The sequence below is a fragment of the Klebsiella sp. JN_Kp121 genome (assembly GCF_040062145.1).
GTDB lineage: Bacteria > Pseudomonadota > Gammaproteobacteria > Enterobacterales > Enterobacteriaceae > Klebsiella > Klebsiella aerogenes.
The window spans coordinates 1-56998 of record NZ_JBEAHX010000004.1; the positions used below are offsets into that span (position 1 = coordinate 1).

Sequence of the window (56998 nt, forward strand, 5' to 3'; positions counted from 1 at the left end):
GGTTTTTGCTATCTGGAGGTTGGAACAAAAATGAATGACTGTCCACGACGCTATATCAGAAAGAAAGCGGCTTATCGGTCAGTTTCACCTCTTTAATGTAAAAACCCCGCTCCGGCGGGGTTTTTGCTATCTGGAGGTTGGAACAAAAATGAATGACTGTCCACGACGCTATACCAGAAAGAAAGCGGCTTATCGGTCAGTTTCACCTCTTTAATGTAAAAACCCCGCTCCGGCGGGGTTTTTGCTATCCGGAGGGTGGAACAAAGATGAATGACTGTCCACTTTTAAACAGCTTTCTGGCTGCATTGCAGGCCGCGCTCGTTGATACTGTCACGCTTTGAAAATGTATCTTCTATCCATTAATCTCAATCCCTCATTTGCAGCGGTCATCATTCAGCTTAATGGATAGCAGGTTTTACGTGTTATCCAGACAGGGGCGGTGGACGTGAAAAATGTAGTGTTATTCCCTCAACTCAAAACGGCAATAGCATGGCTGGTTGGTCATGGCGAGACGATTATGCAGTTTGCCTGGAATATCGTGGCGGCGCTGATTATTCTTTTTATCGGGAGAATGCTTGCAAAAGTCCTCGCCAAAACCTTCGAGAAAATTCTGCTGCGACGCAACGTAGATGCGACAATCGTCCACTTCTTCGCCGCGCTGGTGCGCTATATCACCATGGCTTTTGCGATTATCGCCGCGTTAGGCCGGGTAGGGATTGAAACTTCTTCCATCATCGCGGTTATTGGTGCGGCGGGTCTGGCCATTGGCCTGGCGCTGCAGGGCTCGCTGTCAAATTTTGCCGCTGGCGTACTGCTGGTGACTCTGCGTCCATTCAGGGCGGGTAATTTCGTGCAGGTTGGTTCGGTTTCAGGGATGGTGCAATCGGTACATGTTTTTTCTACGACGCTGCTTACTGTAGATAATAAAGAAGTCATTATCCCGAACGGTAAAATTATTGCCGATAGCATCGTTAACTACTCCCGCCATCCCTATCGCCGCATCGATCTTACGCTCGGCGTAGCGTGTCATAGCCAAATATCGCACGTTAAACAGGTTATCCAGACGCTCATCGATAATGAAAAGCGCATCGATCATTCTCGCGGTACCACCGTTCGCCTGATTGAGCTGGCGCCCGGTTCGCTTAACTTTACCATTCGCGTATGGGTGAAAAATGCTGAGTATTGGGATACCTATTTCGATTTTCTGGAGAATATCAAAAATACGCTTGATGAAAATAATATCTTGCTGGCCGCGCCACGCATGGATATTAATTTAACATCAGCGGATTTAGCACGTGTTCAATAAGTAAGAAGAATTTTATATTTTATGCAATTCATTTGGTGAATATATTATCTGAATATTTACACTGGTGAACATGATTTTTTACACATCGTCATTATTGTTCAGGGAATAATAGGTCGTCTTATCACTACGTACTTATTCAGGATAACAAGATGAACAAACTTTCTCGGATGGTATTAATGATGGCTGTAGCCGCAGGGTTCTCCATGGCGGCACAGGCCGCTGAGGTTACCGCCGCGCCGGCGCCGGCTCAGGATCCTATCGTTCAGCATTTAAAATTGAGCCAGGATCAGGTCGCAAAAATTAAGAGCCTGCATCAGGAAATGGAAAAGAACGTCCAGCAGATTTCACAGAAAGATATTAAAGATGGCGTGCTATTTGACGTGATCGATTCTGGTAAGTGGAATGAAAAAGCGGTTAAAGATCAGCTGGCGGCCTTTAGCAAGGTTGAGCAACAGGTGCGCTATTATCGCGTGAAGTACTATTTCGGCGTAAATCAGGTACTGACACCGGAACAGCGTACTCAGGTGAAAAAAGATCTCTCTCAGGCATTGAGCGAGTAATAAAGTCGGCCCCGCTATGGGGCCGATTTCTTCAGGCGGCGTTATCTTCATCCTGCAACCGCGTTTGCGCATCTTCCACGATGGCTTCCAGTTCACTCAGCATCTCTTCATAGCCAAAGCCGATTGGGCTCATGGTTTCCACAGCGACTGGCTGGTCTAACGATTTTGCCTTTTTGCTTTTTTTCTTGCTCACTCACAAACTCCCGGGCTTCCTTGTTACACCGGTAAATCTATCAGCAAAGCGCGCAGCGGCGTATCGGCGACGAGGGTAATGTTAGCTTCGTCACGAATAAACGCGCCATCGCCGCAGGTTAATGCCTGTTTCTCTTCCTTTTTTGCCACGGCATGTACCGTCCCGTGAATCGACTGCAGATAGGCGCGCGGGCCGTGCAGTTGAACGTTGATCTCTTCGCCCTTCGCCAGCTGCAGATGATGGATCCACACCTGCTGACGCAGCTGTAAACTGTCGCCGCTGCCGTCCGGTGAGGCTAATAGCTGAATCGGCGAATCGCCAACCGTCATTTTCTGTACCAGCGGGTTTTCGCGCTCCGGACAGGCGTCGAGCCACAGCTGCATGCGCGTCAACGACTGCTCTTTACTGAGATTATGCTCGCTGTAGCTGACCCCCGGTTGGGTGGAGAGCAGCAGGGCTTCGCCAGCTTTTGCCTGTATGTGGTTGCCGTCGCTATCGCGGTATTCCGCTTCACCTTCCAGAATCAGATTCAGGATATCGACCTTTGGGTAGGTGCGCGGCTGAAATGACGCGCCCGGCGCCAGCACTTCTTGATTGAGTACGCGCAATGAGGCGTAACCCAGCAATTTAGGGTCGAAGTAGTGGCCAAAGGAAAAGGTGTAGCGGGCCTGCAGCCAGCCGAAGTCTGCTTGACCGCATTGTTTGGCTGTTCGGGTTGTAATCATTTTCTTGACCTCTCTTTACACTAAATCAATGGTAAAGGTATGGACGCTGTATTGTTAGCCAGATATTCTGCCCGGTATGTTCAAAATTCCTGAATGAGAGCGAAATGGCGAAAGAGAGAGCATTAACGCTGGAAGCGTTACGCGTAATGGATGCAATAGACCGACGCGGGAGCTTTGCCGCTGCGGCTGACGAGCTGGGGCGCGTGCCTTCAGCCCTAAGCTACACCATGCAAAAACTGGAAGAAGAACTGGATGTGGTGCTGTTTGACCGTTCCGGCCATCGCACAAAATTTACGAACGTTGGCCGCATGCTGCTGGAACGCGGCCGCGTGCTGCTGGAAGCGGCGGACAAGCTGACCACCGATGCCGAAGCGCTGTCGCGCGGTTGGGAAACCCATCTCACTATTGTTACCGAAGCGTTGGTTCCTACCACCGATCTGTTTCCGCTGATTGAGAAACTGGCGACTAAATCCAATACCCAGCTGTCGATTATTACCGAAGTGCTGGCCGGTGCCTGGGAACGGCTGGAGCAGGGGCGTGCTGATATTGTCGTCGCGCCGGATATGCATTTTCGTTCATCGTCAGAAATTAACTCGCGTAAGCTCTATTCGGTTTTAAGTGTTTATGTTGCCGCGCCGGATCACCCGATTCATCAGGAGCCAGAACCGCTTTCTGAGGTGACGCGGGTGAAATATCGCGGCGTCGCGGTGGCGGATACCGCGCGCGAGCGTCCGGTTCTGACGGTGCAGCTGCTGGATAAGCAGCCGCGTTTAACCGTCAGCACTATTGAAGATAAACGCCAGGCGCTGCTGGCGGGGCTTGGCGTGGCGACCATGCCGTATCCGTTGGTTGAGAAGGATATTGCCGAAGGGCGCTTGCGGGTCGTAAGCCCTGAATATACCAATGAAATCGATATCATTATGGCCTGGCGCCGCGACAGCATGGGCGAAGCCAAATCCTGGTGTCTGCGGGAGATCCCGAAACTGTTTACCGGCAGATAACGGGAAGATGCGCTCCTCCGCCGCGAGGAGCGCGTAAATCAGTAGGAGTAGGGTTTTGGATTTGGCCCAAAGCGATTGTTGCCGGGCGTGCCGTTCTGACAATTGAAAATCAAAATCACCAGCCAGCCGATGACCGGGATCAGCAGCAGCAGTAGCCACCACGCCGAGCGGTCGGTGTCATGCAGGCGACGAAACTGCACCGCCCACCAGGGTAAAAAAACCAGCACGCCGTAAATGGTCGTCAGGATGCCTTCACCCCCAGCACGTTGCCAGCCGAGCATCTTATCAATGATGCTTAGCACTGCGGTGAGAATGATGTTGACCAGAATAAACATCCAGTACTCTTTGCGCCGGGCACGGCCGCCAAAGCCAATATAGTTTCGTAATACTTTTAGATACCAGTCCATTTTCTCACGCCTTAGTTAACCATTAATCACTTGTTTTCAAAGCGATCAAAATAATCATAGGCGTGAATATCAAACTGGTAAATATCCGTTATCCGAATAAAAGGCGCCCTTCGGCGCCTTATCGATCAGCGGGAAAAACGATCCCGCCCGTGTGGTTCGTTGAGATCCTGCTGCGGGCCCACGGAGATGATCCCCGTCGGGTTGATGGTTTTGTGGCTGCGATAATAGTGATTGCGGATATGCGGGAAATTCACCGTTTCCGCAATCCCCGGCATCTGGTAGATATCGCGCAGGAAACCGTACAGGTTGAGATAGTCGCTGATACGGCGCTTATCGCATTTAAAGTGGGTAACATACACCGGGTCGAAACGAACCAGCGTTGTCCACAGGCGGATATCCGCTTCCGTTAACTGGTTCCCGGTCAGGTAGCGGTGCTGACCGAGGATCTGCTCAAGGCGTTCGAGCGAGGTAAACAGCGCGTCTACGGCTTCGTCATAGGCCTGCTGGCTGGTGGCGAAACCGGCTTTATACACCCCGTTGTTAACGTTGTCGTAGATCCAGCTATTCAGATCATCGATCTTTTCTCGCAACGCCGGCGGATAATAGTCGCCCGCGCGCGCCCCCAGGCCATCAAACGCGGTATTGAACATGCGGATAATTTCAGCCGACTCATTGCTGACGATGGTCTGTTGTTTTTTATCCCACAGCACCGGAACGGTCACCCGGCCGGTGTAATGCGGATCGGCCTGCAGATAAAGCTGATAGAGGAACTGATGATGATAGAGCTGGTCGCCGGTCGCATCCGGGAAATCGTCGGCGAAGGTCCAGCCGTTTTCCAGCATCAGCGGATGAACAACCGAGACGGATATAAAGGGCTCTAATCCTTTCAACTTGCGCAGAATCAGGGTGCGATGGGCCCACGGACAGGCCAGTGAAACGTACAGATGATAGCGGTCTTTCTCTGCGGCGAAGCCACCTTCGCCCGCAGGGCCTGGCGCGCCATCGGCGGTGAGCCAGTTGCGGAAGGCTGAAACGGAACGCTTGAACCGTCCTCCGGTGGATTTGGTGTCATACCAGGTATCTTGCCAGACGCCGTCGACTAATTGTCCCATTACTTCCTCCTTCAGATAGCAAAAGCGAGGAGATAGCCCCTCGCTTTTTTAGATTTTTACTCAGTATAGTGTGCTTACCACTTTTTATTCAGCACGCGGTCGATGCTGAATGCGCCCGGACCCGTCACGGCCAGCAGCAGATAACCACCAGCGATGGTCAGGTTTTTCATGAACATCAGCGAGTTCACGCCTTCAGCAAAGTTGCTGTGGAACAGGAACGCGGTCAGCAGGGTAAAGCCTGCGGTGAACAGCGCGGTAGTGCGAGTCAGGAAACCGAACAGAATTGCCAGACCGCCGCCAAACTCAAGCAGAATAGTCAGCGGCAGCAGCGCTCCCGGAACACCCATTGCTTCCATATACTGCTGCGTACCTGCATATCCGGTGATTTTTCCCCAACCAGCGGTAATGAACAGAATCGGCATCAGAATACGCGCTACCAGTACACCAACATCTTCTAATTTTTTCATTTCTTACTCCAGAAAACCCAAAGGGCGGCGATTTCGTTTTTTAGAGCAATCCTGCGTGGTTACGCGGGCTTGCTGTCGATGGAGAGGATATTAGCGAGCTTGAGAGGGGATTGTTAGCAAGGAAAACTGTAGTTCTTTTTCAAAGTTTCTGAGCAATTGGTGCGATCGGTGAAAATATTTTCCGAGGCGCCTCGCAGCGTGCGTGGCTATTGATTGTTTTATCACCAGAGGCATCTTATCCTTGCCCGTTCCGGCCAGTTGACTAGCCCTGGCAGATTTTTTCGTCAACTGGCGCAGGGAATGCCTGAACATAAGGAGCAACTGATGACATTAGCAGAATGGTTTGAAGAGCGTGGGCGCACAAAGGGAAGAAAACAGGGGCGTGAAGAAGGTAGAGAAGAAGGAGAACGTCAGGCGACGCGTAAAATAGCTCTTGCGATGCTTCGTAACGGCGTTGATAGCGCGCTGGTCAGTAAAACCACCGGTTTAAGCGAACAAGAGCTCAGCGCGCTGGCGCACTGAGCGAGCAATTAACGCGATGCGGACTGGCGCAGAATCCCTTTGACCATCCGCCAGGTGCTCCAGATGCCGAGGCCGCGTTTGCCCCAGCGGATTAAAAAGCGCGGATGGCGTACTGACCAGATAGCCATTACCCCGCTGCCGACCATCGCCCATGAACGCAGGTGTTTCAGCGTTTGCCAGCCGCGATCGATAGGCGAGGTGGCTTCCAGCCAGTGACGATGGCTGGCGGCCAAATCCAGCCGCTGTTGCTGGATTTGGCGCAGCAGCAGCGCTTTTCGCTGGTCGCGTTCCTGTTGGCCGCTCATCGACGTTCGTCCTCAAGCAGCGCGCGATCGTTCGCCAGCTCGTCGCGGGTATGACGTAAAAACGTGGAGCGGCGAGCTTTCCTGAGGGTCCAAATTCCCCCTATCAATGAGGCGAGCAACAGGACGCTGGTGGTCGCGATCATCACATGCAGGCGGTACTGCGGATCGACGGCCCAGATGATCAGCACCAGCAGGCTCATCAGCCCAAAAGCGGCGAATAGCAGCGTTAGCCCGAGCATCAGCAACAGCTGGAAGAGGTTCGCTTTCTCCTCTTCCAGCTCCACGACGACCAGGCGCAAACGCGTTTCCACCATTTCGACCAGCAGCGTAATGATCCGCTGGCCGATGCCGAATACGCTCTGTCCCGGGCCCTGCGTGTGTTGAGAGTTTGCCATAATTAACGGCGCGACAGCAGTACGCCGACCACCAGCCCGACAGCTGCGCCAATACCCACGCCGGTCCACGGATTCTCGCGAACGTACTCATCGGCGCGAGCAGCGGTTTCACGCGTCTGCTTAACGATGGCATCGCTGGTGTCGCTGAGACGCACACGGCTGTCTTTCAGCACGCTTTCCGCTTTGCTACGCAGTTTGCCGAGTTCTTCTTTTGATTTATCGGTTGAGGAGTTCAGAACTTCTTCCAGCGTATCAGCCAGATTTTTCAGCTCAGCGCGTAGATCTTCTGCAACGTTATCTTTAGCCATCTTGTTCTCCTGTAGCGTTTACCAATTAATAATCGCGTGACTCAAGCGCTTTCAGTTCCTGCTGCGCTTCATCCAGTTTGCGTTCCCGTTTGCTAATTTTGTCTGCATCGCCTTTCTGCTTCGCCTCGCTCAGATCGCGCTGACGTTCGGCAACTTCGGCCTTCTGTTTAGCGATTTTCCGCTGATGATCGGCCCTGACTTTACTGTCGCTGCAGTTAGCGCGAACTTCCTGCAGCGCTCTGTTCAGGCCGTCAATGCGATGCTGATTATGGTGTTTTTCGGCATAGCTGATCTCCCGTTGGATACTCTGTTCTTTTTCCTGACAAGGAGAGGCTGCGAAGGCGCTGGCGCTAAGTGAGGTCAGTGCCAGTAATAGTGCGATGCGGTATTTCATGGATTCTACCTTCCATTGTGTGAGGGGATATCGGTGATATACCCAATCCAGTCAACAATACGAGCCAGGCGGTTCCCGCAGTCTTAATAATAGACACGAAAGCGGGACATCACCAAACCGTACGAAAAGATTCGGAATTTTTGACGCGTTATCCAAAACGGCGCGGAGCATCGCGCAGGCGGGATAACCAGGCGGTGGCAGAATTTTCTTCATCCACCAGAGCAATAATATAACCGTGAGGCAGAGCTCGGCCCAATACTTCTTTTGCCGCGGCGCCTTGGGCGTTGGAGTCGAATTTGATCAGCAGGCCGTCTTTTTGCGGGGTGATGCTCTTAAAACGGATGCCGTTGGCGTCAAGATGATGCCAGACGGAAAAACCGTCCGGCATAGCGACGCCCTGGCTGACGGGACGGATGGCCAGAGTGGACTCATGCTGACTGACGGTCAGCCACAGCCAGACGCTGGCGCAAAGCAGCAGTGAGCCGCCCAGCATCCACCGCAGCTGGCGCCAGGAAGGACGTTTGATGACCATGCTCAGCTCCGACTGCTGTGTTTTTTCTTCCACAGTACAACCAGGGAGCCGATCAGACCGAAGACCAGCAGCGCAACCGGCAGCAGCATCAGGCACGACATCAGCTGATCTTCATACTTCAGGAATACCGGTGTTTTACCCAGCAGATAGCCGAGAGAGGTAAGAATCAACACCCACAGCAGACCGCTCATCCAGTTAAAGAACTGGAAACGCGCGTTATTCAGACCGGAGATACCGGCAATCGTTGGCAGTAGGGTACGTACGAAGGCGATAAAGCGGCCAATTAGCAGCGCTGATAACCCGTGCTTGTGGAACAGGTGATGGGCTCGCTGGTGATAATGCGACGGTAAATGCGATAGCCAGTTTTGCACGATCCGCGTATTGCCCAGCCAGCGTCCCTGGATGTAGCTCACCCAGCAGCCGAGGCTGGCCGCCGCCGTCAAAAGCAGTAGCGTTTCCGGGAAGCCCATCGCCCCTTTGGCGATCAAAACACCGACCAGCACCAGCAGGCTATCACCCGGTAAAAACGCCGCCGGCAGTAAACCGTTCTCAAGGAACAAAATCATAAATAAGACAAAATAGAGCATGCCAATCATGGAGGGATTAGCGAGCGTTTCGTAATCCTGGGCCCATAAGGCATTCAGTAATTGGGTTAGTAGTTCCATTCACGATTCCTGGTACATCGGTTAACGGTACGTCTTATACATAGCGACTAGATTATTTTTTAGAGTATGGCCGCTGTTGAGACGTTCTGATCGGATCCTTGATTAAACAGTAAGTAAACACTTACATGCAGAACGACAAAATGCATCTAATTGTAACAAACTAGCTGACTTTCCGTCAGAGAAATTGCAGTTTGTTGCTGATTGATTTTGCGGGTTGCGGGGACGAGTAGCGAGAGGATTTACACAGGCTGACACTATATATGCTTTGCTTACCCTGTCGGGTTTGCGGGCAGAAAAAGGGGTTCTGCCCGTGGAGGGGATAATACGTTATTTTGCCCCGTTCGCTGCGGTATCGAGATGAACCACCGGATTTTCGGCAAACAGGTAGCGATCGGCATTGAATTCAAAGTCATCGCTGGTTTCGTTAAACAGCATCAGCTTGGTATTTTCCAGATGCTGCCACATCGCCAGCTTCGCCGCGTGAGGGTCTTTACGAATTAACGCCTTGAGGATTTGGTCATGATCGTCGCACCAGTTGTCGACGGTGCGCAGGTCGATGTGGTCGTGCAGTTTTTTCCAGTACGGGTTGTGTACCCGCTGGGTCCACATTTTTTCAACGATGGCGGCAAGGGCGGTGTTCTGGGTAGCCAGCGCGACCTGGACATGGAACTGCAGGTCCCATTCGGAATCACGGAAGCACTTCTCGTTGCGGGCTTTCTCCTGAATTTCCATTAGCTTCATGATGTCCTGTTTGGTCACCTGAGTTGCGGCGAATTCAGCGATATTGCTCTCAATCAACTGACGGGCCTGGAGTAATTCAAACGGACCATAGTTGGCGAACTCCAGCGATTCATCCACCACCTGTTGGTATTTCGGGTGGTTGGAAATAACGTGGATGCCGGAGCCTTTGCGGACTTCAACATAGCCTTCGACTTCCAGCATGATGATGGCTTCGCGAACCACGGTGCGGCTGACGCTTTTTTCATCGGCGATGAAGCGCTCTGCGGGCAGCTTATCCCCTACAAGGTAGACGCCTTGTTCGATACGCGTCTTTAGCTCAGCGGCAAGCTGCTGATAGAGACGGCGCGGTTCACTGATTTCCATATTCGCTCCCGAAAGATGGCGACAATATTCGATTTGTTATACCACTTTTACGCGCTTTCCACCACTGGAAGGCATAAAAAAAGCCGCCTTAAAGGCGGCTTAGTCGGTGCAAAATCATCTCGCAGTCTAGCTTTGCGTCACCGGTTTACTGGTATTGAGCGGCGTCGAGTCATCGTCGGCCGGTTTGTTTTTCAGTACCGTCCAGATAACCAGCGCGCCCAGCAGGTCGAAGACCGCCAGCACCGCGAACAGCGGGCTGAAGCCGATGGTATCCGCCAGCGCGCCGACGACCAGCGCGAACATGGTGCTGGCCAGCCATGCCGCCATCCCGGTCAGACCGTTGGCGGTCGCCACTTCGTTACGACCAAATACGTCGGAAGAGAGGGTGATCAGCGCGCCGGACAAGGCCTGGTGAGCAAAACCGCCGACGCACAGCAGCGCAATCGCCACATACGGGCTGGTGAACAGGCCAATCATGCCAGGACCAATCATCAGCAGGGCGCCCATCGTCACGACCATTTTACGTGAGACGATAAGATTCACGCCAAACCAACGCTGGAACAGCGGTGGCAGGTAGCCGCCGACGATGCAGCCGAGGTCGGCGAACAGCATTGGCATCCAGGCGAACATAGCAATCTCTTTCAGGTTAAAGCCGTAAACCTTAAACATGAACAGCGGGATCCAGGCGTTGAAGGTACCCCAGGCCGGTTCTGCGAGGAAGCGCGGCAGCGCAATACCCCAGAACTGACGGTTACGCAGGATCTGCCACGGCGACATTTTCTTCGCGTTGTTAGTCTGATGCTGAGATTCCTGGCCGCCGATGATGTAGTCACGTTCTTCATCGGTGAGTTTTTTCTGATCGCGCGGGTGTTTGTAGAAAATCAGCCAGGCCATTGCCCAGGCGAAGCTCAGTACCCCGGAAATAATAAATGCCATCTGCCAGCTATGCATGACAATCGCCCATACCACCAGCGGCGGAGCTATCATCGCGCCGATAGAAGAGCCGACGTTGAAATAGCCGACGGCGATGGAACGCTCTTTCGCCGGGAACCATTCGGAGCTGGCTTTCAGACCGGCAGGGATCATCGCTGCTTCCGCTGCGCCGACCGCGCCGCGGGCCAGCGCCAGGCCGCCCCAGCTGCCTGCCAGCGCCGTTGAACCGCAGAATACCGCCCAGGCGATAGCAAAGAAGGCGTAGCCAATTTTGGTGCCAAGCACATCGAGCACATAGCCGGCAACCGGCTGCATAACGGTATATGCAGCGGAGTAGGCGGCGATGATATAAGAATATTGTTGGGTTGATATGTGCAACTCTTCCATCAGCGTCGGCGCAGCCGCCGCTACGGTGTTACGAGTCAGGTAACCCAGCACGGTGCCCAGCGTCACCAGTGCGATCATATACCAACGTAACCCTTTAATTTTACGCATGTAAAACCTCATCGTTGTTGTCTCTCCGCAGCGTCTGCGGCCATCTTTCGTCCCGCCAGGGGAGTAAGAGGGGGAAACGGAGGGTTCAGGACGTGAACTGAACCTTGCCATCAGTGGTTAAAGTGAAACCGGCATCCCTACCGTTTAAGCCGATGTTATTCACACCGGTAATGCATTCCGTCGGTTTATATGTTGCGACGGCAGAAAGATAACTTGTCATACAACTTTAAAAGTTGAGTACTGTCACAAAAGTGGGAAAGTTTGTAGGGACATTAATCGCGTCAATTAAAGCCAGTACTGGCGCGGCTTGCAGCGATGTTTACTCCTTTGGTGGTGCTTTTTTTGTCGACGTTTATTGATCTAACTCACGAAAAATACTTCGGCCTGTAGAAATTGGTGTGATAACTTTGTCAGCATTAGAGTCAATCATCTGATGGGCTCCTTGATGGGGCGAAGAGGACACGACAATGACACCGTTTATGACCGAAGATTTTCTGCTTGATACCGAGTTTGCCCGCCGCCTGTACCACGATTACGCCAAAGATCAGCCGATTTTCGACTACCACTGCCACCTTCCGCCGCAACAGGTTGCCGAAAATTATCGTTTTAAGAACCTGTATGACATCTGGCTGAAAGGCGACCATTACAAATGGCGCGCGATGCGTACCAACGGCGTGGCGGAGCGCCTGTGTACCGGTGATGCCTCCGATCGCGAGAAATTTGACGCCTGGGCGGCAACCGTTCCTCATACCATCGGTAACCCGCTTTACCACTGGACGCATTTAGAGCTGCGCCGTCCTTTTGGTATTACAGGTAAGTTGTTGTCGCCAGCCACGGCGGATGAAATCTGGGACCAGTGTAATGAGTTGCTGGCTCAGGAGTCGTTCTCCGCCCGTGGAATCATGAAGCAGATGAATGTGAAGATGGTGGGGACGACCGACGATCCGATTGATTCACTGGAGCATCATGCAGCGGTCGCCAAAGATAGTACTTTTGATATCAAGGTATTGCCGAGCTGGCGTCCGGATAAAGCGTTCAACATCGAGCAGGCCACTTTTAACGATTACATGAGCAAGCTTGGCGAAGTCTCCGATACCGAGATTCGCCGTTTTGCCGATCTGCAAAGCGCGCTGACTAAGCGTCTGGATCACTTTGCCGCTCACGGCTGTAAAGTTTCCGACCACGCGCTGGACGTGGTGCTGTTCGCTGAAGCGAGCGATAACGAACTGGATAGCATCCTGGCGCGCCGTCTGGCAGGCGAAACGCTCAGCGAGCATGAAGTCGCGCAGTTCAAAACGGCGGTACTGGTGTTCCTCGGTGCGGAATACGCGCGCCGCGGCTGGGTACAGCAGTACCACATCGGCGCGCTGCGTAATAACAACCTGCGTCAGTTCAAACTGTTAGGGCCGGATGTTGGCTTCGACTCCATCAATGACCGTCCGATGGCCGAAGAGTTATCGAAGCTGCTGAGCAAGCAGAACGAAGAAAACCTGCTGCCGAAAACTATTCTGTACTGCCTGAACCCACGCGATAACGAAGTGCTGGGCACTATGATCGGTAACTTCCAGGGCGAAGGCATGCCGGGCAAGATGCAGTTCGGTTCCGGCTGGTGGTTCAACGATCAGAAAGACGGCATGGAACGTCAGATGACCCAACTGGCGCAGCTTGGCCTGCTGAGCCGCTTTGTCGGCATGCTGACCGACAGCCGCAGCTTCCTCTCCTACACCCGCCACGAATACTTCCGCCGTATTCTGTGCCAGATGATCGGCCGCTGGGTGGCTGCTGGCGAAGCGCCTGCGGATATCGCGCTGCTGGGCGAGATGGTGAAAAACATCTGCTTTAACAATGCGCGTGATTACTTCGCCATTGAATTGAACTAAGGCCAGAGGTCGGTTGATATGCAATACATCAAAATCCATTCGCAGGATAACGTCGCGGTGGCGCTGGCGGATATGACGTCAGGCAGCGTGGTGACGATTGATAACGATACCGTCACCCTTAGCCAGGATGTTGTCCGCGGTCATAAGTTCGCGCTGCGGGCCATTGCGAAAGGTGAAAACGTCATTAAGTACGGGTTGCCGATTGGTCATGCGCTGGCGGATATCGCGCCGGGCGAGCATGTTCACGCGCACAATACGCGTACCAATCTGAGCGATCTTGACGCGTATCGCTATCAACCAGACCTGGTTGAACAACCGGCGCAGCCTGCGGATCGCGACGTCGAGATTTATCGTCGCGCCAGCGGTGAAGTCGGCGTGCGTAACGAATTATGGATCCTGCCGACCGTGGGCTGTGTTAACGGCATCGCCCGGCAGATCCAGAATCGTTTCCTGAAAGAGACCAACGACGCGGAAGGCACCGACGGCGTCTTCCTTTTCAGCCACACCTACGGCTGCTCGCAGTTGGGAGATGACCATATCAACACCCGTACCATGCTGCAAAACATGGTCCGCCACCCGAATGCCGGGGCGGTGTTGGTGATTGGCCTTGGCTGCGAGAACAACCAGGTTGATGCCTTCCGTGAAACGCTGGGGGATTTTGACCCGGAACGCGTGCACTTCATGATTTGCCAACATCAGGAAGATGAAGTGGAAGCGGGAATTGAGCATCTTCATCAGCTCTATGAAGTGATGCGCCATGATAAACGCGAAGCGGGTAAACTGAGCGAACTGAAGTTTGGCCTTGAGTGTGGCGGCTCGGACGGCTTGTCCGGCATTACCGCTAACCCAATGCTGGGGCGTTTTTCTGACTACCTGATTGCGAACGGCGGCACTACGGTGTTGACCGAAGTGCCGGAAATGTTCGGCGCTGAGCAACTACTGATGAGCCACTGTCGCGACGAAGAGACCTTCGGCAAACTGGTCACCATGGTCAATGATTTTAAACAGTATTTTATCGCCCACGACCAGCCTATCTACGAGAACCCGTCGCCGGGTAACAAAGCGGGCGGTATCACGACGCTGGAAGATAAGTCGCTTGGCTGCACGCAGAAAGCGGGTTCCAGCCAGGTGGTTGACGTTCTGCGCTACGGTGAACGTTTGAAAGTCCACGGGTTGAATCTGTTGAGCGCGCCGGGTAACGACGCGGTGGCGACCAGCGCGCTGGCGGGCGCCGGCTGCCATATGGTGCTGTTCAGTACCGGCCGCGGCACCCCTTATGGCGGTTTCGTTCCGACGGTAAAAATCGCTACCAACAGCGAGCTGGCGGCGAAGAAAAAGCACTGGATTGATTTCGATGCCGGGCAGTTAATTCACGGGAAAGCGATGCCGCAGGTGCTGGAGGAGTTTGTCGATCTGATCGTCGATATCGCCAACGGCAAGAAGACCTGCAACGAACGCAATGATTTCCGCGAACTGGCAATCTTTAAAAGCGGCGTCACGCTGTAACGACGGTGACTACCGCGGTGTTTGCAAAGTCGGATAAGCGTAGCGCCATCCGACAATATTAAACTCTCTCCGGTCGTACATTACGCTTACCGGGGCTACCAACGGAATAGGTCCGTAGATACTGTTATCGATTTGCAACTGTTTTGGTCCGGGAAAAACAGTTGTTTTTTATTATTTCAGAGCAGATTGCGCTCCCGATATTTCTTCTGCGTTATGTCCCTCATGGCGCAGGGAGCGCACAAAGGGCGGCCAGTCGCCGCCGCCCTCTGTACTCCCGGGCTCTGGCCGCCAAAATCGCCACTTCGTGGTACCTTCGACTTATCCCGGAAGGCTTCGGGTCGGGCCGAGGCAGCGTCCGTGCAAGTCACGGCCCTCAGCCCGCATCCATGCGGGCTGCCCCGGCCTTCCGGGAACGTCTCAGCGATTTTGAGGCCACCAACACTGGCAGTTTCAGCCAGCATGGTGAATAAATTAAAGGCAGGCCGCACGGACCGTAGGTCGGATAAGCGTAGCGCCATCCGACAATACGCTAACTACGCAGGGCGTTCTTCGCCAGCTGTTCGTCTTCGGCCATACAGGCCGCGGCGGTAAACAGCGCATCGGTCGATGAGTTGAGCGCCGTTTCGCAGGAATCCTGCAGCACGCCGATAATAAAGCCGACGGCGACGACCTGCATGGCGACATCGTTCGGAATACCGAACATGTTACAGGCCAGCGGGATCAACAGCAGCGAACCGCCTGCCACCCCGGAAGCGCCGCAGGCGCACAGCGAGGCCACTACGCTCAGCAGCAGCGCCGTCGGTAGATCCACCGGAATATTCAACGTATGTACCGCCGCCAGCGTCAGCACGGTGATAGTAATCGCCGCGCCCGCCATATTGATGGTCGCCCCCAGCGGAATAGATACCGAATAGGTATCGCGATCCAGATTCAGCTTCTCGCACAGCGCCATATTCACCGGAATGTTGGCGGCGGAGCTGCGGGTAAAGAAGGCGTAGACGCCGCTTTCACGCAGGCAGGTCAGCACCAGCGGATACGGGTTACGGCGGATTTTCCAGAATACCAGCAGCGGGTTAATCACCAGCGCCACCAGTAGCATGCAGCCGACCAGCACCAGCAGCAACTGGGCGTAGCCCCACAGGGTATCGAAACCGGTCGTCGCCAGCGTTGAGGAGACCAGGCCAAAAATACCCAGCGGCGCAAAGCGGATCACCAGCTTGACGATAAAGGTCACCGCGTGCGAAACGTCGTTAATCAGGTTTTTAGTGCTGTCGTTACCGTGGCGCAGCGCGAAGCCCAGCCCCACCGCCCACACCAGAATACCGATATAGTTGGCGTTCAGCAGCGCGTCGATAGGATTAGCCACCATGCTCATCAGCAGCCCGCGTAGCACCTCTACAATTCCCGACGGCGGGGTGATGCTGTCCGCCGCGCTGGTCAGATGCAGGGTGGAAGGGAAAACAAAGCTAAACAGCACCGCGGTGAGCGCCGCGCTGAAGGTACCCAGCAGATAGAGAAACAGAATCGGGCGGATACTGGTTTTTTGTCCGTGCTGATGGTTTGCGATCGACGCCATCACCAGCATTAATACCAGCACCGGCGCGACGGCTTTCAGCGCGCCGACGAACAGCGTTCCCAGCAGCCCGACCGCGATAGCGGCCGGTTTCGAGACCAGCGCCAGTACCACGCCAAGTACCAGTCCCAACAGGATTTGTTTCACCAGACTGCCCTGCGCCAGGCGCTGCAGCAGCCCCGACGGGCGGGTTTGTGTTGTCATAAATCATTCCTTCCAGTGATGTAGCAGTCCATCCCGGCGACGTATTATTTGTTACGTTTATGTCCGGATGTAAATGAATGTTTGCATGGTCGAGTATACGGAAAGAACGCGAGGTAGGAAGCGTATTCTACTGTTTCTTGCACGACGATCTTATTTTTTAACTATATATTAACGTTTTTGTGACATGGATAAAAATTATGCGCGGGAAAGCTAACGCAGGGCGGCGTATCCCGGCCAGATACGCGATATCTGGCCGGGAACAGGGGGTTATTGCAGCTGTTTCTTCTTATCGTTCTGTTTGTTCACCCAGGCGTTAATCAGCAGCGTCGCCGCCAGGATACCGCCCACCACGCCGAGGGAAACGGCGATCGGAATGTGGTAGAAATCGACGATTAGCATCTTGATACCGATAAACACCAGGATCACCGACAGACCATATTTCAGCATCGAGAAGCGTTCGGCCACGCCCGCCAACAGGAAGTACATCGCACGCAGGCCGAGAATCGCAAACAGGTTAGAGGTCAGCACGATAAACGGGTCGGTGGTCACCGCGAAAATTGCCGGGATGCTATCAACCGCGAAAATCACGTCGCTCAGCTCAACCAGGATCAGCACCAGCAGCAGCGGCGTGGCGAACAGTACGCCATTTTTACGGGTGAAGAAGCGCTCGCTCTCGATTTTATCCGTCATCCGCAGATGGCTGCGGATCCAACGCACCAGCGGCTTATCGCCGATCCCGGAATCATCTTCTTTCGCCAGCGCCATTTTCACCCCGGTAAACAGCAGGAACGCGCCGAACACGTACAGTAGCCATTCGAACTGCGAAATCAGCCAGCTGCCGGTGAAGATCATAATGGTACGCAGGACAATCGCCCCGAGGACGCCATACACCAGTACCCGGCGCTGTAGCGCTGGCGGCACGGCAAAGTAGCTAAAGAGCATTAGCCAGACGAAGACGTTATCGACCGCCAGTGATTTTTCGATCAGATAACCGGTGAGGAAGGCTAACGCCTGCGGATCGGCGACGGCGCGGCCCTGCGTTTGCACCAAATACCACCAGAAAGCGGCGTTAAACAGCAGGGAGAGGGTGACCCACAGGATGGACCAACCGGCGGCCTGCTTCATGGTCATGGTATGCGCACCGCGCCTTCCCTGAAGCAGTAAATCGATCGCCAGCATGATGGCCACGACTACAGCGAATCCGCCCCATAACAACGGCGTGCCGACACTATTCATTGCGTTATTCCTTACATAAAAACAAAACGGCTGTCGTCGAAAGACGGCAGCCGCTGCGCTTTTATGCATAGACCTCGCCTTCCGGCAAGGTCTCACTTACAACAAGAGCGGACATGGATCCTTGATCTTGTTGCCCGGCGACCGGATGCGGTTTTGCACGCATCGTAATGACGATCGACCGGCCAGGAAGTTACTCCCCTTTGCACGTAACAAAGTATTACAAGTTATAAAGGGCGTCAATTGAGGTCGAGGGCCCATTTACACTCCTTTACGCTATACCCGTCATACTTCAAGCTGCAGGTGCGTTGGCTGCGTGCGTTCACCCCAGTCACATAGTTATCTATGCTCCTGGGGATTCGCGCACTTGCCGCCTTCCTGCAACTTGAATTATTTAGGGTATAGGTTGAGTATCCGCCGGGAAGACCACGCCGGTCTGGCGACGGATTTCGCTAAGCAGTTTTGCCGTAATGCGGCTGACTTCAAGCCCTGGATGAGCGACGTCGTTGGTTTCCACCAGCCGCGCGAACGCTTCCGCTTCATACAGCATAGTATTGATGTGCTGAGGCTGGGTGAGATCCTGCGCTTTTCCGCCGCGTGGAATAAAGGCCACCTTCTGACATTCGGAGATTTTCTCAATCACCAGCGCGCCCTCTTCGCCCTGGATTTCGCTAGGGATAGTGGAGTCGCTGACCTTCGAGTGGTGCAGGGTGACATCGAAATCGCCGTAACTCAGCACTACCGTGCCCTGGCCATCAACACCGCTTGCCAGCAGGCTGGCGCTGGCATGGACCGCTTGCGGTTCGCCCCACAGCGCGACCGCCGAGGCGAGGCAGTAAAAACCGATATCCATAATCGAGCCATTGGAAAAGGCCGGGTTGAAAGTATTCGGGTTTTCGCCGTCGAGATAGCGCTGATAACGCGAAGAGTACTGACAGTAGTTGATGAAGGCTTTACGTAATTTGCCCACTTTATCGAGCGCTTCGCGCAGCAGCAGGAAGTTGGGCAGGCTGGCGGTTTTGAAGGCTTCAAACAGCACCACGTTGTTTTCTTTAGCCACGGCAATCGCCGCTTCAACCTCTTGCAGGTTCGATGCCAGCGGCTTTTCGCAAATCACGTGCTTTTTATGGCTCAGGAACAGGCGGGTTTGCGGGAAGTGTAGCGAGTTCGGGCTGGCAATATAGACCGCGTCAACGTCAGGGCTCTGCGCCAGTTCATCGAGCGAGGTAAACAGATGCTCGACCGGGTAGTCATTAGCGAAAGCTTGCGCCTGTTCAAGGCTGCGGGAATAAATCGCGGTGAGTTTAAATTTACCGGTTTCATGGGCGGCATCGACAAACTGCTTAGTAATCCAGTTTGTGCCAACAACTGCGAAACGTATCATAAACGTTGACGAACTCCGTTAAAGGGAACCTTTCGTCACTCTAGCACGCCATGATGACAAAACGAGTGCGCTATCACGCAGAACGGTTTAACGAAAGGTGCGTCAGCCACAGGCGGGTATCAAACTCTAGCTGGTGGTACTGCGGCTCCATATGACAGCACAGCTGATAGAAGGCCTTGTTGTGATCCTTCTCTTTTAAATGCGCCAGTTCATGAACCACGATCATACGCAGAAACGCTTCCGGCGCGTCGCGAAACACCGTCGCTACGCGAATTTCCGCTTTAGCTTTCAGTTTGCCGCCCTGAACGCGGGAAATGGCGGTATGCAGGCCAAGCGCATTCTTCAGCACGTGGATCTTACTGTCGTACATCACCTTATTGATTGGCGCCGCCCCGCGCAGATAGCGGGCCTTCAGATCCTGGGTGTATTGATATAACGCCTTATCGCTGTTGACATCATGCCCCTGCGGATAGCGCTTTTGCAGTACCTCGCCGAGACGGTCTTGCTCGATTAAGGTGGTCACCTGCGACAGCAGCGATTCGGGGTAGCCCTGAAGGTAAGGTAGCGTGTTCATGGTGAAAAAAGTTTACTTCTCCGGAGAATTGAGCGATAACACGCGCGAATTTTAGCATTTCGGAGGGGCGATGAGCCAGGTAGAGTTAAACGGTGAGTTATTCACATTAGAGCGGTTCCCACCTAACGCTGAAGAAGAAGCGCTTCAGGCATGGGAAGCGGCGGATGAATATCTGCTGCAACAGGTGAATGACGTCGACGGCCTGACGCTCATCTTCAACGACGGCTTCGGCGCGCTCTCCTGCGCGTTGGCTGAGCGCAACCCGGTCAGCATCAACGATTCCTTTATTTCCGAGCTGGCGACCCGCCACAACCTGCGGATGAACGGTATCGATGAAGAGAGCGTGCGCTTTCAGGATAGCCTGAGCCCGCTGCCCGCCGCGCCGGCGCTGGTGCTGATTAAGGTGCCAAAACAGCTGGCGCTGCTGGAACAGCAGCTGCGCGCGCTGCGCGAAGTGGTGACGCCGGAGACCCGCATTATCGCCGCGGCGAAAGCCCGAGATGTGCACAACTCGACGCTGGCGCTGTTTGAAAAAATCCTCGGCACTACCACCACCTCGCTGGCGTGGAAAAAAGCGCGTCTGATCCACTGCGTTTTCACCGCCCCTAAGCTTGCCGATGCGCCGCAAACCTACAGCTGGAAGCTGGACGGCACGCCGTGGACCATCCATAACCACGCCAACGTTTTTGCCCGCAGCGGCCTGGACATCGGCGCGCGTTTCTTCCTTCAGCATTTACCGTCTGATTTAGAAGGCGAGATCGCCGATCTCGGCTGCGGCAATGGGGTGATTGGCCTGCAGGCGCTGGCGCAAAATCCAAACGCCAGCGTGATGTTCACCGATGAGTCGCACATGGCGGTGGCTTCCAGCCGTTTGAACGTCGAGCGCAACCTGCCGGACGATATCGCACGCTGTGAATTTATGGTCAACAATTCGCTTTCCGGCATTGAGCCCGACCGCTTTACGGCGATTCTGTGTAATCCGCCGTTCCATCAGCAGCATGCTATTACCGACCATATCGCCTGGCAGATGTTTAACGATGCCCGCCGCAGCCTGAAATACGGCGGCGAGCTGTACGTCGTCGGCAACCGCCACCTCGATTACTTCCGTAAGCTGAAGCGCGCTTTTGGTAATTGCACGACGATTGCGACGAACAATAAGTTTGTCATTTTGAAAGCAACGAAGGTGCGTAAGCAGCGCTGATTCTTGTTGTTGTTTCCCCCCGGCTTGCGGCTGTCGCCTTAGCCGGGCTACCGACTGTCGCCTTAGCCGGGCAACCGTTCGGGATTATCGTGGTAGCCCGGGGAAGGCGCATCGCGCCGCCCCCGGGACACGGCTAAATCGCCAGCGCCAGTTTTGTGCCCTGGGCAATCGCCCGGCGCGCATCCAGCTCCGCCGCCACGTCGCAACCGCCGATGAGATGTACCGTTTTCCCCGCCGCGCGCAGCGGATCCGCCAGCTCGCGGCGCGGTTCCTGACCGGCGCAGATCACCACCTGATCGACCGCCAACAGTTGGCGCTCGCCGCCGATAGTGACATGTAACCCTTCATCATCGATCTTTTCATAGCTGACCGCTGGGATCATTTTCACGCCGCGCGCCAGCAGCGTCGCGCGGTGGATCCAACCGGTGGTTTTGCCGAGCCCTTCGCCCGGTTTGCTGGCTTTGCGCTGTAGCATCACAATCTGTCGCGGGCTTTTACTCAGCTGTGGGCCCTCAGGACTCAGCCCTCCCGCCGTTTGCAGGCTGGTATCGATACCCCATTCGCGGCAGAACTCGCCGATATCCTGGCTGGTGGCCACGCCCGACTGGCTTAAATACATGGCGGTATCGAAGCCGATGCCGCCGCAGCCGATAATAGCCACCTTCGCGCCAACCGGCGCTTTATCACGCAAGACATTAAGGTAGCTCAGCACTTTGGGATGATCGATCCCGTCGATCGCCGGCAGGCGCGGGGCGATACCGGTGGCGAGGATCGTCTCATCGAACGCCAGCAGATCGTCTGTCGTGACGCGGGTGTTCAGGCGTAGATCGACACCATGAAGATCGAGCATGGTGCGGTAGTAACGCAACGTCTCGTGAAACTCCTCTTTGCCGGGGATCTGTTTGGCGATATTAAACTGGCCGCCGATCTCCGGGAGCGCATCGAACAACGTGACATGATGACCGCGGGCGGCGGCGTTAACGGAGAAGGCCAGACCGGCCGGCCCGGCGCCGACCACCGCCAGCCGTTTAGGCGCGTTGGCAGGCAGGACCGGCATCAGGGTTTCATGACAGGCGCGCGGGTTGACCAGACAAGAGGTGACTTTGCCGGCGAAGATCCGATCGAGACACGCCTGGTTGCAACCGATGCAGGTATTGATCTCCCTGGCGCGATCGCGCTGCGCTTTCGACATAAATTCGGCGTCGGCGAGGAACGGGCGGGCCATCGATACCATATCGGCATCGCCGCGGGCGAGAATATCCTCCGCGACCTGCGGATCGTTGATGCGGTTGGTGGTAATCAGCGGGATCGACACCGCGCCTTTCAGCTTGCGGGTGACCCAGCTGAAAGCTCCGCGCGGTACCGGCGTGGCGATGGTCGGAATGCGCGCTTCGTGCCAGCCAATCCCGGTGTTGATAATTGTCGCCCCCGCCGCTTCAATCGCTTTGGCCAGTTCGGTGACTTCCGCCAGCGTGCTGCCGTCGTTGACCAGATCGAGCATCGACAGACGGTAGATGATAATGAAATCGTGGCCGGCGCGCTGGCGTACCGCCTTAACCACCTCTACGGCGAAACGCATGCGCCTGACATAATCGCCGCCCCATTGGTCGTCGCGCTGGTTGGTGCGCGCGGCGAGAAATTCGTTAATCAGATAGCCCTCAGAGCCCATCACTTCGACGCCGTCATATCCCGCTTCACGCGCCAGTTGGGCGCAGTGGGCAAAATCATCGATCAGCGTCAGGATCTCATCGTGGCTCAGTTCATGGGGTGTAAAACGGTTAATCGGCGCCTGTAGCGCCGAAGGGGCTACTAGCGCGGGCTGGTAGCTGTAGCGCCCGGTGTGCAGGATCTGCAGGGCGATTTTGCCGCCTTCCTGATGTACCGCGTCGGTAATATGGCGATGGTGGGCCAGATGGCTGGCATCGTTGAGTAGCGCGCCGCCGGCCATGGTGACGCCAGAGGGCGCCGGAGCGATGCCGCCGGTGACGATCAGCGCCACGCCGTGACGGGCGCGTTCGGCGTAAAAGGCCGCCAGCCGCTGTGCGCCGTCCGGCAGCTCTTCCAGCCCGGTGTGCATTGAGCCCATCAACACGCGGTTTTTGAGCGTTGTGAAGCCCAGCTCAAGCGGGGCGAAAAGCGACGGATAGCGGCTCATAGTGGCTTCCAATGTAAAATTATTGTTATGTGGTCGGATGAGTTACTAATTTAGCCGTCGCGGAGAAAAAGGGAAAAGGGGAGTGCGGTGATTGTGATGGGATTCAAAGAACGGAAATCGTTGTCCCTCACCCCGGCCCTCTCCCAAAGGGAGAGGGGGAAAGGCGGATCGGTACCGGTGGTTAGGGTGACGGGGAAGACGCTACGCGCTGGCGGCGCTCCAGGCCCGGTGCCTGCCACATCGATGTTGTCAGCCCGCTATCGACAAGGCCAAGCTGATCGGCGTACACCGTCTGCCACTTGCTCATCATCTCCTGATACAGCTCGCGATGCTGCGGATTTGGGGTGAACTCGCGGTGCCAGCTCACTAACCGTTCTCCTGTACTGGCCATATCGCCATACAGTCCGGCGCCGGTTCCGGCGGCGATGGCGCAGCCCAGAGCGGTGGCTTCGCGGACGACCGGCACCCGCACCGGCAGGCCGATGACGTCGCTGAGGATCTGGCTCCACAGCGCGCCTTTAGAGCCGCCGCCGGCAAACACCAGGCTCTCGAATGTCACCCCGGAGAACTGTGAAATCTGCGCCAGGTTGCAGGCGGAGACAATCGCCGCGTTCTCCTCCAGCGCGCGGAACAGGGTCGCTTTGTTGCACTTCTCCGGATCGATGGAGAGGTTAATAAACGACGGCGCGGCGTGGTACCACTGCTTAAAGTGCATGGCGTCGGAAAAAATAGGCATCACGCCATGGGAACCGGCTGGCACGCGGCTGGCCATCTCTTCCAGTAGTGAATAGGCATCAACGCCGAGCCGCTCGGCAATCAGTTTTTCTTCAGCGCAGAAGGCGTCGCGGAACCAGCGCATGGTCAGCCCGGTAAAGAAGCTGATCGATTCCGCCTGCGCCATGCCGGGAATGACATGAGGATTAACGCGAATATTCATCTGCGGATCGGTACGCACCTGCGGCAGGTTGACCACCTGCTGCCAGAAGGTGCCGCCGAGTACTGCGGTTTGCCCGGCGCGCACCACCCCAAGGCCCAGGCAGCCGAGCTGGACGTCGCCGCCGCCCATCACCACCGGTGTCCCGGCGCGCAGGCCGCTCTGCTGCGCCGCCGCTTCGGTGACGGCGCCCAGCAGGGTACCGGTCTCTTTGACCGGCGACAGCATATCGGCGCGCAGCCCGGCCATATCCAGCAGCGCCGGACGCCAGTCGCGGCTGAACAGGTCGAGCATGCCGGTGGTGCCGGCGTTTGACGGGTCGACCGCCAGCTCGCCGGATAGCTTCGCCGCCAGCCAGTCGCTGATCATGGTGATGGTTGCCGCTTTGCGGTAGATATCGGGGCGGTGGTGCGCCAGCCACAGCAGGCGCGGCATGGCGCTAAGCGCCAGGGTTTGTCCCGAGACCTCGTATACCTCGGATTCAAAACGATAGTCGTGGATCTCCTTAAGCTCCGCCACTTCGCGGCTGGCGCGGGCATCGACGTTGGCGCAGGCCCAGATGGCCTCGCCGTCGCGGTCATAGAGGACGATCCCTTCGCGCATCGAACAGCAGGCGACGGACTGAATATCGGCGGCAGAGAGCCGGGCGGCATCGAGCGCCTGGCGAATGCACTGGCAGGCCAGCTGCCAGTTGGTGGTAAGGTCGAACTCCATCGAGCCGGGGACGTTATCGACGCTCAGGTGTTTCCATTCGGCCTGGCCTACCGCCAACTGGCGGCCATTAAGATCGAAAATGACCGCCCGAATGCTGCCGGTCCCGGCATCTAACGCTAACAGGTAACTCATGACATGCGCCTCGCTGTTGTCGCGCGGCGCCAGGCCGTCAGGAGGCCAGTGCGAGCACCGCGCGTGCTGTTGTCTCTTCCGTTACCAGGCCATTAATGCGCTTGCCAATCAGAGCGGCATGAATCGCCTGCGCTTTTTGTTCTCCCCCGGCGACGCCGACGATGGTTGGCAGCTGCGCCAGCTCATCAAGGGTTACGCCGAGCAGTTCCCGATGGATCTCCAGTCCTTCTACCGGCCGGCCGTCGGCCTGCAGGAAATAACCTAAAATGTCGCCGACCGCGCCTTTGCGCGCGTACATCAGCTGTTCGCCCTCGCTGATATAGCCGGAGCGTAAAATGGTGGCGTCGCGCCGCTGATCGATGGCGCCAATGCCAACCACCGCCGCGTCCGCCGCCGTCGCCGCCAGCATCACGTCGCGCACGCTCGACTCGCGGCGCAGGATCTCGGCGACCTCCGCCGAAGAGACCCGCAGCGGCGCCGGAATAATGCTGACGCTGCAGGCGGCATCAAGCTGGCCGATGCCGGTCATATAGGGGCCGACGCCGCCGGAGAGGGTCACCAGCCGCACCTGCTGCGAGCCGATAAAGCCGCTGAGATGCTGCAGGCAGCTCATGGTGGCTTCGCCGAAACCGACTGCCAATAATTGCCCCGGTTGCAGAATGCCCATCAGCGACTGCGCCGCGCCGATACCCAGCCGGGTATTCATCGGCGGGGTGTTGAGCGCCGGCAGCACGCGGGCAATCTTGAGGCCAAAACGCTGCTGGAGTTCACTTTCCAGCGCCAGACAGCCCTCATAGCGCGAGTTGATCTGCACGCGGATCACCCCGGACTGGCGGCCTTTCTCCAGCAGGCGAGAAATCTTCAGCCGCGGCAGCCCCAAACGCTCGCCGATGTCATTTTGCGTCAGGCCGTCGTGGTAGTAGCACCACGCCACCCGCGCCACCAGCTCTTCCTCGGCTAACGCCAGCCCGGCGTAGCGGTTCTCTTCCGTAATGCGTTTTTCGCTCATAAATTGAACTCTTATAAAAATTTAGATCATATGTTCGCTATTGCGTGATCGGAAAGTGTGAGCCGACTGGCAAAACGGATCTTTCATCGCTGGCCCATTTTTTCCTGATGATCTAAAGCACCAAAGTGTGATCTTCGCACGGTTGTAAATATAGTTCACCGTCTACGCTTTTGAACATTATTAAATTTAAAAATCATTTGTTCAATCGAGGCGCGATGATGAAGCCACTGCTTGAAGCTCGCCAGATTTGCAAACAGTTCTCCGGCGTTGCGGTGCTCAAGGGCATTGATTTCACGCTAGGCGCGGGCCAGGTGCATGCGCTGATGGGCGGCAACGGCGCGGGTAAATCGACGCTGATGAAGATCATCGCCGGCGTCGAAACGCCGGATAGCGGTGAACTGACGATCGGCGAACGCGCGTTTGCGCGCCTCAATCCAGCGCTGGCTCATCAGTTAGGCATCTATTTGGTGCCGCAGGAGCCGATGCTGTTTCCCAACCTCAGCGTGCGCGAGAACATTCTTTTCCGCCTGCCGAAGCGGGCGGATACCGTCGCGCGGTTGCAGGACAAACTGCAGCAGTTGAACTGCCAGATCAACCTCGACGCCAGCGCCAGCACGCTCGAGGTAGCCGATCAACAGATGGTCGAGATCCTGCGCGGGCTGATGCGCGAGGCCAGGATCCTGATCCTGGATGAACCCACCGCCTCTTTAACGCCGGGTGAAACCGAGAGGCTCTTTAGCCAGATCCGCGCGTTACAGGCGCTGGACGTTGGGATCGTCTTTATCTCACACAAATTGCCCGAAATCCGCCAGCTTGCCAGCCATATTTCGGTGATGCGCGACGGCGCGGTGGTGCTGAGCGGCGAGACCGCGGCATACCGCGACGAACAACTGATTAACGCGATGACGCCGGTCAGCCGCGACCATGCGCTGAGCGACACGCAAAAGCTGTGGCTGTCGCTACCGGGCAACCGCCGTACGCAACCGCAGGACTTTCCCGTGCTGCGGGTGGAAGATCTTACCGGCGAAGGCTTTATCGATCTCAATCTGGAGATCCGCGCCGGAGAGATCGTCGGTCTGGCCGGGCTGGTGGGATCCGGGCGCACCGAATTTGCCGAAACCTTATACGGCCTGCGTCCACCGCGCGCCGGGCGAATCTGGCTTGAGAACCGCGAAATTAGCCGCGACAGCACCCGCGCCAGGTTGGCCAGCGGGCTGGTCTATCTGCCGGAAGACCGCCAGGTCTCGGGGCTGTTTCTCGATGCGCCGGTGCGCTGGAACACGGTGATGTTCAATCAGCCGTCGTGGTGGCAGCAGGGGAAACGGGAGGCGGCGGTGGTTGAACGCTATCACCGGGCGCTGGGGATCAAGCTGGCCGATGGCGATCAGCCGGTGCGCACTCTCTCTGGCGGTAACCAGCAGAAGGTGCTGCTGGCGCGCTGTCTGGAAGCTAATCCGTTACTGCTGATTGTCGATGAGCCGACGCGCGGCGTGGATGTCTCCGCCCGCGCCGATATCTATCAACTGCTAAAAAGCGTTGCCGCGCAAAACGTGGCGGTGCTGATGATCTCTTCCGATGTGGATGAGTTCGTCGGCCTTGCCGACCGGGTGCTGGTGATGCATCAGGGCCGCTACAGCGGCGAGCTGGCGCGGCAGGCGGTGACCGTCGATCGCATGATGACCCTGGCCTTCGGAGGACAGGCATGAAAACGTTACTGAAGAATCGCGAACTGAGCGCTTTCTTTGCCATCGTGGCGCTCTTTGTCGTGCTGGTGGCGCTCAATCCAGCCTATTTCAGCCTGCAGACCCTGGCGATGATTTTCGCCAGCTCGCAGATCCTCTGCCTGCTGGCATTGGGCGCGACGCTGGTGATGCTGACCCGCAATATTGACGTGTCGGTAGGTTCGACCGTTGGGCTGTGCGCCATCGCCGTCGGCGTGGCGCTGAACAACGGTTACGGGCTGGCGACGGCTATCGCCTTCGCGCTGGCGATTGGCGCGCTGGCCGGAGCTTTTAACGGCCTGCTGGTGGTGGGGCTGCGCATCCCGGCGATCGTCGCGACGCTCGGTACGCTGGGGTTGTATCGCGGGGTGATGCTGTTGTGGACTGGCGGGAAATGGATCGAGGGTTTGCCCGACAGCCTGAAATCGCTCTCGGAGCCCGCGTTTATCGGCGTGTCGCCGCTGGGCTGGCTGGTGCTGGCGCTGCTGCTGGCGGGCGGCTGGCTGTTGTCGCGTACCGCCTTTGGTCGTGATTTTTACGCCGTTGGCGATAACCTCGCCGCCGCGCGCCAGCTGGGCGTGGCGGTCAACCGCACGCGGATGCTGGCCTTTACCCTCAACGGTATGCTGGCGGCCTGCGCCGGGATCGTCTTCGCCGCGCAGATTGGTTTTGTGCCTAATCAGACCGGCAGCGGCCTGGAGATGAAAGCCATCGCCGCCTGCGTATTGGGCGGGATCTCGCTGCTCGGCGGTACCGGCACGTTGCTTGGCGCGTTTCTCGGCGCCTTTTTCCTCACCCAAATTGACACCGTACTGGTGCTGTTCCGCCTTCCCGCCTGGTGGAATGACTTTATCGCCGGCCTGGTGCTGCTCGGGGTGCTGGTGCTCGATGGCCGCCTGCGTCAGGCGCTGGCCCGCCATCAGCGGGCGCTGAAGTACAGCCGTTTTCAGCCAGGTAACAAAGGAAGCAAACAGGTTGCCCGCTTTCCCGAACGCAAAAGCAAAGAGGTGGCTTAAATGAAGCTGAAGCTTAACTGGGAAAGCGCGCTGCTGGCGTTGCTGATCGCGGAAATCCTGCTATTCGGCGCTTTGAATCCGCGCATGCTGGATATCAATATGCTGCTCTTTAGCACCAGCGACTTTATCTGCATCGGCATCGTCGCGCTGCCGCTGACGCTGGTGATCATCAGCGGCGGGATCGATATTTCGCTGGGCTCGACCATCGGCCTGTGCGCCATCGCCCTCGGGGTGATGACCCAGGCGGGCTGGCCGCTGTGGCTCGCGGTATCGCTGACGTTGCTCTTGGGGCTGCTATGCGGGTTATTCAACGCCGCGCTGATTCACTACACCGGCATCAGCCCGCTGGTGATCACGCTTGGTACGCTATATCTGTACGGCGGCGGCGCGCTGTTGCTTTCCGGGATGGCCGGCGCGACCGGTTACGAGGGGATTGGCGGTTTTCCCGATAGCTTCACCGCCTTCGCCAATTTAACCCTCGCCGGACTGCCGCTGCCGCTGGTGCTATTCGCGATTATCACCTTTTTCTTCTGGCTACTGGCCCATCGCGGGCGCTTTGGCCGCCACCTCTTTTTACTCGGGCAAAACCCGCGCGCCGCGCGCTATGCCGCGCTGTCGGTGAACGGCATCCCGTACGTGCTGTATGGCCTGGTGGGCGTCGCCTCGGCGGTCGCGGCGCTGGTGATGGTCTCCTATTTCGGCTCGGCGCGTTCGGATTTGGGCCGCGACCTGCTGATGCCTGCGCTGACCGCGGCGGTGCTCGGCGGGGCCAATATTTACGGCGGCTCGGGATCGATACTGGGTACCGCGCTGGCGGCATTGCTGGTGGGGTATCTGCAACAGGGTTTACAGATGGTCGGCATCCCCAACCAGGTGTCGAGCGCGCTGTCAGGGGCGCTGTTGGTTGTGGTGGTGATGGGGCGTTCGCTGAGCCTGCACCGTGAATGGGTGCGCGCGACCTGGCGGCGTCTTTTCTCGCATAAAACAATCGGAGCATAAAATGAAATTAAAACTGATCGTGCTGGCGCTGGCGATGAGCGTAGTCACCGCACAGGCGGCGGACCGCATCGCCTTTATTCCTAAGCTGGTCGGCGTCGGCTTCTTTACCAGCGGCGGCAACGGCGCGAAAGAGGCGGGGAAAGCGCTGGGCGTGGATGTCACCTATGACGGTCCCACCGAGCCCAGCGTCTCCGGCCAGGTGCAGCTTATCAATAACTTCGTCAACCAGGGCTACAACGCGATTATCGTCTCCGCCGTCTCGCCGGACGGCCTGTGTCCGGCGCTGAAGCGGGCGATGCAGCGCGGGGTGAAAGTCCTGACCTGGGATTCCGATACCAAGCCGGAGTGCCGCAGCATCTATATCAACCAGGGTACGCCGCAGCAGCTCGGCGGCCTGCTGGTCGAGATGGCGGAAAAGCAGGTCAGCAAACCTGCCGCCAAAGTCGCGTTTTTCTACTCCAGCCCGACGGTGACCGACCAGAACCAGTGGGTGAAGGAAGCCAAAGCCAAAATCGAAAAAGAGCATCCGCAGTGGCAAATCGTTACCACCCAGTTTGGCTATAACGATGCCACCAAATCGCTGCAAACCGCCGAGGGGATCTTAAAAGCGTATCCGGATCTCGACGCCATTATCGCGCCGGATGCCAATGCGCTGCCGGCGGCGGCGCAGGCGGCGGAGAACCTCAAGCGTCAGGGCGTGGCGATCGTCGGCTTTAGTACTCCGAACGTGATGCGCCCGTACGTTGAGCGCGGCACGGTGAAAGCGTTCGGCCTGTGGGATGTGGTTAAGCAGGGCAAAATTGCGGTTAACGTCGCCGATCGATTGCTGAAAAAGGGCGATCTTAACGTAGGCGATAGCGTTGAGGTGAAAGATATCGGCTCGCTGAAGGTCGAACCGAATAGCGTGCAGGGCTACCAGTATGAAGCGAAGGGCAACGGTATCGTGCTGCTGCCGGAGCGCGTGGTGTTCAGCAAAGAGAATATCAACAACTACGACTTCTGACGGAGGATGAGATGGCTGATTTAGACGACATCAAAGAGGGTAAGGACTTCGGTATCGACCGCCCGCAGCAGAACACGCTGTATACCCTGAAAGGCTGCGGCTCGCTGGATTGGGGCATGCAGTCGCGGCTGGCGCGCATCTTTAATCCGCACAGCAACCGCACGGTGATGCTGGCCTTCGATCACGGCTACTTCCAGGGGCCAACGACCGGGCTTGAGCGTATCGACCTGTCGATTGCGCCGCTGTTTGCCGACACCGACGTGCTGATGTGCACCCGCGGCGTACTGCGCAGCCAGGTACCGGCGGCCACCAATAAGCCGGTGGTGCTGCGCGCCTCCGGCGGCAATTCGATTTTGAGCGAACTCTCCAACGAATGCGTGGCGGTGGCGATGGAAGACGCGCTTCGTCTCAACGTATGCGCGGTGGCGGCGCAGGTTTATATCGGCAGCGAATACGAACATCAGTCGATCAATAACATCATCAAACTGGTGGATGCCGGTAATCGCTACGGTATGCCGGTACTGGCGGTTACCGGCGTCGGCAAAGAGATGACCCGCGACGCGCGCTACTTCTCGCTGGCCAGCCGGATTGCCGCCGAAATGGGGGCGCAGTTTGTGAAGACCTATTTCGTTGAGGAAGGCTTTGAAAAAGTGACCGCCAGCTGTCCGGTGCCGATCGTTATCGCCGGCGGTAAAAAACTGCCGGAGCATGAGGCGCTGGAGATGTGCTGGCGGGCGATCGACCAGGGGGCGTCCGGGGTGGATATGGGGCGCAATATTTTCCAGTCCAGCGCCCCGCGCGCGATGCTGAAGGCGGTGAAAAAGGTGGTGCATGAGAATCTGAACGCGCGCGAAGCGTATCAGTTCTGGCAGGAAGAGAAACAGGGAGAGCTGAAATGAACGTGACGCTGGTGGAGATCAATATTAAACCCGAGCGGGTGGATGAGTTTCTCGAGGTGTTTCGCGCCAACCACGAGGGCGCGCTGCGGGAACCAGGCAACCTGCGCTTTGATGTCCTGCAGGATCCCGAGGTGAAAACCCGCTTTTTTATCTACGAAGCCTATAAAGACGATGAGGCGGTGCTGGCGCATAAGAAGACGCCGCACTATTTAGCCTGCGTCGAAAAGCTGGAGGAGATGATGTCGCAGCCGCGGCAGAAGCGCAGCTTTATCGGCCTGTTACCGCAGGTGTGAGGTTCCCTCTCCCTGTGGGAGAGGGGTAGGGTGAGGGGAAAACGCTACGGCTTACGGAAAAACTCGTTATACAACATATATAAATGCGCCGCGCTCCACGAGAAGTTGGGCGCCCCCTGCTGGGCGCCGGTCAGCGGATTGTAGTTCTCCTGAATCGGGCCATCGGCGGTTAAGCCTTTGGCGTGCTGGAAGAAGGCGTCCGCCAGCTTCAGCGCCTCATCGCGATGACCGTAGCGCTCCATTCCCTTCAGGCCGAACCAGAACTGATCCACCCACACCCGTCCGCGCCAGTAAATATCGGCGCCAAAGGCCGGGTTGGTCAGCGCGGCGGTGCCCAGAGGCACAAAGGTGTTGAACTCTTTCGGGTCGAGCATCACCGAAACCACATCGTCAGCATGTTGCTGCGTCGCCGCGCCGTTAAACAGCGGCGACCAGCCTTCCGGCCCCTTGCCGCGCTCGACGATCGGTTTACCGGCGCAGCCGTTGGCCAGCGGTTGTTCTTCGATACGAATATCGTAATAGAAACGAGTCTGCGGGTCGAACATACAGGTATTGATATAATCCGCCAGCTTCGTCGCCAGCGCCTGATAGCGCTTTGCCTCTTCCGCTTTGCCAAGAATGGTCGCCATCTGCGCCAGATAGTGGTTATCGCTGTACATATAGCTGGCCTGATCGACCGATTCCTGGAGCAGCGAATACCCCAGCAGGTTGCCGTCACGGTCGCGGTTTTCGGCGAATTTCACCGTCCAGTCGCTGCGTTTGCCGCCGTTGGCGACGTATTTATCCAGCTGTTCTTTATCGATAAAACCAAATACCGCCGCATCGTCGCGCCCGGACTCCCACGACGCCGCTACCTGCGCCGGAATTTCGAGGCTGTCGTAATCGCCTTTGGCCGTCACCTGTTCGTAGGCGCGAAGGCCGGAAAGTGTCTGCTCGGTTTGCCCTTTTTTCACCGTGAACAGCATGGCGCCGTCGGCGGTGTTGTGCGCCTTATCGCGGGTCGCGCCATATTCCGGCACGCCGTTACCGTTATGGTCGCGATTGCGCAACCACCAGTCGTGATAGGCCACCAGCTTCGGATACATCTCTTCCAGCCACGCTTTATCTTTGGTGACGTTATATACCTCCATCACCGACCAGGCCGCGAGGCTTGGCTTGGTGTTGCGTTCGTTCCAGTTGCCGCCGTCGCCGCCGCGCTCGGGGCTCAGGTTCCAGGCAATCAGGTCGGGCACAAATCCGGCATCCTGCGGGCGCACCTTATCATTGGCTTTTATCTGCCAGGAGAAGACGGCGCGGATATTCTCTTTGGCGATATCCGGGTTGAAGTGGGCCATGGCGTAGGCCTGTTTCCAGGTATCCCACGGCCAGGTCTGGTTGCCGGAGAACCAGCGGCCGGTCACGGATGGGGTGACGGTATGGTAATGCACCGCGCCGCCCGGCGCGCGCCAGTTGCCGTTGAGCGTTTCAATAGCTTTCACCGCCACGCGGGTCTGTTCGGCGGTAGCGTCGGGGTTGCTGAGCCCTTTTTGCAGATAGCCGTCCCAGCGCTGTTCGGAGGCGGTGAGATAGTAAGCCGGGCGCGCCAGAATATCGCGGATCTGCGCTTTTTCCCGCCGCGCTTGCTCCGCGGTGAGTAGGTGCGAATAGGTGGTGTAGAGGGTGGTGGAGCCGCGGATCTCCGCGCTGCTGGTAAAGCGGTGGCCGTCGATACGGGTCTCGGTTACCAGCGAACGGTGGATCTGATACTGCGATTCGCCGGAGGTCATCAGGTCGGAGGCGGCGCGAACCTTGCCAAAGCTGACCGTCAGGCCGTCGGGCGTGGCGCTCAGACGGCGCTGATAGTCCGGGAAGGCTTCATCAATGGTTTTGTCCGATAGCGCTTTACCCTCTTTGGCGGCCAGTTTTTCCAGCAGTTCGCCATCCCACACCAGCTTCAGCGGTGTGTTGCTGGTGATTTTGGTCTCCAGCAGTGAAGTGTGGGCGCTGGCGAAGCGTAGCGTCATCTCCACCTTCACGCCGGGGGCGGTCAGCGTTTGTTTCAGCGCGCCGGGCAGGCTCCAGGCCTGCAGGGTGAAATCGACCTTTTTGCCGTTCTGATATACCGTCAGGCGATCGAAGTTGGTGGCCATAAAGTTGATGTACTCTTCGGTCAGCAGCGCCGGGCCGGGGAAGCCGCCCATGGTCGCCGGGCCGTCGGGCAGCAGGTGGCCGTGCCACGCCCCGAGGTCGAAAAAGGGGTTGAAGCGCTGGTGGTCGTCGGCGTCGAAATCCTGCATATACTGCGGCGCGCCGCTGCGGTCGATGACGTTTTTAAACGCCTGCGCGGTGACGGCGTGGGCGGAAAAACTCAGCATCAGCGCGCAGGCCAGCGGCGTCAGCGTAGTGGTGAGGTTCATGGTATCTCGGCTCCTTGTTACCAGTAGAAGTATTGCATCAGGAAAATTTTGTCGCTCGGGTCGCCGCTGGTGTTGCTTGTGTAAAAACGGCTGTCGGCGGCGGTGGCGAAACGCCCGCCGCCGTATTCGTACCAGATGCCAAATTGCATAAACGCGGTGGTTTCATCAGCGGCGTGGTCCGGGCGGTGTTTGGCGTAGCTGTATGCGGTGGAGAAGTAGAGCCCGCTTAATGCTTCATACATGGCGCTGGCCATAAAGCCGGTTTCGCTGCCGGGGACATCCAGCCCTTTGGCGCGGCCGGTATGGTGCCAGGCGCGGAAGGCCAGATTGGGCGACAGAACGCCGGTCAGGAATAGCTGCCCGGTGCCGTCGGTCACTTCAAGGCCGTTCATCCAGGTGACATTTTTGACGATGTCGTACTGTACGTAGCCGTTGATCATCGCCGGATAGGTGTACTTATCGTCATAGCGATCATATTTGCCGAAGTGCAGCCAGGCCTTGCTTTCATCGTGATGCCCGGCCGGCGTGGCGGTGACGCTATAGCGGAAATCGCCGCTGCGGTTTTGTACCTTCAGCGCGTACATGATGTCGCGGGTATTGGGGATCACGTAACCCAGATCGGGGGTAAAGTCTCCCCACCACTGCAGGTCGTCCAGCGACGAGTCCTGGCGCAGGCTGAGCATGATCTCGGTGTTGTTATCGGTTTTATAGCCGCCATAGAGGCGGTTAAGGCCGCCTTCCACGCCGCCCCAGCTGTGGCCCGGCGTCCAGGCATTGCCCTGGCTATCGGCCTGTACCGTCCAGGCTTCGCCGTAGATCAGCCCGAACCAGTGGCCGTTTTTGACCTCCAGCCCGCCCTCGATATAGGTGCCATCGCTGTATTTATGTTTATCCTCGCCTTCTAAATCCATGTATCCGCCAACCCCCAACTCGCCGTAAAAGCGATAGGAGGTGGTGGTTAATTCCGGCGTTTTGGTATCGTCGTGCTCGGCCGGATGGACAGTCTCAGCGGCCGCCGCAGGGGCGCAAAAAGCCAGGGCAACGAGTGCCCCGTATAAGTAAGAGTTAGTTTTCATTTTTTTAAGGTATTTAAGAGGTATGGGAAGCCGGAGCCGCTTCTATTTGTTGTTGTTCTTGGGTTAATCCTTTGACGTATCTGCTGTATTTCCACCACGCGAAGCCAAGGAAAATCACGATCCCGCCGACGTTGTAGAAAATGATGGTCAGGATGTTGCCGCCGGTTGGGAAGGTTGAGGCGACGAAGCCGATGGCGAAAATCACAATCAGCATGGATACCACCACGATGCCGGTAGTACGCGAGCCCATGCGGAAATCGCGCGGCAGATGGTCGAGCTTGCGGCGCAGGTTGAGGTAGGCCAGCATGATGAACAGCGGCGGCAGCATGGAAGCGGCGGCGGTCATGTTGATGATGGTGTTCATCAGATCCTGCACGGTGTTGGATCCCAACGTCGGGATGATCATCAGCGGAATGACGATCAGATACTGGATCCAGGCCGCGCGCGCCGGGACGCCGTTCTCATTGAGCTCGACGGTTTTTTTACCAAAGATGCCGGAGGGGATTTCCGAGAAGAAAATTTTAACCGGGGTGGCGGTCCACATCAGCAGCGAGCCAAACATCGCGGTAAACGAAACGAGGCCGACGAAGCGGTTCATCAGAATTTCCGGCAGGCCAAAGTAAGCCGCCAGGCCGTGGAACACCTGCACCGATCCGCCGGTAAACTTCAGCTCTTTACTGCTGACGAAGACGTTGATCAGCACGGAGGAGATCGAGTACAGCACGCCGATGAAGATCCCGGCGAGGATGATCACTTTGACGAAGGATTTCGAGCCACCTTTCACATCGTTGACGTATACCGCCACCGATTCCGCGCCGCCCGCCGCCATAAAGATCCACGTGGTAATACCAAGGAACGCCCAGTTGAAGTTAGGGATCATCGCCTCGACGGTGATCGGATCCGCTGGCTGCACGCCGCCCACCAGCGCGGTACCGGCCAGCAAAATATAGGAGAGCGTCAGCAGCAGCATCAGCGATGAGGTAACGGAGGTGATAGGCCCCAGCATTTTCGCGCCGTTGGTGGAGATCCAGGTGGAGAAAGCGAACAGCGCCATGCTCAGCACGGTAGTGGCGAACGGCGTCAGAATGTATTCGTAGCCGAGGAAGGCGTAAGAGGCATAGGCGATCACGCGCGGCAGCAGCGAGGTGAAGAAAAACAGGTTTACGAACCAGTAGGTATAGGCGGTGATAAACGCCCAACGGCCGCCGAGCGAACTCTTCACCCAGGCGTAAACCCCGGCCTCGGAGTTTTTATTCAGCGACACGAACTCGGCGATAATCAGGCAAAACGGAATGAAGTAGAACAGGGTAGCGAGGAAGAACATCGGCGCCGACGCCAGCCCCAGTTCGATATTGTTGTTGATGACGTTATTGAAACTGTAAACGGCGGCAAAGGTCAGCGATAACAGGCCGAACTTGCCGATGGTATTACGTTTAGTATCAGACATAACACATCTCCACACATTGTCCTTCAGAGGGTCGCTGAAGGGGGTTGTGTTGTTTGTAGGGTAGAGGTAGTTAAGAATTAATGTCGATTTTAGTAAAACTTTTAGTAAATAGAAGTAAAGAAACCGAATAGCTTTAACTCGATCACGAAAAAGGTTGAGTAATACGTAATCAGGCGAGGGATATAAAAATCCCGCCAGCCGCCGAGGCGCTGACGGGACGACAGGAACGTTATTTACCGGCGGCGGCAGCGTTAACCGGCGCCACGGCGCGCAGACGTTGCTGCTTTTTTTCAAAGCGGGCGATCCACCACCACGCCAGGCCGGAGAAGACCGCGGTCATAAAGACGTTGATAAAGAAAGCGTTAACCAGATCGACGCCCGGCGGGAAGGCGGAAGCGGTCATGCTAACCACGAAAATCACTATCAGCATCGATACCACGCTCATGCCCACTTTCCTCGAGCCCATACGGAAGTCGCGCGGCGTGTCATCGTGTTTCCAGCGGAAGACGAAGTAGGCGGCCATGATGAACAGCGGCGGCAGCATGGCGGTACCGGCGGTGAGATTAATGGCGGTGTTCATCATCTGCTGCACGCTGGCGGAGCCGAAGCCGTTAACAATCAACATCAGGAAGACGAACAGGAACTGCCACCAGGCGGCGCGTACCGGCACGCCGTGGGCGTTTAGCTCGGTGGTTTTCTGGCCGTAGATACCCTTCGGGATTTCCGAGAAGTGGATTTTGACCGGCGCGGCGGTCCACATCATCATGCTGCCGAAGATGGCGATAAACAGAATGATGCCGACGAAGCGGCCCATCAGCGCTTCAGAAATGTGGAAGTAGGCGCCGAGACCGGTAAAGATTTCCACCATTCCGCCGGCGTAGGTCAGGTTTTCACGGGCGACAAAGACGTTAACCAGCAGCGAACCTAAGGCATACATACCGCCAATCAGCACCCCGGCGGTGATGATGACTTTAATAAAGGATTTCTGCCCGCCCTTGGTGTCGTTGAGGTAGGCGGCAACGGTTTCCGCGCCGCCAGCGGCCTGGAAAATCCAGCACATGATACCGAGCGTCGCCCAGTTGATGGTCGGCTCCATCGCCGCCAGGGTAATCGGCTGCGCCGGGACGTGACCGGAACCCAGTGCGGTCAGCGCGCCGACGACGTAAATCGCGAACAAAGCGAACACGCCGTAGGCCACGCATTCGGAAATTTTACCCAGCCAGGTCGCCCCCTTGGTGGATATATGGGTGGCCATGGCGAACAGCACGATGGAGATAAGCGAGGTCACCATCGGCGAGAAGGGGATCGCGTACCCGGTGATCGCGTATGAGGCGTAGGCCACTACGTTCGGCAACAGCGAGAGGAAAAAGAACAGGTTCACAAACCAGTAGAGGAAGGAACCAAGATAGGCGGCGCGGGTACCCAGCGGCTGCTTCAGCCACGCGTACATCCCGGATTCGGAGTGTTTATTGGCCGAGACGAATTCGGCGATGATAAACACGAACGGGATAAAGTAAACGATAGTGGCGAATAAGAAGATAGGCGCGGAACTGAGACCTAACTCGATGTTATTATTGACGATATTTCGCACGTTAAAGACGGCGGTAAAGGCCATCGATAGCAGCGCGAACTTGCCGATTTTGGCACGTACAGACTCGGACATACGTCCTCCAATCATTCATCTACCCGCTTTAGCGGGCTGGAACCGAAAGGCCAACGGGCGTACCCGTTGACCTCCCTTGTCGCTTAACGCGGGTTTACTTATTGAGGAAGTATCCGTCTTCAACCGTGACTCGCAGCACCACTTTTTTTACCGGCGCATCGCAGATAAAGCGATAGGCTTCGTCGATATCGCAAATCACCATCTGCCCTTCGTGAACCTTCACCGTTTCACCGATCCCTTTCAGGTATTCGCGATCGGTTTCGTCGCGGTAGCAGGCCACGGTTTGCAGATTTTCTTTGGCGGCAAACTCGATTTTCTGCTGCCCTTGCAGGTAATAGTGCACCTCAAAGTAGCGGCGGTTGCCGACAAATAGCGCGTCGGTCGTACTATCGGTTTCCACCCGATAGGAGAGAGAATCGCCAATGGAATGCGCCACGCCCGGGCGGATGTTGTCGATGTTATTGATGGCTTCCACGCAGCGCTGCCATTTGCGGCCGCTATGATAAACCTGCTTAAACTGTTCTAAATTATCGAGAATTCTCATTGTTCAGCCTCGCTGTGTGCAACGGGGGAAAAGAAACCGGCGCCGAAGCTATGGTTCGCCAGTACCTGCGAGGTGCCGCATCCGCCCTCCAGCGGCAGCAGCGTAAAGCCATAGTTGAAGGTGTTGAGCCAGACGCGCCAGCTATCCAGCACTTCGCTGCCCCAGGAGTTGGAGCCGAGGCCGAGCAGTTGTGCATCGATATTCAGGGTGATGTCATCGCTGCGCTGCAGTTCGTTGCAGTGCTGGGCGGCGTGCAGGTTTTCTGCCGTAAAGTGCCATGCGCTGACGTTGAGCGGATTGCGCGGAACGACCAGCAGACCGCTGCCGTGGCGGTCGCTGAACGATGCCCAGCGCACGTGCTGACGATTACCGTTGTTCTGCGGGAATGGATAATTGACGAACATATCGTCGACGGTGGTATGCCAGATATCAATGATGTTGCTTTGCTGGCTGTCGGCGTAGTTCTCGCCCGGCCCGCGGCCGTAGTAGTTCACCTGGTCGAACTCACCGTTAATGCCCAGCATAAAGCCGATGCACGGGACAATGTGTGGATAGTCGCCGTAGCGCTCGCCGGCCAGCTCAACGTTGATGTGGCCCTGCGGGGTAATCTGCCAGCGATAGGTACAGCGCATACCGAAGTCGAACACCGGCGGCGCAATCACGCTGCGGGTGGTGATCACCACCGTTTCGCCCTCTATTTCAGCGCTGAATTCGCGCAGATGCTCCTGCATTATCTGCAGGTGGGCCGGCTGCCACAGTCCTTCGTATTCCTGTTTATGGTTATCAATCATTGGTTTGAAGAAGTTAATCTTCGGCTCGCGGGTTACCTGGTCGACGCCGTTGACCTGCCATTCGCTCAGTTTGCCGCTGACCTTGCTGAACACCACGCGGAAGTTATGGCCGCAGATGGTGTAGCTGAGGCGTTCATCGACAATCTGCAGCGGCGTGGCGCTGGCGTTTAACAGCGGGGTTCGCGCGGCGGTTCGCGCTTTAAGTGGGAACTGATAGACGGCGATATCGTGATTGGCTTCGCTATACGGGGTGCGCGAATCTTTGGTCACCATGATGTTGACGAACGCCTCACGCTCGTCGAGCTGCGGCAGGGCGATTTGCAGGTCGCGGCCGCTGTTCGGCGCCAGGTCTTGCACTTTCAGCAGCTGACTGGAGAGCGTTTCGCCTTCGGCGCGCACTTCAACGCGCAGGGTGTAGTCATCGAGAGTGGAGAACCACAGTTTGTTTTCCACCCGCAGTTCGCCGCGGCAGATATCCCGTGCCTGTACTTTCACCGGGGCGATGACCTGCTTGTATTCGCGCAGGCCCGGCCCCGGCGTCTGGTCGGAGAAAATCAGACCATCGAGGCAGAAGTTGTAGTTGTTCGGGTAGTCGCCGTAATCGCCGCCAAATTTGTACCACACCGTACCGTTATCGTCGCTGGCCTGGATCCCGTGGTCGCACCATTCCCACACGTAGTGGCCCTGGATACAGTCGTGCTGGTAAAAAACATTCTGATATTCAGTTAATCCGCCGGGACCGTTGCCCATCGCATGGGCGTACTCACAGATAATGCGTGGTTTTTCATGCGGATGCTCGCCAAATTCGTTCATCAGCGGCACGCGGGTGTACATGGTGGAGATGATATCCACCACCTCGGCGTCGCGATCCTCTTCGTAGTGCACCAGCCGGGTATCATCCAGCGCTTTGGTGGCGTGGTACATGGCGCGGATGTTGCAGCCATAGCCGGATTCGTTACCCAGCGACCAGATGACGATCGACGGATGGTTTTTCTGCGCGTGCACGTGGCGCACGATGCGCTCAACGTAGATGTGTTCCCAGGCCGGGTCGTCGGTGATGGCGCTGAGGTTGCCGACGTTGGCGAAACCGTGGGACTCCACGTCGGTTTCCGCCATCACGAACAGTCCGTAGATATCGCACATTTCATAGAAACGCGGGTCGTTCGGATAGTGGGCGGTGCGTACCGAGTTGATGTTGTGCTGCTTCATCAACAGCAGATCTTTTTCCACGCGATCCATGCCGACCGCGCGGCCTTTCAGATGGTCGTTATCGTGGCGGTTCACGCCGTGCAGCATTACGTAGCGGTTGTTGATGTAGAACAAGCCGTCACGCACTTTGATATCGCGGAAACCGACGCGCTGCGGGATGATTTCCAGCACCTCGCCGGCGGCGTTTTTTAACGTCAGCACCAGATGATAGAGATACGGGCTTTCCGCCGACCACTGCTGCGGCGCGCTCACATCAATTGTGAAGCCGGTATTTAGCTGCTGGCTGACCTGCAGTTGACCGACGTTGCCCGAATAAAGCGCTTTTTCGCCGTCGAACAGGGTATATTCCAGCGTTGCCGCCGCCGTCTGCGGAGCCAGGTTTTCCAGCGTCAGCTGGCAGGAGAGGGTCGCGTCGATGTAGTCATCGTTAAAATCGGTGCGCACGGTGAAGTCCTGTACGTGCAGCGGATTTTTCCCCACCAGATAGACGTCGCGGAAAATGCCCGCTGACCACCACATGTCCTGATCTTCAATATAGGTGGAGTCCGCCCACTGCATCACGCGCACGCACAGCAGGTTGTCGCCGGTTTTCACCGCCGCGCTGATATCGAACTCGGCGGTCAGGCGGCTGCCTTTGCTAAAGCCGATGTACTGGCCGTTAACGTAGACTTCGAAATAGGTTTCGACGCCATCGAATTTAATGATGGTTTGTTTGCCCTGCCAGCCGTCGCCGAGGGTAAACAGGCGCTGGTAGGCGCCGGTCGGGTTATCGGTCGGAACATAGGGCACGTCGATGGGGAAGGGGAAACCTTCGTCGGTGTACTGCAGCTGGCCGTGGCCTTCCATCTGCCACATGCCCGGTACGGTAATCGGCCCCCACTCGTTCTGATAGCATGAGGTAAAGCTCTCCGGTACCAGCAACGGGTTGGTGAAGAAGCGGAAGTTCCACTGCCCGCTGAGGGACAGGAAGCGGCTGCTGGTTTCGCGGGCGAAGGTCCGCGCCTGGGCCAGTGAGTCGTAAGAGAAGAAATACGCCCGCGGCGGCAGCCTGTTTTCATGAGTGAGTTGAAGGTTTTCCCAGCGATTCATATCGCCTCCCTGAACGGCTTAATAAGATAAAACTCATTTTAGTAAAACTTTTACTAAATAAAATCGCCAGGGATGATTTACTTTAACTCGATCACAAAATGAACCGCTTTGTGTCGGGTAGCGGCTTCGCCTTACCCGACCTACAGAATGGCGTTCCGGGCAGGACCGGTAGCCCGGCCAGGCGCAGCGCCGCCGGGGAACTGGATGGGGGATGAGGCCGTTTTGTGCCGGGTGGCGGCTGCGCCTTACCCGGCCTACAGAATGGCGTTCCGGCCAGGACCGGTAGCCCGACCAGGCGCAGCGCCGCCGGGTAACAGGATGCGGGTAGCGGCTTCGCCTTACCCGACCTACGGAATGGCGTTCCGGCCAGGACCGGTAGCCCGGCCAAGCGCAGCGCCGCCGGGATGGGGTTGGATTAACGGGTGGTGCCGCGCAGCTTCAACACGCTCGGAACAAAAACGTTAAGCGGCAGGGCGCGGCCATCGCGGGCCTTCTCGATTAGCAGGTTCACCCCCTGGCTGCCCATCATTTCGGAGTGGATCCGCACCGTTGACAGCGGCGGGAAGGTAAAGCGCGCGGTGGGGATATCGTTGACGCTAATCAGCGAAATATCTTCCGGGATCGCCAGCCCGCGTTCGTGGATGGCGCGCAGCACGCCGATGGCGATGGAGTCCGAGGCGACAAACAGCGCCCGCGGAAACTCCGCTTGCACCAGCATCTGCTTCGCCAGCTCATAACCGGACGAGCTGGAAAAACCGCCGCGCCAGATATCATCGGCTGAAACCACGCCCTTCAACTGACCGTACTCCACAAACGCCACTTCGCGAATATCTGCCTTGCCGGGCTGATCCTGGCCGCCGATAAATCCAATGCGCGACGCGCCCTGCTGGATAAAGAAGTCGACCACCTCTTTAGCGATTCGTACCAGGTCGATATCCACCGCATCGTACGGGCTGCCGGCTTCGTGAAAATCAATAAAGCAGATATTGTCGGTCAGCGCGCTGGCGGTCTCGCGCAGCTCGCGCGTCGGCTGGCCGATAATCAATACGCCGGTGACCTTTTTCAGCTCGGGCAGGGTGTTATTGAGATAGCAGTTGGTGAGCTCGATGGCGAGCTTTTCGCACTGGGTTTCAATACCGTGGCGAATGGCGAGATAGTAAGGGTCGTTAATTTCCAACTCTTGCTGGTAGCTGTACAGCGCCAGGATATGATGATGGCCGACGGGAAGGACCTGCGTTTTACGCGCGCTGCTGCTTTTATACTCCAGCTTCTCCGCAATCTCGAGAATACGATGCTTAGTCTCTTCTTTTACGTTCAGGGTGGGGTCGTCGTTTAATACCCGGGAAACCGTCGCCAGCGAAACACCCGCTTCGGTCGCAATGTCTTTTAGCGTTGCCATCTTTTTCCTTTATCGGACGTTGCCCATGTTTGCCCATCTATTGTAAAGCAAGCGTCGCGTCCTGCACCTTATTTCAGTAAAAAACGCCTGCGCGCGAGGGCCGTTTTCCCCGGCGATAGCGTGACAGAAGTAGCATTATTATCAGCATTATGCAGACGAACGGCAAAAACTTGCTATCTTTTAGTAAAAATTTACTGGAGGTGAGAGATGGATACCGTAGCTTACGCTGATTTTGCCAAACTGGAGATGCGCGTCGGCAAGATTGTCGAGGTGAAGCGCCATGACAATGCTGACAAACTGTACATCGCGCGAATTGATGTCGGCGACCGTACGCTGCAGACGGTCACTAGCCTGGTGCCCTACTACAGCGAAGAGGAGCTGCTGGGGAAAACGGTGGTGGTGCTGTGTAATCTGGCGAAAGCCAAAATGCGTGGCGAAACTTCTGAGTGCATGCTGTTATGCGCGGAAACCGAGGATGAAAGCGAAAGCGTGCTGTTGACGCCGGAGCGCGTCATGCCAGCAGGCGTGCGGGTGGTATAACGTGAAAAGACCCTCTCCCGACGGGAGAGGGTCGGGTGTGAATTATGTCTCTTCGACCGATATGCGCAGTGCCGCCAGCGCCTTGCGCGCCGCCTTCAGCACCTGCTCGCACTGCTCGAGGGTGAGCGTCAGCGGCGGTTCAACGCGGATCGTCTTGGCGTTGTTTAACGTCCCGGCGACCAGCACCCGCTGTCTGAACATCTCGCTGGCAAAGTTGTAGCCAATCTCGTTATCGACAAACTCAATAGCCATCAACATGCCTTTCCCGCGGACTTCATTCACCAGATCCGGATATTCGCGCGCCAGTTGACGGAAGCCGTCCAGCAACAGATCGCCTTTTTGCTCCGCCTGCGCCGGCAGGTTCTGCGAGAGCAAGACGTTGATCGTCGCCAGCGCCGCCGCGCAGGCCAGCGGGTTGCCGCCGAAGGTGGTGGTGTGCAGGAATGGGTTATCGAACAGCACCGAGAAGACCTCTTCCGTCGCTACCGTCGCGCCGATCGGCATTACGCCGCCGCCGAGCGCTTTAGCCAGACACAGAATATCCGGCTGCACGTTTTCATGCTCGCAGGCGAACATTTTGCCGGTGCGGCCCATGCCGGTCTGTACCTCGTCGAGGATCAGCAACGCGCCAAACTCGTCGCACAGTTTACGGACCGCCGGTAAGTAACCCGCCGGCGGCAGGATCACGCCGCCTTCGCCCTGGATAGGCTCAAGGATCACCGCCGCGACGTCATCACCGGTTTTCTTGCACTCGCTCAGTATGGAACGCATGGCGTTGATATCACCGAACGGCACGTGACGGAAGCCCGGCAGTAGCGGCATAAACGGTTTGCGGAAGGTCGATTTCGCGGTGGCCGACAGCGCGCCCAGCGATTTACCGTGGAACGCGCCGCTGGTAGCGACGAAGGTAAATTTGCCGCGCGGAGACTGATAGGCTTTTGCCAGCTTCAGCGCCGCTTCCACGGATTCCGTGCCGCTGTTGCAGAAGAAACTGTATTTGAGCTTGCCGGGCGTTAAGGCCGCCAGCGTTTTCGCCAGCATCGCCCGCAGCGGGTCCAGCAGCTCCTGGCTGTGAAGCGGTTGTTTCGCGAGTTGATTTTCGACGGCGGATACCACAACTGGATTACGGTGCCCTACATTGAAGATGCCAAACCCACCAAGGCAGTCGATAAACTCCTGTCCCTGGGTGTCGACAAGCGTATTTAACCCTCCCGCTTGCCACTCTACGGCTCCGTAATCCCCGCCGGCTGTGACCGATTTTCTATACTCCAGAAACCCCGGGTTCACATGTTCTTTAAAGTATTCTCTCACCTCCTGGTTCAGTGCTTTCATTTCGTCATGGGAGAGCGATTGCTTCTCAATGAGATTCAGTGCGTGCGCGCTGCAGGCCAGAGCCGATGCGCTGGAAGGTAACCTGTTCAAAATGTGCTCCTGGGGGGGCGTATCACATGATACTGAATTAAGTATTGCAGGGATTACGCCAGCCTGGCAGCGACGATGAAAATCGGGATAAACGCAAAGTTAAGTCGCAATTGTGCGAAATTTAATCTCATAACTTAAATATTGGCACGTTTTATTCCTGAGGCTGCAAGATAAACTGCCGTTGGGGTGTGAAGCGGTATGACGTGGGGTGGTGCAGGCCGCTGCGTGATGGAGCAGCCTGGGAACCATTGTGGTGCGAGAGGTTAATCGAGTTGGGAGATTTCCATCGCCGCGCGGTCAATCACGCCGATGATCTGTTTCAACTGCGCGTCGCTGATGCTCTGCTGGTTGACCTTCAGGTCCAGGACCGCTTTAAAGTTTTCCAGCGCGCGTTTCATCTGCGGATTTTTGCGCAATTCGCAGCCGATCATGCGTTCCTGCAGGCGCGTCTGAATTTGGCTTAACTGCTCGCCGCTTTCGGCGCACAGGCGGCGTCCCTCTTCAGTGATAGCGATTTTTTTACGCCCATTTTCCTCTTCTACGCTAATCAATCCCTGATCCTGCAGCAGGTCGAGCGTCGGATAGATAACGCCTGGGCTGGGGCTGTAATTGCCTTGCGTCAGCGCCTCAATCTCTTTAATCAGCTCATAGCCGTGGCTGGCGTTGCGCGAAAGGATATCGAGGATCACCAGGCGCAATTCGCCGTGGCCAAAGAAACGCTGGCGGCGTCCGCCGCCGCGACGGCCCTGTTCGCCGTGGCCTTCTTCATGATGATGTCGCATCAGTTCTCCCGCATATTTTTGATATATCTAATTTATATCTAAATAGTAAAAAAAGACAATGTATAATTTATAATTTATTGATATTAATTGTTTTATTGTTGTTTTTAGCTTTGATGAAGCTTTCCTGTAATTTATATCAAAAAAAACTTGCCATTTTCATTAATGGCAATCATTATCATTTGCACTGAGTTTAGATATATCTATTTACCCTTCACCAAGGCGATGACGGATGACAATAATCAATCAAACTAAATACCCGCAGCGCGTGCGTAACGAACTACGTTTTCGCGAATTAACCGTGCTGCGCGTTGAGCGTATCGGCCAGGCGTTCCAGCGGATCGTGCTGGGGGGCGAGGCGCTGGATGGCTTTGTTTCACAAGGTTTTGACGACCACACCAAACTGTTTTTCCCGCAGGCGGGCAGCGTATTCACGCCGCCGGAAGTGACCGACGAAGGCATAAACTGGGGCGAGGGCGTGCGCCCGGCGACCCGCGACTACACGCCGCTGTACGATGCCGAACGCCACGAGCTGGCCTACGATTTTTATATCCACGATGGCGGTATTGCCAGCCGCTGGGCGCTGGAAGCCAACGTCGGCGATAAGCTGGTGATCGGCGGGCCGCGCGGCTCGCTGGTGGTGCCGGAAGATTACGCCTGGCAGCTTTATGTCTGTGACGAATCGGGCATGCCGGCGCTGCGCCGTCGCCTGCTGGGATTGCGCCAGCTGCCGGTGACGCCGCAGGTGACGGCCATCGTCACCGTTGCGGATGCTTCGTATAAAGATTATCTGGCGGATCTCGACGGCTTTAATATCGAATGGGTGGTAGGCCACAACCCGGCGTTCGTCGCCGAGCGGCTGGCTCAGGTCAAGGTGCCGTCAGAAGATTATTTTATCTGGCTGACCGGAGAAGGCGGCGTGGTGAAATCGCTGCTGGCGCGCTTTGAGGTGCCGAGTATCGATCAGCAACTGGTGCGTTCGCAGGCGTACTGGCATAGCAAATAATCGGCAGTGTGGTAAACCCGGATGGCGGCGCGTTGCGCCTTCTCCGGGCTACCTTTCAATGGTGTTATGTCGCCCCGGTAAGCGCAGCGCCACCGGGTGAGGCTTAGCGTTCCGCCAGCGCCTTAAACACCATCGCCACCGCGTGGGCGCCGGGGTCCATATTGCCGAGCAGGCTCTCGCTATTGAGATAGGAGGCGCGTCCGGCGCCGGCTTTGCTCGACTGGCAGGTGCGATCTGCGCCGGCCTGCGCCGCGGCAAAAGCGGCCTGCAGATTATCCGGTTCGGCCAGCAGCGCCGCCAGCGCCGGCTGTAGAGCATCAATCATCGTCCGGTCGCCCTCATCGGCGCCGCCGTAAAATTTCATCTGCACCAGACCGGCGTTCAGCGCTTCCGCCATGCTGGCGCCTTGCTCCAGCTTCTGCCCGGCGGCGGTGAAGAAAATCGACATCAATACGCCGCTGGAGCCGCCCATCACTACCGTCAGGCGTTCGCCAATTAGCGCGAACAGCGTGGGTAAATCATTGAGCGGCAGTTGCTGGCGTTGCAATAGAGCGGCAATCTCACGTGCGCCAGCGGCGAAAGTGGAGCCGGTATCGCCGTCGCCCACTTTGGCGTCAAGCGCGTTGAGATGGTTTTCGAGGCCGGAGAGGGTGCTGGTCACCTGCGCCACGTAATCGCCAACCTGCGGGTTGGCCGATGGCGTAAAGGAGACGCGTGCGCTGGCGAGCGCGGACGGCATAATATTAACAGCCCGCGGCTGCACCGGCTTCTGCCAACTGGCGGTTTCGACATCTGACAGCAGCGCCTTTTCGATGCTCTCTTCCAGCACGATAGTGGTCAGCGAGAAGCCTTTCATATCCAGCGCCGTTACCAGCGAAGCCGGGCCAATCAACCAGTCAACGCGCGCATGGAGTGGGGTATTGGCCAGTTCGCGGGTCAGAATCGCCATCTCGGCCACCGACACGCCGCCGAGATTATTGAGCATCACCGCCAGGCGGCCGGTTTCGGGTAGGGCGGCGGTCAGCTTCTCTACCATAATCTGCATGATTTCCGCGCTGTTATGGGTCGCGATCGTCGAGGCTCCCGGTTCGCCGTGGATGCCCATCCCCAGCTCGGCGTGGCCGGGCTGATGGCGCGGCGCGCTTTCCGCTTCCTGCGGCAGGTGACAGCTGGCCAGCGCCACCCCGATGCTGGCGGTATGGTTGGCGGCGTATTGCGCTTCACGCAGGACGGTGGCGAGGTTGAAGCCGCGCTCGGCGAAATAGCCCGCCACCTTATGCACCAGAATAGTCCCGGCGATGCCGCGCGGCTGTTTATTATCCGGCAGCGAAATATCGTCGCCGACGATCAGCATCTCTACGTTATAGCCAAGACGGCGCGCTTTCTCCGCCGCGAGGCCGAAGTTAAGCCGATCGCCGGTGTAGTTTTTAACGATCAGCAGACAGCCCGCCTCGCCGGTCACCGCCTGAATCGCGGTGAGTACCGCATCGACGCTCGGCGAGGCGAACAGATCGCCGCAGACCGCGGCGGTCAGCATGCCTTTACCAATAAAGCCGACGTGCGCCGGTTCATGGCCGGAGCCGCCGCCGGAAATCACCGCCACGTTGTTTTTATTCAGATCGCGGCGTACCACTACACGGATCGCCGGGTCGCTCTCCAGGCGGGCGAGGTTGTTCCACGGGCTGGCAATAATGGTTCCCTCGATCACGTCGTTAACGAGGCTGGCGCGCTGGTTAAAAAAGAATTGAGACATAGTGGTTCCTGATCAGTAAGCGAAAACTCACCCTCCGGAGGCGGGCCTCCGGAGTGGTAACGGTCAAAGTGGATTTAGCGACGAATAAGACGTTGCTGACGCATATCGAGCGTGATGGCTTCGCCAGGCTGAATATCATTCAGCGCGTTGCCCTGCTGGCATAACCAGGCGATCCCCGCCGCGCGGGCGATAATCGCGCCGTGGGCCTGTTCGCTGCCGTTGCGCAGGCACAGGCCGGTGACCTTGCTGGCATCCAGTTGGAGTACGGTCGAGGGATAAATATTGTCGGCGATAATAATCGTCGGCTCACTGGCGAATGGCAGCGTCTCCTTAATACCCTGCAGATGGCGTAGCGTGCGCTGCAGAATATCTTCGATATCGATATAGCGCGCCTGCAGGTAGGCGTCATCCAGCTGGCGATACTGTTGACTGAGCTCCATCAGCACCTGGTGCCACGCCCATTCCGCCGAGCACTGTTCGGTGAGCAGACGATCGTTGGCGGCATCAAACAGATCTTCATCGTCGAGTAAAGTGTGATGGCCGGCGAAGATCGCCGCGATATCGGCGTTAAATTTGTTTTCCGCCAGCTCGGTGAGCGCATTGAGATCGGCCAGCGTCTGGTCGATCGCCTGGCGCAGGCGCTGCTGCTCGCGAGCAACGTCGGCGGCGGCGGGGAGCGCCGGTTGGAGCGGCGCCAGCGGATAAAGCAGCGCCGCGCCTTCAACACGCGCAGGTATGGCGGGTTCCGCAGTCGGCTGCGCCTCCGGCGACTCGCCGAAGTTATCGGCGGCTAGCGCCTGAAACGCCGCCAGCGCCGCATCGGCGTCCGGACCGCGGGCCAGCAGGCGCAGCTTATCGTGGCGGCGCACCTGCAGCAGAGCGATTTGATTCAGACTGTCCGGGGTGACGCATTTGCCGTTTTTCTCCAGCACCAGGTCGGCGTTAAAACCCGCCAGCGCGGCGACCAGCTTCGATGCCGGACGCACGTGCAGGCCGTTGTGATTGTTAATAATGACTGAAACCGATTTAGCGTCGCCGTCGTCAGCAAGCGTTGGGGCGGCGGCGTCAGGCGTGTGCGAGGGTAAACCCAGCTGAACCCGCTTGGCTTCCAGGGCGTTCATGGCATCGGCGATAACCTTGTCGATCCCGGCGCCGGAGGCGGCGCTGACGGTGGCCGCCAGCGTCCCTTCGACCAGCGGCGCGGCGCACAGCCGCACCTTTGCCGCAATCGCCGGATCGAGCAGATCGAGGGCGGTTTCGGCGCTGAGCAGGGCGCTGCCGATATCCATCATCACCAGTACATGGTCGGTGTCGGCGACGGATTCGATCGCCTCCATGACTTTAATCGGATCGGTGCCGATCGGGCTGTCGGGATCGTCGATCCCGGCGGCGATCGCCAGCTTACAGCCATCGTTCATTAACATCTGCCGGGCCAGTTCTCCGACACCTTCGCCCAGCCGGGCGCTATGAGAAACAATAACCAGGTTTACCATCGCGATTTCCTTACTCTTTGGCGGCGGCAGCCAGCATCTGAACCATAAACAGCACCGAGGTCGCGCCGGGATCCTGATGCCCGATGCTGCGCTCGCCGAGATAGCTGGCGCGGCCTTTACGGGCCTGCATGGTGATGGTGGCGTGGGCGGCGCGCTCGGCCACTTCGCAGGCGGCATCCAGCGCGGCAGGGATAGACAGATGTTGCTCGCTGGAATGACGCAGGGATTCCACCACCGGCAGCCAGACGTCGCACATCGTCTTATCGCCCGGCTCCGCTTTACCACGGTTGACGACGCCGTCCGCGCCTTCGCGGATCATCTGATAAAGCTCGTCGAGGGTCAGGCTCTGATGCGCCTGGGTGACCTGGGCGGCGCGGATAAAGAAGGTGCCGAACAGCGGGCCGCTGGCGCCGCCGACGTTGGAAAGCAGCGTCATCCCGGTATTCTTGAGAATAAAACCGATGTCTTTATCGGCGATCGACGGCAGCTTTTCGACGACTTTGCTGAAGCCGCGATGCATATTGAGGCCGTGGTCGGCGTCGCCGATCTCTTTATCAAGGCCGGTGAGAAAATCGCTCTGTTTGGTGAAAATGTCGCCGCAGCGGTACAGCCAGTCGACGATTTGCGTTCTGTTCAGTGACATGTCGTGCTCCTTATTTTCCCCAGTTCAGCGCCGGGGTATGGACCGGGGCGTCCCATAACGCCAGCGTGTCATCATCCGCTTTCAGCAGGGTGATGGAGAAACCCGCCATATCCAGCGAGGTGCAGTAGCTGCCGATGAGGTTGCGTTCAATCACAATGCCGGACGCTTCGCAGCGCTGGGCGAGGCGGTTATAAACGCCGTACAGTTCGGAAAGCGGCGTGGCGCCGAGGTTATTGACCAGCGCGATAACCCGATCGCCGTTTTGCAGCGCGGTTTTGCTCTGTTTCACTTCCTGCCACGCTCCCTTGACGTTATCCCACTGGCGCAGCGTGCGGCTGTATGCGCCGTTTTCCAGCAGGGTATCGAACATCTCATCGACGGTTTGGTCGAGCGAGCTGAAGCGGCGGCGGTCGATACCCGGCTCGCCATGGATGCCGACGCCGAACTCCATCTCATCATCTTTCAGGGTAAAGGAGGGCTGTCCGGCGGCCGGTACGGTGCAGGCGCCCAGCGCGATGCCAATCGAGTGACCAAGGTTATTTAAACGGCGGCCCAGTTCAGCGCAGGCTTCCAGCGAGTCGCCGCGTTCGGCGGCGGCGCCGACCAGTTTTTCAATCAGCACGGTATTGGCGACGCCGCGGCGTCCGGCGGTATAGAGGCTGTCTTTTACCGCCACGTCGTCATCCACCACGACGGTGGCGACCTTAACGCCGCTTTCGTGCAGCAGCTCGGTGGCGGTCTCAAAATTCAGGATGTCGCCGGTATAGTTTTTGATAATCAGCAGGACGCCTTCGCCGCCGTCAATCTGCATCGCGCATTCGAACATTTTGTCCGGCGTCGGCGAGGTGAAAATTTCCCCCGGACAGGCGCCGGAGAGCATGCCCTGGCCGATGTAGCCGCAGTGCATCGGTTCGTGTCCGCTGCCGCCGCCGGAGAGCAGCGCCACTTTGCCGGCGACCGGCGCATCAGCGCGGGTGACATAGACCGGGTCCTGGTGCAGCGTCAGTTCAGGATGCGCCTTCGCCAGGCCGATAAGCTGTTCACTCAGTACATCTTCCACACGGTTAATCAGTTTTTTCATTGTTTATGCTCCGTAGGGTAGGGGGAGGTCGCCTGTCTATAAGGGTAGCCCGGCGATGTAGTGATTCTGGCTGAGCGGGCGCAAAATAAAATGCCGTCAAAATTGGTTCCATAACGGAACGTAGAAAAGAGTTTTTGTTCCTTTATGGAACATTAATTGCCGATAAACAGGAGAAATGCGAGCCAGCGCTAATAATTTGTCCGTTTTTTTCTGCTATCAGAAATGGGGCAAGGATGATTTTTTTCGCCATTGTGCCGCATTGAGGCGATTTTCTGCGTTAAAGAGGGGAGACGATAGCGGCTTTTTTGCCAAAATGAGCCGATCGCGATCGCAATCCCATCGCTTTCTCAGTCACATTGTTTCAATATGAAACGCATTATTTTTTTATCTGTTTCAGAACAGAACAAAAAAGGGAAAAATTTTTTTCGCCGCGGCTCGCCCTACAGTGGATGCATCGCTCCGGCAGCGTGGCTGTAAGCGCCATTGATATCAGGCGCCGCGGCATGACGGCCTGGGCTCACGTGTCAACATACGCACTTATTTGAGGGTGAAAGGAATGCTAAAAGTTATTCAATCTCCAGCCAAATATCTCCAGGGACCTGATGCCGCCATGCTGTTTGGCGAATACGCTAAAAACCTGGCCGACAGCTTTTTTGTTATCGCCGATGACTTCGTGATGAAGCTGGCGGGCGACAAAGTATTGAACGGCCTGCATAACCACAATATTAGCTGCCATGCGGAACGGTTTAACGGCGAGTGCAGCCATGCGGAAATCAACCGCCTGATCGCCATTCTTAAGCAGCACGGCTGCCGCGGCGTGGTGGGAATCGGCGGCGGGAAAACCCTCGATACCGCGAAGGCGATCGGCTATTACCAGAAGCTGCCGGTGGTGGTGATCCCGACAATTGCCTCAACCGATGCGCCGACCAGCGCGCTGTCGGTTATCTACACCGAGGCAGGTGAGTTTGAAGAGTATCTGATCTACCCGAAAAACCCGGATATGGTGGTGATGGACACGGCGATTATCGCCAAAGCGCCGGTACGCTTGCTGGTGGCCGGGATGGGCGATGCGCTCTCCACCTGGTTTGAAGCCAAGGCCTGCTTCGATGCGCGAGCCACCAGCATGGCGGGCGGGCAGTCCACGGCGGCGGCCTTGAGCCTGGCGCGCCTGTGCTATGATACGCTGCTGGCGGAAGGCGAAAAAGCACGCCTGGCGGCTCAGGCTGGAGTGGTGACCGATGCGCTGGAGCGTATTGTCGAAGCCAACACCTATCTGAGCGGTATCGGTTTTGAGAGCAGCGGCCTGGCCGGCGCGCACGCGATTCACAACGGTTTCACCATCCTTGAAGAGTGCCACCATCTGTATCACGGCGAAAAAGTCGCTTTCGGCACCCTGGCGCAGCTGGTACTGCAAAATAGCCCGCTGGAAGAGATCGAAACCGTGATGGGCTTCTGTGAAAAAGTCGGCCTGCCGATCACCCTTGCCCAGATGGGCGTGAAAGAGGGTATCGAAAGCAAAATCCACGCGGTGGCGAAAGCCACCTGCGCGGAAGGCGAAACCATCCACAATATGCCATTCCCGGTCACCGCGGATAGCGTCTACGCCGCCATCCTTACCGCGGACCTGCTTGGGCAGCAGTGGCTGGCGCGTTAAGTCTTTCACAAGGTTCTATGCCGCGGCGCATTGCGGCATCAACTCCTCCCTCCGGCAGCCGCTGCCGGAGGGTTTTGTCGTTTTAACTGTGTTAACTCCAGCGGAAAAGGGATATGACAGCTCAGACTCAGGGTGCGGAAAATGAAGTTTCAGCCGTTATCAGCCAGTCGTGGCATCGCTGCAGCAAATTTATGCAGCGGGAAACCTGGCAGGCGCCGCATCAGGCGCAGGGGCTGACCTTTGAATCGATCTGCCGTCGCAAAACCGCGCTGCTGACCATCGGCCAGGCGGCGCTGGAAGATGCGTGGGAGTTTATGGCCAACCGTTCCTGCGCGCTGTTCATCCTTGATGAGTCGGCCTGTATTCTGAGCCGCTGTGGCAATCCGCAGACCCTGGAACAGCTGGCGGAACTGGGATTTCGCGACGGCAGCTACTGCGCGGAGAGCATTATCGGCACCTGCGCGCTGTCGCTGGCTTCTATGCTCGGTCAGCCGGTCAACACCGCGGGCGACGAGCACTTTAAGCAGGCGCTGCGGCGCTGGTCGTTCAGTTCTACGCCGGTGTTCGATAACCATGGCCGCCTGTTTGGATCGATTTCGCTATGCTGCCTGCGCGAAGAGTGGGCCCCGGCGGATCTGTCGCTGACGTTGGCCATCGCCCGCGAAGTGGGTAACTCGCTGCTTACCGACAGCCTGCTGGCGGAATCTAACCGCCACCTTAATCAAATGTACGGCCTGCTGGAAAGTATGGACGACGGGGTGATGGCGTGGAACGAGCAGGGAGTGCTGCAGTTTCTCAACGTGCAGGCGGCCACGCTGCTGCATCTCGATACCCAGGCCAGCCAGGGGCGGAATATCAATGAGCTGTTGACCCTGCCGGCGTTGCTGCGCCGCGCGATTAAACAGGCCCGCGGGCTTAATCATGTGGAAGTGACCTTCGAGAGCCAGCATCAGTTTATCGACGCGGTGATCACCCTGAAGCCTATCGTGGAAGAGCAGGGCAATAGCTTCATTTTACTGCTCCACCCGGTGGAGCAGATGCGTCAATTAATGACCAGCCAATTGGGCAAAGTGAGCCATACCTTCGAACAGATGTCGGCGGATGACCCGGAAACCCGCAGGCTGATCCACTTTGGTCGCCAGGCGGCGCGCGGCGCTTTCCCGGTGCTGCTGTGCGGCGAGGAAGGGGTGGGTAAAGAATTACTGAGCCAGGCGATCCATAACGAAAGCGAGCGGGCGCCGGGCCCATATATTTCGGTTAACTGCCAGCTGTACGCCGACAGCGTACTGGGCCAGGATTTTATGGGCAGCGCGCCAACCGACGATGAAAATGGCCGCCTCAGCCGCCTTGAGCTGGCCAACGGCGGCACGCTGTTCCTGGAAAAAATAGAGTATCTGGCCCCCGAGCTGCAGTCAGCGCTGCTGCAGGTGATAAAACAGGGCGTGCTGACGCGTCTTGATGCCCGGCGGCTGATTCCGGTGGATGTGAAAGTGATCGCCACCACCACCGTCGACCTCGCGAACCTGGTGGAGCAGAACCGCTTTAGCCGCCAGCTGTACTATGCGCTACATTCGTTTGAAATAGTCATTCCGCCGCTGCGGGCGCGACGCGGCAGTATTCCTTCGCTGGTGCATAGCCGTCTGCGTCGGCTGGAGAAACGCTTTTCATCGCGGCTGAAGGTCGATGACGACGCGCTGGCCCAACTGACCGCCTACTCGTGGCCGGGCAACGATTTTGAACTCAATAGCATTATTGAGAATATCGCAATGAGTAGCGATAACGGTCATATTCGCCTGAGCAATCTTCCCGAACATCTCTTCTCAACCCGGCCGGGTAGCGAGGCGTCCTCATCGCTACTGCCATCAAGTCTCTCCTTCAGCGCCATCGAGAAAGAGGCGATTATCCAGGCGGCGCGAGTGACCAGCGGTCGGGTACAGGAGATGTCGCAGTTGCTGAATATTGGCCGTACCACGCTGTGGCGCAAGATGAAGCTGTACGACATCGACGCCGGGCAGTTTAAGCGCCGGGGGCAGGATAAGAGTTAAGCCAACGGCGTTAATATTTTTCCGGCAGCTCGTTGACAATATCGACGAGCTCGCCGTTTTTCATCGTGATATAGCCGCCGTTTTTCAGATCGGAAAGTACCTGAAACAGATAGCTACGCGACATTTTTGTACGTCGCAGGATAAAGTTCGCCAGGCTCGGGTCGTGTAATACACCCTCATTTTTCTGCTTGAGATAGCGATAAATCATGGAGCGAATGACAAAATAGCGGGTGCCAATAGCTCTTTCGTCATGCGCATCGAGCAAAAACGCCAGCGTGATGGCCATCATGTTCATCAGGAAGGTGAATTTATCGGGCTGAGTAAAATGTTTCTCAAAGTATTCGAGATTACAGCTGAACACTTTGACATTTTTTTTGGCGGTATAGTGCAGCTGAATACCCGGGCCATAACTTTCGACAATACCAAAAAACATTCCTTTGATGCCTTTGCCGATCTGAAACAACTTTTTCGCCTGGTTTTTCGCTTTTCCTGGGGCGAGAATAAAGTTGTGCTCCTGCATCTCAACGGCAATAACGCCCTCAAGAACAATAATAATCTCGCCTGTACTCAGGGTGAAAGACGTATCATCGGCAATCTGGCGTATATTACTGCTATGACTTAATGAGTCTATCGCCTTTATATTCTTTGAAATCATCTTATTATATTCATCGATGATGTGGGAATAGGGCGTTTGAATACGACTCATCTTCTCTCCGGGCTTAACTCTACCGCTTTATTACTCTTTGCTATTTTGCAGTGGCGATACTTTATATTTTAATGGCGCGGAATTACGCCTGATACAAAATATCTAAATTTAAAAGCTGGCGCCAGATAGCAGGCATCACTTTTAGAGTCCGTTAACGGACTGATCTATCGCTCTTTTTAAAACACTCACTTAGACTGTTTTAGTGGGTAGTTGGGCTTCTTTTTTTAGTAACTAAGAATCCACTTAAATATTGAATGATAATATTGCTTTTGCGGCGGGTTTCTTTAGCGAAACGGTGATAGTGATTCGCTTTGCATTAATTAAAAAATAAAACCAGAACCTGTGGATTTTTATTGCTTTCTCTACTTCACTTAAGCGGAATCGCCTCAGTAGCGACAACAACATTTG

At 56.8% G+C, this 56998-nt stretch carries 51 protein-coding genes; 17 read left to right on the forward strand and 34 right to left on the reverse strand.

Annotated elements, in window-relative coordinates:
* Nucleotides 1-445 precede the first annotated feature (445 nt).
* Complete coding sequence (locus ABLU86_RS08170) at nucleotides 446-1306, forward strand: mechanosensitive ion channel domain-containing protein (protein WP_032712573.1); 861 nt, start codon at nucleotides 446-448, stop codon at nucleotides 1304-1306.
* 149 nt (nucleotides 1307-1455) lie between these two features.
* Nucleotides 1456-1866: a hypothetical protein gene (locus tag ABLU86_RS08175; RefSeq protein ID WP_045359734.1), complete on the forward strand. Its 411-nt coding sequence runs from the start codon at nucleotides 1456-1458 to the stop codon at nucleotides 1864-1866.
* 31 nt (nucleotides 1867-1897) lie between these two features.
* Here the strand turns inward: ABLU86_RS08175 and ABLU86_RS08180 are convergent, their stop codons facing one another.
* Together ABLU86_RS08180 and ABLU86_RS08185 are read right to left on the reverse strand one after the other, a co-directional pair.
* Nucleotides 1898-2059 carry a hypothetical protein gene (locus tag ABLU86_RS08180; protein WP_015703574.1) on the reverse strand — a complete coding sequence of 54 codons (162 nt, stop codon included), beginning with the start codon at nucleotides 2057-2059 and terminating at the stop codon, nucleotides 1898-1900.
* Between the two features lie 23 nt (nucleotides 2060-2082).
* Nucleotides 2083-2784, reverse strand: coding sequence for a pirin family protein (locus ABLU86_RS08185; protein ID WP_015703573.1), 702 nt, complete (start codon nucleotides 2782-2784; stop codon nucleotides 2083-2085).
* 104 nt (nucleotides 2785-2888) lie between these two features.
* Here ABLU86_RS08185 and ABLU86_RS08190 point away from each other — a divergent pair, with 104 nt between their 5' ends.
* Nucleotides 2889-3785: a LysR family transcriptional regulator gene (locus tag ABLU86_RS08190; RefSeq protein ID WP_015369566.1), complete on the forward strand. Its 897-nt coding sequence runs from the start codon at nucleotides 2889-2891 to the stop codon at nucleotides 3783-3785.
* A 38-nt stretch (nucleotides 3786-3823) separates the two neighbouring features.
* Here the strand turns inward: ABLU86_RS08190 and ABLU86_RS08195 are convergent, their stop codons facing one another.
* The 3 genes from ABLU86_RS08195 to ABLU86_RS08205 form a co-directional block, all read right to left on the reverse strand.
* Complete coding sequence (locus ABLU86_RS08195; RefSeq protein ID WP_015369567.1) at nucleotides 3824-4192, reverse strand: DUF805 domain-containing protein; 369 nt, start codon at nucleotides 4190-4192, stop codon at nucleotides 3824-3826.
* 125 nt (nucleotides 4193-4317) lie between these two features.
* Nucleotides 4318-5304 (reverse strand): glutathione S-transferase family protein, encoded by a 987-nt coding sequence (locus ABLU86_RS08200; RefSeq protein WP_015369568.1) that lies wholly within the window; start codon nucleotides 5302-5304, stop codon nucleotides 4318-4320.
* 74 nt (nucleotides 5305-5378) lie between these two features.
* Nucleotides 5379-5771 (reverse strand): DoxX family protein, encoded by a 393-nt coding sequence (locus ABLU86_RS08205; RefSeq protein ID WP_015703571.1) that lies wholly within the window; start codon nucleotides 5769-5771, stop codon nucleotides 5379-5381.
* Between the two features lie 324 nt (nucleotides 5772-6095).
* Between ABLU86_RS08205 and ABLU86_RS08210 the strand changes: the two genes are divergently transcribed.
* A complete protein-coding gene (locus ABLU86_RS08210) occupies nucleotides 6096-6293 on the forward strand; it encodes a transposase (RefSeq protein ID WP_015369570.1) in 198 nt (65 codons plus the stop codon).
* A gap of 8 nt (nucleotides 6294-6301) precedes the next feature.
* On the opposite strand, the gene ABLU86_RS08215 is transcribed toward ABLU86_RS08210, so the two are convergent.
* The 8 genes from ABLU86_RS08215 to exuT form a co-directional block, all read right to left on the reverse strand.
* The gene (locus ABLU86_RS08215) at nucleotides 6302-6598 is read right to left on the reverse strand and encodes a YqjK-like family protein (protein ID WP_015703570.1); all 297 of its coding nucleotides are present in this window, start codon (nucleotides 6596-6598) and stop codon (nucleotides 6302-6304) included.
* Complete coding sequence (locus ABLU86_RS08220) at nucleotides 6595-6993, reverse strand: phage holin family protein (RefSeq protein WP_032712570.1); 399 nt, start codon at nucleotides 6991-6993, stop codon at nucleotides 6595-6597. The genes ABLU86_RS08215 and ABLU86_RS08220 overlap by 4 nt, the downstream gene beginning before the upstream one ends.
* A 2-nt stretch (nucleotides 6994-6995) precedes the next feature.
* Complete coding sequence (locus tag ABLU86_RS08225) at nucleotides 6996-7301, reverse strand: YqjD family protein (RefSeq protein WP_015369573.1); 306 nt, start codon at nucleotides 7299-7301, stop codon at nucleotides 6996-6998.
* 25 nt (nucleotides 7302-7326) lie between these two features.
* Entirely contained in the window at nucleotides 7327-7695 is a 369-nt protein-coding gene (locus tag ABLU86_RS08230) for a DUF1090 domain-containing protein (protein ID WP_015369574.1), read from the reverse strand.
* A gap of 148 nt (nucleotides 7696-7843) precedes the next feature.
* Nucleotides 7844-8221, reverse strand: coding sequence for an EnvZ/OmpR regulon moderator MzrA (gene mzrA, locus ABLU86_RS08235; RefSeq protein WP_161798763.1), 378 nt, complete (start codon nucleotides 8219-8221; stop codon nucleotides 7844-7846).
* An 8-nt stretch (nucleotides 8222-8229) separates the two neighbouring features.
* Nucleotides 8230-8892 (reverse strand): DedA family general envelope maintenance protein YqjA, encoded by a 663-nt coding sequence (gene yqjA / locus ABLU86_RS08240; RefSeq protein WP_015369576.1) that lies wholly within the window; start codon nucleotides 8890-8892, stop codon nucleotides 8230-8232.
* A 327-nt stretch (nucleotides 8893-9219) separates the two neighbouring features.
* The gene (gene exuR, locus ABLU86_RS08245) at nucleotides 9220-9996 is read right to left on the reverse strand and encodes a transcriptional regulator ExuR (protein WP_015369577.1); all 777 of its coding nucleotides are present in this window, start codon (nucleotides 9994-9996) and stop codon (nucleotides 9220-9222) included.
* Between the two features lie 126 nt (nucleotides 9997-10122).
* On the reverse strand, nucleotides 10123-11424 hold the full coding sequence (gene exuT / locus ABLU86_RS08250) for a hexuronate transporter ExuT (RefSeq protein WP_042897896.1): 1302 nt from the start codon (nucleotides 11422-11424) through the stop codon (nucleotides 10123-10125).
* Nucleotides 11425-11891: 467 nt separating this feature from the next.
* On the opposite strand from exuT, the gene uxaC reads away from it, so the two are divergent.
* Both uxaC and ABLU86_RS08260 read left to right on the forward strand, forming a co-directional pair.
* Entirely contained in the window at nucleotides 11892-13304 is a 1413-nt protein-coding gene (gene uxaC, locus ABLU86_RS08255; RefSeq protein ID WP_045359741.1) for a glucuronate isomerase, read from the forward strand.
* Nucleotides 13305-13322: 18 nt separating this feature from the next.
* Nucleotides 13323-14810 (forward strand): altronate dehydratase family protein, encoded by a 1488-nt coding sequence (locus tag ABLU86_RS08260; protein ID WP_047053680.1) that lies wholly within the window; start codon nucleotides 13323-13325, stop codon nucleotides 14808-14810.
* A gap of 529 nt (nucleotides 14811-15339) precedes the next feature.
* On the opposite strand, the gene sstT is transcribed toward ABLU86_RS08260, so the two are convergent.
* The 4 genes from sstT to ABLU86_RS08280 form a co-directional block, all read right to left on the reverse strand.
* Entirely contained in the window at nucleotides 15340-16587 is a 1248-nt protein-coding gene (sstT, locus tag ABLU86_RS08265) for a serine/threonine transporter SstT (RefSeq protein WP_015369581.1), read from the reverse strand.
* Nucleotides 16588-16854: 267 nt separating this feature from the next.
* The gene (locus tag ABLU86_RS08270; RefSeq protein ID WP_045359748.1) at nucleotides 16855-17823 is read right to left on the reverse strand and encodes a TerC family protein; all 969 of its coding nucleotides are present in this window, start codon (nucleotides 17821-17823) and stop codon (nucleotides 16855-16857) included.
* Nucleotides 17824-18214: 391 nt separating this feature from the next.
* Nucleotides 18215-19204: a Gfo/Idh/MocA family oxidoreductase gene (locus ABLU86_RS08275; protein WP_020077874.1), complete on the reverse strand. Its 990-nt coding sequence runs from the start codon at nucleotides 19202-19204 to the stop codon at nucleotides 18215-18217.
* A gap of 73 nt (nucleotides 19205-19277) precedes the next feature.
* Entirely contained in the window at nucleotides 19278-19778 is a 501-nt protein-coding gene (locus ABLU86_RS08280) for a M48 family metallopeptidase (protein ID WP_015369584.1), read from the reverse strand.
* A 70-nt stretch (nucleotides 19779-19848) separates the two neighbouring features.
* Here ABLU86_RS08280 and rlmG point away from each other — a divergent pair, with 70 nt between their 5' ends.
* A complete protein-coding gene (gene rlmG / locus ABLU86_RS08285) occupies nucleotides 19849-20979 on the forward strand; it encodes a 23S rRNA (guanine(1835)-N(2))-methyltransferase RlmG (RefSeq protein ID WP_015369585.1) in 1131 nt (376 codons plus the stop codon).
* Nucleotides 20980-21112: 133 nt separating this feature from the next.
* Here rlmG and ABLU86_RS08290 read toward each other — a convergent pair whose 3' ends face one another.
* From ABLU86_RS08290 to lsrR, 3 genes are all read right to left on the reverse strand, one after another.
* Nucleotides 21113-23134 (reverse strand): NADPH-dependent 2,4-dienoyl-CoA reductase, encoded by a 2022-nt coding sequence (locus tag ABLU86_RS08290; protein WP_045387449.1) that lies wholly within the window; start codon nucleotides 23132-23134, stop codon nucleotides 21113-21115.
* A 181-nt stretch (nucleotides 23135-23315) separates the two neighbouring features.
* On the reverse strand, nucleotides 23316-24914 hold the full coding sequence (lsrK, locus tag ABLU86_RS08295) for an autoinducer-2 kinase (RefSeq protein WP_032709219.1): 1599 nt from the start codon (nucleotides 24912-24914) through the stop codon (nucleotides 23316-23318).
* A gap of 37 nt (nucleotides 24915-24951) precedes the next feature.
* The gene (gene lsrR, locus ABLU86_RS08300; protein WP_004174223.1) at nucleotides 24952-25923 is read right to left on the reverse strand and encodes a transcriptional regulator LsrR; all 972 of its coding nucleotides are present in this window, start codon (nucleotides 25921-25923) and stop codon (nucleotides 24952-24954) included.
* A 218-nt stretch (nucleotides 25924-26141) separates the two neighbouring features.
* Between lsrR and lsrA the strand changes: the two genes are divergently transcribed.
* From lsrA to lsrG, 6 genes are read left to right on the forward strand one after another with little or no spacing between them, the layout of a single operon-like run.
* Nucleotides 26142-27629, forward strand: coding sequence for an autoinducer 2 ABC transporter ATP-binding protein LsrA (gene lsrA / locus ABLU86_RS08305; RefSeq protein ID WP_032715866.1), 1488 nt, complete (start codon nucleotides 26142-26144; stop codon nucleotides 27627-27629).
* Nucleotides 27626-28660: an autoinducer 2 ABC transporter permease LsrC gene (gene lsrC / locus ABLU86_RS08310; RefSeq protein WP_012967197.1), complete on the forward strand. Its 1035-nt coding sequence runs from the start codon at nucleotides 27626-27628 to the stop codon at nucleotides 28658-28660. The genes lsrA and lsrC overlap by 4 nt, the downstream gene beginning before the upstream one ends.
* The gene (gene lsrD, locus ABLU86_RS08315; RefSeq protein WP_015369590.1) at nucleotides 28661-29659 is read left to right on the forward strand and encodes an autoinducer 2 ABC transporter permease LsrD; all 999 of its coding nucleotides are present in this window, start codon (nucleotides 28661-28663) and stop codon (nucleotides 29657-29659) included.
* Between the two features lies 1 nt (nucleotide 29660).
* Nucleotides 29661-30662: an autoinducer 2 ABC transporter substrate-binding protein LsrB gene (gene lsrB, locus ABLU86_RS08320; RefSeq protein ID WP_101739470.1), complete on the forward strand. Its 1002-nt coding sequence runs from the start codon at nucleotides 29661-29663 to the stop codon at nucleotides 30660-30662.
* An 11-nt stretch (nucleotides 30663-30673) separates the two neighbouring features.
* A complete protein-coding gene (gene lsrF, locus ABLU86_RS08325) occupies nucleotides 30674-31561 on the forward strand; it encodes a 3-hydroxy-5-phosphonooxypentane-2,4-dione thiolase (RefSeq protein WP_002917724.1) in 888 nt (295 codons plus the stop codon).
* The gene (lsrG, locus tag ABLU86_RS08330; RefSeq protein ID WP_004181386.1) at nucleotides 31558-31854 is read left to right on the forward strand and encodes a (4S)-4-hydroxy-5-phosphonooxypentane-2,3-dione isomerase; all 297 of its coding nucleotides are present in this window, start codon (nucleotides 31558-31560) and stop codon (nucleotides 31852-31854) included. The genes lsrF and lsrG overlap by 4 nt, the downstream gene beginning before the upstream one ends.
* Nucleotides 31855-31898: 44 nt before the next feature.
* Here the strand turns inward: lsrG and ygjK are convergent, their stop codons facing one another.
* From ygjK to ebgR, 7 genes are all read right to left on the reverse strand, one after another.
* Entirely contained in the window at nucleotides 31899-34250 is a 2352-nt protein-coding gene (gene ygjK / locus ABLU86_RS08335; protein WP_047740288.1) for an alpha-glucosidase, read from the reverse strand.
* A gap of 17 nt (nucleotides 34251-34267) precedes the next feature.
* Nucleotides 34268-35326 carry a protein YgjJ gene (gene ygjJ / locus ABLU86_RS08340; RefSeq protein WP_348796155.1) on the reverse strand — a complete coding sequence of 353 codons (1059 nt, stop codon included), beginning with the start codon at nucleotides 35324-35326 and terminating at the stop codon, nucleotides 34268-34270.
* A 13-nt stretch (nucleotides 35327-35339) separates the two neighbouring features.
* Nucleotides 35340-36773 carry an amino acid permease gene (locus ABLU86_RS08345; protein ID WP_015369594.1) on the reverse strand — a complete coding sequence of 478 codons (1434 nt, stop codon included), beginning with the start codon at nucleotides 36771-36773 and terminating at the stop codon, nucleotides 35340-35342.
* 229 nt (nucleotides 36774-37002) lie between these two features.
* Nucleotides 37003-38436 (reverse strand): amino acid permease, encoded by a 1434-nt coding sequence (locus tag ABLU86_RS08350; protein ID WP_348796156.1) that lies wholly within the window; start codon nucleotides 38434-38436, stop codon nucleotides 37003-37005.
* 94 nt (nucleotides 38437-38530) lie between these two features.
* Nucleotides 38531-38980, reverse strand: coding sequence for a beta-galactosidase subunit beta (locus ABLU86_RS08355; RefSeq protein ID WP_004900777.1), 450 nt, complete (start codon nucleotides 38978-38980; stop codon nucleotides 38531-38533).
* Nucleotides 38977-42069 carry a beta-galactosidase subunit alpha gene (gene ebgA / locus ABLU86_RS08360; protein WP_058675848.1) on the reverse strand — a complete coding sequence of 1031 codons (3093 nt, stop codon included), beginning with the start codon at nucleotides 42067-42069 and terminating at the stop codon, nucleotides 38977-38979. The genes ABLU86_RS08355 and ebgA overlap by 4 nt, the downstream gene beginning before the upstream one ends.
* A 415-nt stretch (nucleotides 42070-42484) precedes the next feature.
* The gene (ebgR, locus tag ABLU86_RS08365; RefSeq protein WP_020077884.1) at nucleotides 42485-43468 is read right to left on the reverse strand and encodes a transcriptional regulator EbgR; all 984 of its coding nucleotides are present in this window, start codon (nucleotides 43466-43468) and stop codon (nucleotides 42485-42487) included.
* A gap of 207 nt (nucleotides 43469-43675) precedes the next feature.
* Between ebgR and ABLU86_RS08370 the strand changes: the two genes are divergently transcribed.
* Nucleotides 43676-44008 (forward strand): tRNA-binding protein, encoded by a 333-nt coding sequence (locus tag ABLU86_RS08370; protein ID WP_015369597.1) that lies wholly within the window; start codon nucleotides 43676-43678, stop codon nucleotides 44006-44008.
* A 42-nt stretch (nucleotides 44009-44050) separates the two neighbouring features.
* On the opposite strand, the gene ygjG is transcribed toward ABLU86_RS08370, so the two are convergent.
* Together ygjG and ABLU86_RS08380 are read right to left on the reverse strand one after the other, a co-directional pair.
* Nucleotides 44051-45430, reverse strand: a complete 1380-nt coding sequence (ygjG, locus tag ABLU86_RS08375) for a putrescine aminotransferase (RefSeq protein ID WP_020077886.1) — start codon at nucleotides 45428-45430, stop codon at nucleotides 44051-44053.
* Nucleotides 45431-45693: 263 nt separating this feature from the next.
* A complete protein-coding gene (locus ABLU86_RS08380; RefSeq protein ID WP_020077887.1) occupies nucleotides 45694-46212 on the reverse strand; it encodes a PadR family transcriptional regulator in 519 nt (172 codons plus the stop codon).
* 229 nt (nucleotides 46213-46441) lie between these two features.
* Here ABLU86_RS08380 and ABLU86_RS08385 point away from each other — a divergent pair, with 229 nt between their 5' ends.
* Nucleotides 46442-47215 (forward strand): siderophore-interacting protein, encoded by a 774-nt coding sequence (locus tag ABLU86_RS08385; RefSeq protein WP_045414271.1) that lies wholly within the window; start codon nucleotides 46442-46444, stop codon nucleotides 47213-47215.
* Between the two features lie 103 nt (nucleotides 47216-47318).
* Here the strand turns inward: ABLU86_RS08385 and ABLU86_RS08390 are convergent, their stop codons facing one another.
* The 4 genes from ABLU86_RS08390 to dhaK all read right to left on the reverse strand — a co-directional run bounded on the left by ABLU86_RS08390 (nucleotide 47319) and on the right by dhaK (nucleotide 52185).
* Nucleotides 47319-48968, reverse strand: coding sequence for a glycerone kinase (locus ABLU86_RS08390; RefSeq protein ID WP_045414273.1), 1650 nt, complete (start codon nucleotides 48966-48968; stop codon nucleotides 47319-47321).
* A 74-nt stretch (nucleotides 48969-49042) separates the two neighbouring features.
* Nucleotides 49043-50461 (reverse strand): dihydroxyacetone kinase phosphoryl donor subunit DhaM, encoded by a 1419-nt coding sequence (gene dhaM / locus ABLU86_RS08395; protein WP_045414275.1) that lies wholly within the window; start codon nucleotides 50459-50461, stop codon nucleotides 49043-49045.
* A gap of 10 nt (nucleotides 50462-50471) precedes the next feature.
* The gene (dhaL, locus tag ABLU86_RS08400; RefSeq protein WP_007372179.1) at nucleotides 50472-51104 is read right to left on the reverse strand and encodes a dihydroxyacetone kinase subunit DhaL; all 633 of its coding nucleotides are present in this window, start codon (nucleotides 51102-51104) and stop codon (nucleotides 50472-50474) included.
* A gap of 10 nt (nucleotides 51105-51114) precedes the next feature.
* Nucleotides 51115-52185: a dihydroxyacetone kinase subunit DhaK gene (gene dhaK, locus ABLU86_RS08405; RefSeq protein WP_032709201.1), complete on the reverse strand. Its 1071-nt coding sequence runs from the start codon at nucleotides 52183-52185 to the stop codon at nucleotides 51115-51117.
* 556 nt (nucleotides 52186-52741) lie between these two features.
* On the opposite strand from dhaK, the gene ABLU86_RS08410 reads away from it, so the two are divergent.
* Together ABLU86_RS08410 and dhaR are read left to right on the forward strand one after the other, a co-directional pair.
* Entirely contained in the window at nucleotides 52742-53839 is a 1098-nt protein-coding gene (locus ABLU86_RS08410; RefSeq protein ID WP_334642320.1) for a glycerol dehydrogenase, read from the forward strand.
* Nucleotides 53840-53952: 113 nt separating this feature from the next.
* Nucleotides 53953-55884: a dihydroxyacetone kinase operon transcriptional regulator DhaR gene (gene dhaR / locus ABLU86_RS08415; protein WP_020077890.1), complete on the forward strand. Its 1932-nt coding sequence runs from the start codon at nucleotides 53953-53955 to the stop codon at nucleotides 55882-55884.
* Nucleotides 55885-55894: 10 nt separating this feature from the next.
* Here the strand turns inward: dhaR and ABLU86_RS08420 are convergent, their stop codons facing one another.
* The gene (locus ABLU86_RS08420) at nucleotides 55895-56590 is read right to left on the reverse strand and encodes a helix-turn-helix domain-containing protein (RefSeq protein WP_348796157.1); all 696 of its coding nucleotides are present in this window, start codon (nucleotides 56588-56590) and stop codon (nucleotides 55895-55897) included.
* Nucleotides 56591-56998: the final 408 nt, after the last annotated feature.

What these genes read in the sequence shown, in the direction of transcription:
- ABLU86_RS08175 (WP_045359734.1), top strand. Translation starts at nt 1,456, where the DNA reads ATGAACAAACTTTCTCGGATGGTATTAATGATGGCTGTAGCCGCAGGG.
- ABLU86_RS08185 (WP_015703573.1), bottom strand. Translation starts at nt 2,784, where the DNA reads ATGATTACAACCCGAACAGCCAAACAATGCGGTCAAGCAGACTTCGGC.
- ABLU86_RS08190 (WP_015369566.1), top strand. Translation starts at nt 2,889, where the DNA reads ATGGCGAAAGAGAGAGCATTAACGCTGGAAGCGTTACGCGTAATGGAT.
- ABLU86_RS08195 (WP_015369567.1), bottom strand. Translation starts at nt 4,192, where the DNA reads ATGGACTGGTATCTAAAAGTATTACGAAACTATATTGGCTTTGGCGGC.
- ABLU86_RS08200 (WP_015369568.1), bottom strand. Translation starts at nt 5,304, where the DNA reads ATGGGACAATTAGTCGACGGCGTCTGGCAAGATACCTGGTATGACACC.
- ABLU86_RS08205 (WP_015703571.1), bottom strand. Translation starts at nt 5,771, where the DNA reads ATGAAAAAATTAGAAGATGTTGGTGTACTGGTAGCGCGTATTCTGATG.
- ABLU86_RS08210 (WP_015369570.1), top strand. Translation starts at nt 6,096, where the DNA reads ATGACATTAGCAGAATGGTTTGAAGAGCGTGGGCGCACAAAGGGAAGA.
- ABLU86_RS08215 (WP_015703570.1), bottom strand. Translation starts at nt 6,598, where the DNA reads ATGAGCGGCCAACAGGAACGCGACCAGCGAAAAGCGCTGCTGCTGCGC.
- ABLU86_RS08220 (WP_032712570.1), bottom strand. Translation starts at nt 6,993, where the DNA reads ATGGCAAACTCTCAACACACGCAGGGCCCGGGACAGAGCGTATTCGGC.
- ABLU86_RS08225 (WP_015369573.1), bottom strand. Translation starts at nt 7,301, where the DNA reads ATGGCTAAAGATAACGTTGCAGAAGATCTACGCGCTGAGCTGAAAAAT.
- ABLU86_RS08230 (WP_015369574.1), bottom strand. Translation starts at nt 7,695, where the DNA reads ATGAAATACCGCATCGCACTATTACTGGCACTGACCTCACTTAGCGCC.
- yqjA (WP_015369576.1), bottom strand. Translation starts at nt 8,892, where the DNA reads ATGGAACTACTAACCCAATTACTGAATGCCTTATGGGCCCAGGATTAC.
- exuR (WP_015369577.1), bottom strand. Translation starts at nt 9,996, where the DNA reads ATGGAAATCAGTGAACCGCGCCGTCTCTATCAGCAGCTTGCCGCTGAG.
- exuT (WP_042897896.1), bottom strand. Translation starts at nt 11,424, where the DNA reads ATGCGTAAAATTAAAGGGTTACGTTGGTATATGATCGCACTGGTGACG.
- uxaC (WP_045359741.1), top strand. Translation starts at nt 11,892, where the DNA reads ATGACACCGTTTATGACCGAAGATTTTCTGCTTGATACCGAGTTTGCC.
- ABLU86_RS08260 (WP_047053680.1), top strand. Translation starts at nt 13,323, where the DNA reads ATGCAATACATCAAAATCCATTCGCAGGATAACGTCGCGGTGGCGCTG.
- sstT (WP_015369581.1), bottom strand. Translation starts at nt 16,587, where the DNA reads ATGACAACACAAACCCGCCCGTCGGGGCTGCTGCAGCGCCTGGCGCAG.
- ABLU86_RS08270 (WP_045359748.1), bottom strand. Translation starts at nt 17,823, where the DNA reads ATGAATAGTGTCGGCACGCCGTTGTTATGGGGCGGATTCGCTGTAGTC.
- ABLU86_RS08275 (WP_020077874.1), bottom strand. Translation starts at nt 19,204, where the DNA reads ATGATACGTTTCGCAGTTGTTGGCACAAACTGGATTACTAAGCAGTTT.
- ABLU86_RS08280 (WP_015369584.1), bottom strand. Translation starts at nt 19,778, where the DNA reads ATGAACACGCTACCTTACCTTCAGGGCTACCCCGAATCGCTGCTGTCG.
- rlmG (WP_015369585.1), top strand. Translation starts at nt 19,849, where the DNA reads ATGAGCCAGGTAGAGTTAAACGGTGAGTTATTCACATTAGAGCGGTTC.
- ABLU86_RS08290 (WP_045387449.1), bottom strand. Translation starts at nt 23,134, where the DNA reads ATGAGCCGCTATCCGTCGCTTTTCGCCCCGCTTGAGCTGGGCTTCACA.
- lsrK (WP_032709219.1), bottom strand. Translation starts at nt 24,914, where the DNA reads ATGAGTTACCTGTTAGCGTTAGATGCCGGGACCGGCAGCATTCGGGCG.
- lsrR (WP_004174223.1), bottom strand. Translation starts at nt 25,923, where the DNA reads ATGAGCGAAAAACGCATTACGGAAGAGAACCGCTACGCCGGGCTGGCG.
- lsrA (WP_032715866.1), top strand. Translation starts at nt 26,142, where the DNA reads ATGAAGCCACTGCTTGAAGCTCGCCAGATTTGCAAACAGTTCTCCGGC.
- lsrC (WP_012967197.1), top strand. Translation starts at nt 27,626, where the DNA reads ATGAAAACGTTACTGAAGAATCGCGAACTGAGCGCTTTCTTTGCCATC.
- lsrD (WP_015369590.1), top strand. Translation starts at nt 28,661, where the DNA reads ATGAAGCTGAAGCTTAACTGGGAAAGCGCGCTGCTGGCGTTGCTGATC.
- lsrB (WP_101739470.1), top strand. Translation starts at nt 29,661, where the DNA reads ATGAAATTAAAACTGATCGTGCTGGCGCTGGCGATGAGCGTAGTCACC.
- lsrF (WP_002917724.1), top strand. Translation starts at nt 30,674, where the DNA reads ATGGCTGATTTAGACGACATCAAAGAGGGTAAGGACTTCGGTATCGAC.
- lsrG (WP_004181386.1), top strand. Translation starts at nt 31,558, where the DNA reads ATGAACGTGACGCTGGTGGAGATCAATATTAAACCCGAGCGGGTGGAT.
- ygjK (WP_047740288.1), bottom strand. Translation starts at nt 34,250, where the DNA reads ATGAACCTCACCACTACGCTGACGCCGCTGGCCTGCGCGCTGATGCTG.
- ygjJ (WP_348796155.1), bottom strand. Translation starts at nt 35,326, where the DNA reads ATGAAAACTAACTCTTACTTATACGGGGCACTCGTTGCCCTGGCTTTT.
- ABLU86_RS08345 (WP_015369594.1), bottom strand. Translation starts at nt 36,773, where the DNA reads ATGTCTGATACTAAACGTAATACCATCGGCAAGTTCGGCCTGTTATCG.
- ABLU86_RS08350 (WP_348796156.1), bottom strand. Translation starts at nt 38,436, where the DNA reads ATGTCCGAGTCTGTACGTGCCAAAATCGGCAAGTTCGCGCTGCTATCG.
- ABLU86_RS08355 (WP_004900777.1), bottom strand. Translation starts at nt 38,980, where the DNA reads ATGAGAATTCTCGATAATTTAGAACAGTTTAAGCAGGTTTATCATAGC.
- ebgA (WP_058675848.1), bottom strand. Translation starts at nt 42,069, where the DNA reads ATGAATCGCTGGGAAAACCTTCAACTCACTCATGAAAACAGGCTGCCG.
- ebgR (WP_020077884.1), bottom strand. Translation starts at nt 43,468, where the DNA reads ATGGCAACGCTAAAAGACATTGCGACCGAAGCGGGTGTTTCGCTGGCG.
- ABLU86_RS08370 (WP_015369597.1), top strand. Translation starts at nt 43,676, where the DNA reads ATGGATACCGTAGCTTACGCTGATTTTGCCAAACTGGAGATGCGCGTC.
- ABLU86_RS08380 (WP_020077887.1), bottom strand. Translation starts at nt 46,212, where the DNA reads ATGCGACATCATCATGAAGAAGGCCACGGCGAACAGGGCCGTCGCGGC.
- ABLU86_RS08385 (WP_045414271.1), top strand. Translation starts at nt 46,442, where the DNA reads ATGACAATAATCAATCAAACTAAATACCCGCAGCGCGTGCGTAACGAA.
- ABLU86_RS08390 (WP_045414273.1), bottom strand. Translation starts at nt 48,968, where the DNA reads ATGTCTCAATTCTTTTTTAACCAGCGCGCCAGCCTCGTTAACGACGTG.
- dhaM (WP_045414275.1), bottom strand. Translation starts at nt 50,461, where the DNA reads ATGGTAAACCTGGTTATTGTTTCTCATAGCGCCCGGCTGGGCGAAGGT.
- dhaL (WP_007372179.1), bottom strand. Translation starts at nt 51,104, where the DNA reads ATGTCACTGAACAGAACGCAAATCGTCGACTGGCTGTACCGCTGCGGC.
- dhaK (WP_032709201.1), bottom strand. Translation starts at nt 52,185, where the DNA reads ATGAAAAAACTGATTAACCGTGTGGAAGATGTACTGAGTGAACAGCTT.
- ABLU86_RS08410 (WP_334642320.1), top strand. Translation starts at nt 52,742, where the DNA reads ATGCTAAAAGTTATTCAATCTCCAGCCAAATATCTCCAGGGACCTGAT.
- dhaR (WP_020077890.1), top strand. Translation starts at nt 53,953, where the DNA reads ATGACAGCTCAGACTCAGGGTGCGGAAAATGAAGTTTCAGCCGTTATC.
- ABLU86_RS08420 (WP_348796157.1), bottom strand. Translation starts at nt 56,590, where the DNA reads ATGAGTCGTATTCAAACGCCCTATTCCCACATCATCGATGAATATAAT.